The sequence below is a fragment of the Arcicella aurantiaca genome, assembly GCF_003148625.1.
Taxonomy (GTDB): Bacteria; Bacteroidota; Bacteroidia; order Cytophagales; family Spirosomataceae; genus Arcicella; species Arcicella aurantiaca.
Map to the genome: position 1 here is coordinate 1 of NZ_QGGO01000028.1, position 57,671 is coordinate 57,671.

At 34.4% G+C, this 57,671-nt stretch carries 49 protein-coding genes; 20 read left to right on the forward strand and 29 right to left on the reverse strand.

Features of this window, described 5'->3' with window-relative positions:
- Positions 1–22 precede the first annotated feature (22 nt).
- Entirely contained in the window at positions 23–322 is a 300-nt protein-coding gene (locus LV89_RS19760) for a helix-turn-helix domain-containing protein (RefSeq protein WP_109743044.1), read from the reverse strand.
- A 451-nt stretch (positions 323–773) separates the two neighbouring features.
- On the opposite strand from LV89_RS19760, the gene LV89_RS19765 reads away from it, so the two are divergent.
- The 3 genes from LV89_RS19765 to trxA all read left to right on the forward strand — a co-directional run bounded on the left by LV89_RS19765 (position 774) and on the right by trxA (position 3,883).
- Entirely contained in the window at positions 774–1,916 is a 1,143-nt protein-coding gene (locus LV89_RS19765; protein WP_229201560.1) for a porin, read from the forward strand.
- 111 nt (positions 1,917–2,027) lie between these two features.
- Positions 2,028–3,368 carry an ammonium transporter gene (locus LV89_RS19770; protein WP_109744652.1) on the forward strand — a complete coding sequence of 447 codons (1,341 nt, stop codon included), beginning with the start codon at positions 2,028–2,030 and terminating at the stop codon, positions 3,366–3,368.
- 191 nt (positions 3,369–3,559) lie between these two features.
- Positions 3,560–3,883 (forward strand): thioredoxin, encoded by a 324-nt coding sequence (gene trxA / locus LV89_RS19775; protein ID WP_109744653.1) that lies wholly within the window; start codon positions 3,560–3,562, stop codon positions 3,881–3,883.
- A gap of 71 nt (positions 3,884–3,954) precedes the next feature.
- Here trxA and LV89_RS19780 read toward each other — a convergent pair whose 3' ends face one another.
- The 6 genes from LV89_RS19780 to LV89_RS19805 all read right to left on the reverse strand — a co-directional run bounded on the left by LV89_RS19780 (position 3,955) and on the right by LV89_RS19805 (position 10,641).
- On the reverse strand, positions 3,955–5,148 hold the full coding sequence (locus LV89_RS19780) for an aspartate aminotransferase family protein (RefSeq protein WP_109744654.1): 1,194 nt from the start codon (positions 5,146–5,148) through the stop codon (positions 3,955–3,957).
- Positions 5,149–5,243: 95 nt separating this feature from the next.
- The gene (locus LV89_RS19785; protein WP_109744655.1) at positions 5,244–6,440 is read right to left on the reverse strand and encodes an ATP-grasp domain-containing protein; all 1,197 of its coding nucleotides are present in this window, start codon (positions 6,438–6,440) and stop codon (positions 5,244–5,246) included.
- A 77-nt stretch (positions 6,441–6,517) separates the two neighbouring features.
- Positions 6,518–7,366, reverse strand: a complete 849-nt coding sequence (locus LV89_RS19790) for a type 1 glutamine amidotransferase (protein ID WP_109744656.1) — start codon at positions 7,364–7,366, stop codon at positions 6,518–6,520.
- A gap of 183 nt (positions 7,367–7,549) precedes the next feature.
- Positions 7,550–8,650: a carboxylate-amine ligase gene (locus tag LV89_RS19795; RefSeq protein WP_109744657.1), complete on the reverse strand. Its 1,101-nt coding sequence runs from the start codon at positions 8,648–8,650 to the stop codon at positions 7,550–7,552.
- A gap of 213 nt (positions 8,651–8,863) precedes the next feature.
- Positions 8,864–9,844, reverse strand: coding sequence for an ATP-grasp domain-containing protein (locus tag LV89_RS19800; RefSeq protein WP_109744658.1), 981 nt, complete (start codon positions 9,842–9,844; stop codon positions 8,864–8,866).
- A gap of 92 nt (positions 9,845–9,936) precedes the next feature.
- A complete protein-coding gene (locus tag LV89_RS19805; RefSeq protein WP_109744659.1) occupies positions 9,937–10,641 on the reverse strand; it encodes an esterase family protein in 705 nt (234 codons plus the stop codon).
- A gap of 93 nt (positions 10,642–10,734) precedes the next feature.
- On the opposite strand from LV89_RS19805, the gene LV89_RS19810 reads away from it, so the two are divergent.
- A complete protein-coding gene (locus LV89_RS19810) occupies positions 10,735–11,607 on the forward strand; it encodes an alpha/beta hydrolase (protein ID WP_109744660.1) in 873 nt (290 codons plus the stop codon).
- A 423-nt stretch (positions 11,608–12,030) separates the two neighbouring features.
- Positions 12,031–14,643 (forward strand): DUF5686 and carboxypeptidase regulatory-like domain-containing protein, encoded by a 2,613-nt coding sequence (locus LV89_RS19815; RefSeq protein WP_109744661.1) that lies wholly within the window; start codon positions 12,031–12,033, stop codon positions 14,641–14,643.
- 40 nt (positions 14,644–14,683) lie between these two features.
- On the opposite strand, the gene LV89_RS19820 is transcribed toward LV89_RS19815, so the two are convergent.
- The gene (locus LV89_RS19820; protein WP_109744662.1) at positions 14,684–15,736 is read right to left on the reverse strand and encodes an AMP-binding protein; all 1,053 of its coding nucleotides are present in this window, start codon (positions 15,734–15,736) and stop codon (positions 14,684–14,686) included.
- 477 nt (positions 15,737–16,213) lie between these two features.
- Between LV89_RS19820 and LV89_RS19825 the strand changes: the two genes are divergently transcribed.
- The 6 genes from LV89_RS19825 (at position 16,214) to LV89_RS19850 (ending at position 22,609) form a co-directional block, all read left to right on the forward strand.
- Positions 16,214–16,681 (forward strand): DUF2452 domain-containing protein, encoded by a 468-nt coding sequence (locus tag LV89_RS19825; protein WP_109744663.1) that lies wholly within the window; start codon positions 16,214–16,216, stop codon positions 16,679–16,681.
- A 39-nt stretch (positions 16,682–16,720) separates the two neighbouring features.
- Positions 16,721–17,530 (forward strand): 1,4-dihydroxy-2-naphthoyl-CoA synthase, encoded by an 810-nt coding sequence (menB, locus tag LV89_RS19830; RefSeq protein ID WP_109744664.1) that lies wholly within the window; start codon positions 16,721–16,723, stop codon positions 17,528–17,530.
- A 427-nt stretch (positions 17,531–17,957) separates the two neighbouring features.
- Positions 17,958–18,842: a bifunctional 5,10-methylenetetrahydrofolate dehydrogenase/5,10-methenyltetrahydrofolate cyclohydrolase gene (locus LV89_RS19835; RefSeq protein WP_109744665.1), complete on the forward strand. Its 885-nt coding sequence runs from the start codon at positions 17,958–17,960 to the stop codon at positions 18,840–18,842.
- Positions 18,843–19,049: 207 nt separating this feature from the next.
- On the forward strand, positions 19,050–19,991 hold the full coding sequence (locus LV89_RS19840) for a ribose-phosphate pyrophosphokinase (RefSeq protein ID WP_109744666.1): 942 nt from the start codon (positions 19,050–19,052) through the stop codon (positions 19,989–19,991).
- Between the two features lie 150 nt (positions 19,992–20,141).
- Positions 20,142–20,708 (forward strand): 50S ribosomal protein L25/general stress protein Ctc, encoded by a 567-nt coding sequence (locus tag LV89_RS19845; RefSeq protein ID WP_109744667.1) that lies wholly within the window; start codon positions 20,142–20,144, stop codon positions 20,706–20,708.
- 251 nt (positions 20,709–20,959) lie between these two features.
- Entirely contained in the window at positions 20,960–22,609 is a 1,650-nt protein-coding gene (locus tag LV89_RS19850) for a sialate O-acetylesterase (protein ID WP_109744668.1), read from the forward strand.
- On the opposite strand, the gene LV89_RS19855 is transcribed toward LV89_RS19850, so the two are convergent.
- From LV89_RS19855 to LV89_RS19920, 14 genes are all read right to left on the reverse strand, one after another.
- Positions 22,606–23,634 carry a sensor histidine kinase gene (locus LV89_RS19855; protein WP_109744669.1) on the reverse strand — a complete coding sequence of 343 codons (1,029 nt, stop codon included), beginning with the start codon at positions 23,632–23,634 and terminating at the stop codon, positions 22,606–22,608. The genes LV89_RS19850 and LV89_RS19855 overlap by 4 nt on opposite strands.
- Positions 23,635–23,657: 23 nt before the next feature.
- Positions 23,658–26,576 carry a TolB-like translocation protein gene (locus LV89_RS19860; RefSeq protein ID WP_109744670.1) on the reverse strand — a complete coding sequence of 973 codons (2,919 nt, stop codon included), beginning with the start codon at positions 26,574–26,576 and terminating at the stop codon, positions 23,658–23,660.
- 79 nt (positions 26,577–26,655) lie between these two features.
- The gene (gene infC, locus LV89_RS19865) at positions 26,656–27,216 is read right to left on the reverse strand and encodes a translation initiation factor IF-3 (protein ID WP_109744671.1); all 561 of its coding nucleotides are present in this window, start codon (positions 27,214–27,216) and stop codon (positions 26,656–26,658) included.
- A gap of 208 nt (positions 27,217–27,424) precedes the next feature.
- On the reverse strand, positions 27,425–29,365 hold the full coding sequence (gene thrS, locus LV89_RS19870) for a threonine--tRNA ligase (RefSeq protein WP_109744672.1): 1,941 nt from the start codon (positions 29,363–29,365) through the stop codon (positions 27,425–27,427).
- An 88-nt stretch (positions 29,366–29,453) separates the two neighbouring features.
- Positions 29,454–30,572: a tetratricopeptide repeat protein gene (locus LV89_RS19875; protein ID WP_158279643.1), complete on the reverse strand. Its 1,119-nt coding sequence runs from the start codon at positions 30,570–30,572 to the stop codon at positions 29,454–29,456.
- 376 nt (positions 30,573–30,948) lie between these two features.
- Positions 30,949–31,845 carry an RsmD family RNA methyltransferase gene (locus LV89_RS19880; RefSeq protein WP_109744674.1) on the reverse strand — a complete coding sequence of 299 codons (897 nt, stop codon included), beginning with the start codon at positions 31,843–31,845 and terminating at the stop codon, positions 30,949–30,951.
- A 124-nt stretch (positions 31,846–31,969) separates the two neighbouring features.
- Positions 31,970–33,577, reverse strand: a complete 1,608-nt coding sequence (locus tag LV89_RS19885; protein ID WP_146199216.1) for a hypothetical protein — start codon at positions 33,575–33,577, stop codon at positions 31,970–31,972.
- Positions 33,578–33,614: 37 nt separating this feature from the next.
- Positions 33,615–34,022 (reverse strand): EVE domain-containing protein, encoded by a 408-nt coding sequence (locus LV89_RS19890; RefSeq protein WP_109744676.1) that lies wholly within the window; start codon positions 34,020–34,022, stop codon positions 33,615–33,617.
- 114 nt (positions 34,023–34,136) lie between these two features.
- Positions 34,137–34,823: an SIR2 family NAD-dependent protein deacylase gene (locus tag LV89_RS19895; RefSeq protein ID WP_109744677.1), complete on the reverse strand. Its 687-nt coding sequence runs from the start codon at positions 34,821–34,823 to the stop codon at positions 34,137–34,139.
- Complete coding sequence (locus LV89_RS19900; RefSeq protein WP_229201561.1) at positions 34,820–35,440, reverse strand: Uma2 family endonuclease; 621 nt, start codon at positions 35,438–35,440, stop codon at positions 34,820–34,822. The genes LV89_RS19895 and LV89_RS19900 overlap by 4 nt, the downstream gene beginning before the upstream one ends.
- A gap of 157 nt (positions 35,441–35,597) precedes the next feature.
- Positions 35,598–38,093, reverse strand: coding sequence for a type I DNA topoisomerase (topA, locus tag LV89_RS19905; protein WP_109744678.1), 2,496 nt, complete (start codon positions 38,091–38,093; stop codon positions 35,598–35,600).
- A 261-nt stretch (positions 38,094–38,354) separates the two neighbouring features.
- Complete coding sequence (locus tag LV89_RS19910; RefSeq protein WP_109744679.1) at positions 38,355–38,789, reverse strand: KTSC domain-containing protein; 435 nt, start codon at positions 38,787–38,789, stop codon at positions 38,355–38,357.
- A gap of 90 nt (positions 38,790–38,879) precedes the next feature.
- A complete protein-coding gene (locus LV89_RS19915) occupies positions 38,880–39,698 on the reverse strand; it encodes a Cof-type HAD-IIB family hydrolase (RefSeq protein WP_109744708.1) in 819 nt (272 codons plus the stop codon).
- Between the two features lie 214 nt (positions 39,699–39,912).
- Positions 39,913–42,684: a bifunctional aconitate hydratase 2/2-methylisocitrate dehydratase gene (locus tag LV89_RS19920; RefSeq protein ID WP_109744680.1), complete on the reverse strand. Its 2,772-nt coding sequence runs from the start codon at positions 42,682–42,684 to the stop codon at positions 39,913–39,915.
- A gap of 585 nt (positions 42,685–43,269) precedes the next feature.
- Between LV89_RS19920 and LV89_RS19925 the strand changes: the two genes are divergently transcribed.
- From LV89_RS19925 to LV89_RS19935, 3 genes are all read left to right on the forward strand, one after another.
- Entirely contained in the window at positions 43,270–45,537 is a 2,268-nt protein-coding gene (locus LV89_RS19925; protein WP_109744681.1) for an aconitate hydratase, read from the forward strand.
- Positions 45,538–45,682: 145 nt separating this feature from the next.
- Complete coding sequence (locus tag LV89_RS19930) at positions 45,683–46,105, forward strand: hypothetical protein (protein WP_109744682.1); 423 nt, start codon at positions 45,683–45,685, stop codon at positions 46,103–46,105.
- Positions 46,106–46,196: 91 nt separating this feature from the next.
- Positions 46,197–46,661: a hypothetical protein gene (locus LV89_RS19935; protein ID WP_146199217.1), complete on the forward strand. Its 465-nt coding sequence runs from the start codon at positions 46,197–46,199 to the stop codon at positions 46,659–46,661.
- A 10-nt stretch (positions 46,662–46,671) separates the two neighbouring features.
- Here LV89_RS19935 and LV89_RS19940 read toward each other — a convergent pair whose 3' ends face one another.
- Together LV89_RS19940 and LV89_RS19945 are read right to left on the reverse strand one after the other, a co-directional pair.
- Positions 46,672–47,817 carry an IscS subfamily cysteine desulfurase gene (locus LV89_RS19940; RefSeq protein ID WP_109744709.1) on the reverse strand — a complete coding sequence of 382 codons (1,146 nt, stop codon included), beginning with the start codon at positions 47,815–47,817 and terminating at the stop codon, positions 46,672–46,674.
- Positions 47,818–47,942: 125 nt separating this feature from the next.
- Positions 47,943–48,476, reverse strand: a complete 534-nt coding sequence (locus LV89_RS19945) for a DUF937 domain-containing protein (protein ID WP_109744684.1) — start codon at positions 48,474–48,476, stop codon at positions 47,943–47,945.
- Between the two features lie 106 nt (positions 48,477–48,582).
- On the opposite strand from LV89_RS19945, the gene LV89_RS19950 reads away from it, so the two are divergent.
- Positions 48,583–49,020: a nuclease A inhibitor family protein gene (locus tag LV89_RS19950; RefSeq protein WP_158279644.1), complete on the forward strand. Its 438-nt coding sequence runs from the start codon at positions 48,583–48,585 to the stop codon at positions 49,018–49,020.
- Positions 49,021–49,187: 167 nt separating this feature from the next.
- Here the strand turns inward: LV89_RS19950 and rplT are convergent, their stop codons facing one another.
- From rplT to LV89_RS19965, 3 genes are all read right to left on the reverse strand, one after another.
- The gene (gene rplT, locus LV89_RS19955) at positions 49,188–49,532 is read right to left on the reverse strand and encodes a 50S ribosomal protein L20 (protein ID WP_109744686.1); all 345 of its coding nucleotides are present in this window, start codon (positions 49,530–49,532) and stop codon (positions 49,188–49,190) included.
- Positions 49,533–49,708: 176 nt separating this feature from the next.
- Positions 49,709–49,903 (reverse strand): 50S ribosomal protein L35, encoded by a 195-nt coding sequence (gene rpmI, locus LV89_RS19960; RefSeq protein WP_109744687.1) that lies wholly within the window; start codon positions 49,901–49,903, stop codon positions 49,709–49,711.
- Between the two features lie 88 nt (positions 49,904–49,991).
- Positions 49,992–50,759: a hypothetical protein gene (locus LV89_RS19965; RefSeq protein ID WP_109744688.1), complete on the reverse strand. Its 768-nt coding sequence runs from the start codon at positions 50,757–50,759 to the stop codon at positions 49,992–49,994.
- Positions 50,760–51,093: 334 nt separating this feature from the next.
- Between LV89_RS19965 and LV89_RS19970 the strand changes: the two genes are divergently transcribed.
- The 3 genes from LV89_RS19970 to LV89_RS19980 are packed head-to-tail and all read left to right on the forward strand — an operon-like array spanning position 51,094 to position 53,068.
- Positions 51,094–51,840, forward strand: a complete 747-nt coding sequence (locus tag LV89_RS19970; protein WP_109744689.1) for an acyl-CoA desaturase — start codon at positions 51,094–51,096, stop codon at positions 51,838–51,840.
- A gap of 10 nt (positions 51,841–51,850) precedes the next feature.
- Positions 51,851–52,663, forward strand: a complete 813-nt coding sequence (locus tag LV89_RS19975) for a phytanoyl-CoA dioxygenase family protein (RefSeq protein ID WP_109744690.1) — start codon at positions 51,851–51,853, stop codon at positions 52,661–52,663.
- A gap of 12 nt (positions 52,664–52,675) precedes the next feature.
- The gene (locus tag LV89_RS19980) at positions 52,676–53,068 is read left to right on the forward strand and encodes a group III truncated hemoglobin (RefSeq protein WP_109744691.1); all 393 of its coding nucleotides are present in this window, start codon (positions 52,676–52,678) and stop codon (positions 53,066–53,068) included.
- 119 nt (positions 53,069–53,187) lie between these two features.
- On the opposite strand, the gene hemN is transcribed toward LV89_RS19980, so the two are convergent.
- A complete protein-coding gene (gene hemN / locus LV89_RS19985) occupies positions 53,188–54,549 on the reverse strand; it encodes an oxygen-independent coproporphyrinogen III oxidase (protein ID WP_109744692.1) in 1,362 nt (453 codons plus the stop codon).
- Between the two features lie 489 nt (positions 54,550–55,038).
- Here hemN and LV89_RS19990 point away from each other — a divergent pair, with 489 nt between their 5' ends.
- Both LV89_RS19990 and LV89_RS19995 read left to right on the forward strand, forming a co-directional pair.
- On the forward strand, positions 55,039–56,136 hold the full coding sequence (locus LV89_RS19990; RefSeq protein WP_109744693.1) for a LysM peptidoglycan-binding domain-containing protein: 1,098 nt from the start codon (positions 55,039–55,041) through the stop codon (positions 56,134–56,136).
- Between the two features lie 30 nt (positions 56,137–56,166).
- The gene (locus LV89_RS19995; protein ID WP_109744694.1) at positions 56,167–56,793 is read left to right on the forward strand and encodes a hypothetical protein; all 627 of its coding nucleotides are present in this window, start codon (positions 56,167–56,169) and stop codon (positions 56,791–56,793) included.
- On the opposite strand, the gene LV89_RS20000 is transcribed toward LV89_RS19995, so the two are convergent.
- Positions 56,786–57,613, reverse strand: a complete 828-nt coding sequence (locus LV89_RS20000; protein WP_109744695.1) for a hypothetical protein — start codon at positions 57,611–57,613, stop codon at positions 56,786–56,788. The genes LV89_RS19995 and LV89_RS20000 overlap by 8 nt on opposite strands.
- Positions 57,614–57,671 lie beyond the last annotated feature (58 nt).

Here is a 57,671-nt window from a genome sequence, read left to right on the forward strand (position 1 = left end):
CGAAGATTAATATTTACAATTCCTAACAGGGAAGATTCGATGATACTTTTTTTTCCTTTGGAGTCAATATACTGGGGCGACCACTACGTGCTAAATCTTTGAGACCTCGGGATTTATTATCCTCCCAACGTTTAAACCAAAAAGAAACTGTATCAGCTTTTACTTGATAAAGTTGGGCAATAGTTTGTCGGTCATAACCTTGATGACTCCAAAGTAGTGCCTGAATACGTTGACGTTCTCGATGATTATTAGTAGTCCGTAACAAATGAGTTAAGTCGGTGATTTCAGACTCACTTAAGTTAATGTATCGCTTGTTATTCATAGCTCTAAGATATAGAGAAATATTGTAAATCAAAAACACTATAACTTTTGCTCAATTACTTAATAAAAAGTCATTTTGCTAATGAAGCGTATTTTCATTCTTTTAGTTCAACTTCATTTATTCAAAATTCTTTGAATGTTTATATAAATACAATTTGTTGAAAAATATTTTTTTAGGGCTCAAAAGCTATTAAAAATAAAAAAAATACAATTTATTCTTAGAAATTCAATTTAACAATATTTGGTTTTTTTGCATTTTTACAGAATAAGTTAGAAAACCACTTAAAAAATTGAAATTATTTGAAAATATCACATTTACAAGTTCATTTAAAGACCATTTTTGGATTATTTTTTGAAAAACATCAAAAAATAGGTTAAAAATTACGCTAAAAATTTGGAATAGTGAATTTTACCTACAATCTTTGTGATGTAATCAAGCATTTAATTTAAACATGAAACAAAATTTTATTATGAAAAAAGCCTTAACCACATTATTTTCTTTGTTTTTAGGGGTTTCAGCATTTTCACAAGAAAAAGCAGAAGACAAGGGAAAATTCACATTCTCTGGATACATTGATTCGTACTATATGACGAACTTCAATAATCCACGAAATATGAAGAACACTGGTGCATCTGGTACAGCCAGAGCGTTTGACCAGAAAACAGGTTTTTCATTGGGTCTTGTTCAGACAAAAATCGCATACGCTACCAGCAAATCAGATGTAGTTGTTGATTTAGTATTCGGACCAAACGCAGATTTAGGTAATTATGGTAACGCAGTAAGTGTATTAGGAAACGCTTCAGCGGGTACTTCTTTAGCGATTAAACAAGCTTATTTTAACTGGAAAGCTACTGACAAATTAACATTTACAGCAGGTCAGTTTGGTACACATATCGGTTATGAAGTAATTGATGCTCCTGTGAACTATCATTATTCATTATCTAACTTATTCAATAATGGACCGTTCTATCATGTTGGGGTAAAAGCAGCTTATGCAGTTTCTGACAAGTTTGCATTGATGGGTGGAATTGTAAATGGTGTTGACCAACTTTATAGCAATAATGACAAACCAGGTTTAATCGCACAAGTTTTCGTTCAGCCAGTTAGTGGATGGAATGTTTATGTAAACGGAATCACGGCAAACCGTAATACCAAAGATGCAGCCACAGGTACTACTGATGCTGGAACATATAACTTATTAGACTTAACAACTACGTACCAAATAACTGAGAAATTCTTATTAGGTTTAAATGCTGCAACTGGTAAGCAAAATTATGCTACTGGAGATGGTAAAACTTGGGGTGGTTTTGCAGTATATCCTAAATATGATTTCTCAAGCACATTTAGTTTGGGAGCAAGATACGAGTCGTTTTCAAACACAAATGGAGTAACTGCTTTAGTTGACAAAAATGGTGCTGGTGTTTCGGTAACATCAATCACAATTACTCCATCAATTACAGTTGCTGATAGTCATTTGATTTTGAAGCCTGAATTAAGAATTGATTCATACGATAAAAACTTCTTTGTTGATGGTGACGGTAAAGACCAAAAATCACAAGCTACTCTTGGTTTAGCAATGATTTATAAATTCTAAAAATTTGAAAGAAACTTAAACTATCAATGAATTCATGATAGTTTAAGTTTCTTTCAAATCGCTTATTCTGTAAACAATTCCATAAATAAAACCCCTAAAACAAAAAACCACATGACACAACAAAAACCATCATGGCTACCAATTGCTATTTTACTTGCGATAGCCGTAGCAGCAGCTTTTGTTCCAGCACCAGGTGCAGCAGTAACAGAAGGAATTAATTCGGGCGATACAGCTTGGATGCTCGTTTCATCAGGTTTAGTTCTTTTAATGACGCCTGGTTTAGCCTATTTTTACGGTGGTATGGTTAACCACAAAAACGTTATTTCTACTATGTTGCAATCATTCATTGCAATGGGTGTTATTACCATTATTTGGGTAGTATTTGGTTTTAGCTTAGCTTTCGGTGATAGTATCGGAGGTTTTGTTGGAAATCCATTTACTTATGCAATGTTCCAAGGTGTATTTGATGGAAAACCTTGGTCTTTAGCTCCTACTATTCCATTTGCTTTGTTTGCATTTTTCCAAATGAAATTCGCTGTAATTACTCCAGCTTTGATTTCTGGTGCTTTGGCAGAACGTATTAATTTCCGTGCTTTTGTATTATTCATGGTTATCTTTTGCGTAGTAGTTTATGCTCCATTAGCACACTGGACATGGCATCCAGATGGTTGGTTGTTCAAATATGGTGTTCTTGACTTTGCGGGTGGTACTGTTGTACACATGAGTGCAGGTTGGGCAGCATTAGCAGGTGCATTATACTTAAAACGTCGTAAGTCACACATTGAAGCAAGTGTTTTACCTCCAGCAAATATCCCTTACGTATTATTAGGAACAGGTTTATTATGGTTCGGATGGTTCGGTTTCAATGCAGGTTCAGCAGTTGGTGCAGGTCCATTAGCAGTTTCAGCATTTGCTACAACTCACGTGGCAGCAGCAGCAGCAGGTTTATCATGGGTATTATTTGATGTAACTCGTGGACGTAAAGTGTCGGCTCTTGGTTTTTGTATTGGTGCAGTAGTTGGTTTAGTTGCTATTACTCCAGCATCAGGTTTTGTATCGGTAACAGCAGCAATTTTCATTGGTACTGTAGCGGCAATTGTTTCAAACATCGCAGCACACTGGAGAGCAAATTCTAAATTAGATGATACATTAGACGTATTTCCTTGTCATGGTGTAGGTGGTATGATGGGTATGGTTATGACAGGATTATTCGCTTCAAAAGCAGTAAACTCAGTGGTAGTGGATACAGAACAAGGTTTATTAGTAACAGGAGACTTTGCTCTTTTCATTAAACACATGGTTGCCCTTGCAGTCGTATCTGGTTTTGCATTCGGTATGTCATATTTATTATTAATGGTAACTGACAAAATCATTCCATTACGTGTAACTGAAGAAGAAGAAAGAGTAGGTTTAGATATTTCACAACACGATGAGTCGTTGATGGAAGCATAAAAATATTGTAACTCAACCACAAGTAATGGTTCTTGTGGTTTTGTTTCAGAAGGAAAGTTGTCTGTCTCTGACGGGCAACTTTTTCATTTTTAAGGAAAAACTAAATTGAAATTAAAACTATTTTGAACCAAAATGATAATGCAAAATGTTGTAATTTTGAAGATAGATTTTAAACTAAATAAACAAATACAATGGCAAATTATGTTGTAGCAACTGATGAGAATTTTCAGGAGCTAATTAATTCAGACAAACCAGTTTTAGTTGATTTTTGGGCAGAATGGTGTGGACCATGTAAAATGATTGGACCAATCGTTGAAGAATTGGCTGGTGATGTTGAAGGGCAGGCAGTTGTTGCTAAAATGGATGTTGATGCAAACTCAACTGTTCCATCAACTTTAGGTATTCGTTCAATTCCAACATTGATGATATTCAAAAAAGGTGAATTAGTAGAAAGAATGGTTGGCGGAAATATTCCAAAGGCAGTTTTAGCTCAAACACTTTTGAAACACGCTTAGTAGGTTTTAGGTATTAGATATTAGGTGTTAGTTTTTTGCTAATTGCCATAATAATCTAATACCTTTTTCCATTATATGGCTTCTAAAATAGTCTCACAAGCCAATCTAATCTCCTCTTCCGTAATTACTAAAGGCGGTGCAATTCTCATTGAATTATCACAAAATAAGAACCAATCTGTAATAACTCCATTCAAAATGGCACGGTCTATAATTGATTTTAAAGTGTCGAAATCTTCAAATTCAACTGCCATCATCAATCCTTGATTGCGAACTTCCTTAATTTTCTCGTGAACTAACAACTGTCTAAAAAGCTGTGCTTTCGCTTTGACATTGTTCAAAAGGTTTTCTTCTAAAATTACATTCAACGTTGCCAAAGATACCGCACAACTAACAGGATGTCCTCCAAAAGTAGTAATATGTCCTAAAATTGGATTATTCTTAAAAACTCCCATGACATTTTGGTTGGCTATGAAAGCTCCAATTGGCATTCCACCGCCCATTCCTTTCGCACATAAAAGTACATCGGGATAAAAACCGTATTGCTCAAACGCCCAAAAAGTGCCTGTCCGCCCAAAACCTGTTTGTATTTCATCTATAATCAAAAGTGTACCAGTCAAATCACATTGTTTTCGTAATTCAATAAAATACTCTTTATCAGGAACTCTAACGCCAGATTCACCGCCGATAACTTCAATAAAAATAGCAGCAGTTCGTTCGGTAATTTTCTGAATATCCTCAAAATTGCCATGATTAATTTGCTTAGTTTCTGGCAAAAGTGGACGAAAATTCCTTTTGAAATTTTCACTTCCTGACATCGACAAAGCTCCTTGCGTTGCACCATGATAAGCATTGAAACATGAAATAATCTCCTGACGACCCGTAAAACGTTTTGCTAATTTCATCGCTCCTTCAACTGCTTCTGTTCCAGAATTTGTAAAATATACATTATCTAAAACTGGTTTAGCACCAGCAGAATGTACCAAAGTTTTGCATAAGGCTTCAGCTAAAAGGACTTGCGGAGACTGAACATATTCGCCATAAACCATTAAATGTAAATATTTATCTACTTGATTATGAATGGCTTCAACAACTTTAGGGTGACGATGTCCAACATTTGAAACCCCAATTCCAGAAATTAAATCAATATATCCTTTTCCCGTCTTATCATACATATAAATGCCTTCTGCACGCTCAAATTCGAGAGCTAAAGGAAAGTCAGAAGTTTGAGCAACATTTTTTAAAAATAATTCTCTGTGTGTAATCATTTAATTTGTTATTTTTCTTTATCAAATTAGCCACAAAGGCACGGAAACGCTAAAAATTAGTATTTCCGTGCCTTTGTAACAACATATATTCAAAATCATTTCTCCATAAAACAAACGCTTGCCCCAACCCAGTCAAAATCTTTATTGTATCTCACGCCAATCATTTCCCCACGTGAAAGCCTCGCTAAATTGGTTAACAAAATTGGTCTTGGTTCATCTTTTTGCCAGATATAAAGCATTCTTATTTCGCATTTCACCTTGTTTCCATCAATCGTTTCAATGATTGGCTCATACTTTACTTTTTCTTGCAAAATATAATTTTCGGGGTCAATAATGGAAGTTAAATCCTCTTTTTTTACATTAATTATTACGCCCGAACCTGCAAAAGAAAATAGAGGTTTAAGCACAAAATCAGATAAATTCTCTGGAAAAATGCCCTTGTATTCATTCAAAAATCGGCAATTAGGAATGAACTCATTTTTGAAAAAAGGCATCGTAAATTTACTAATTCTGAAAAACCAATTCGGATGACCAATCCATTCTACATCAACATCATCAGTTAAATTAAAATCAGTTTTTAAATCAGGGAAATTAGTTAAATCGTCAAAAATCAAGCGATTATAAATTCTTTTAATTTGCGTTTTGACGCCATCATTCAAATAAAAAAGTTGTCTTCCTTCTTTTATAATTTTAGTCAAGCAAACAGCCTTCACTCCTATCAGACCTTCGGTAATATCAAAATCTACTCTTGTTTTTTGTATTTCTGGATAAATCTCTAACAAAATAACATTTTCAATAGATTCATTGCCTACTATTAATTTTCTTAATGCTTCAACATATCCTTTTCTATCATTTCCATTAAATAAAAATTCATAATTCTCAGGAATTGAGAAATGTTTTTGATAAGTTTCTGACAACAAATACTGAAAACCAAAAAGCGAAGGAAAGCCCTGTAATTCAATTAATTGCGGAACAAAATCGCCTTCATCATTCTTACAAACTGCAAAATCTATCGCTAAAAATGAAGTATGATTATTTTCGTTTGGAACATTCTGATTTTTCGGAATTGCTCCATCAGTTTTAGCCTTAAAATCTTCAGATACAATCACATCAATAATACTTTCGCAAGTATTCATCAATTTATCCTTTAAAGATTTCGGAACAAATACGGGCGTTTCGGCAACTCGAAACTCAATTGGTTTTTGAGCAGCTTTGTTCAAGTCTGCCACCAATTGTTGGTACTTATCTTGTGTAAAATCTTTATTATATTGTTGCCTGATTGATGATTGCATAGTTTATTGATTTAGGTAGGACAGGTTTTCAACCTGTTAATCGGACTCTCTGATTGACAGATTAAAAATCTGCCGTACTAACTGACTAACTCTGCTTGTAAAATAGAAGTTGTTGCCTTTTTTAAGAATTTGGGAATGATGATAGATTCCGTCAAAAGTATTTTATCTGGGTCGTCTAATTTATCAATCATATCATTGTATTTTTCCAATCCATGCGTTTTAATTACCGCCTTCTTTTTTTCGTCAGTAGAAAGTAATTTTAACATTCCAATCGCATCAGCTTCTGGGTGAAACTGTGTTCCAAATACTTCTTGAGAATAACGAATTGCCATAATTGCACGTTCTAAATTCACGTGTGGACGCTCTTTTTCCATTCGCAAAAGCGTAACGCCCAATTCTTTAATTCTTTTTTTGTTTGGACTAACCAATTGATAATCACGAGAATCGACTACATAAAAAGGTTCAGGCAAACCCTCAAAAAGTTCTTCTTTGATTCCTTTGTCAATTTGATTTACAGGAAATACGCCAAAAGAAGTTCCTCTACGTCTGGTAACTTTTCCAATACCTAAATGACGAGAAACTAATTGAAAGGAATGGCAAATTAAGAAAAGATATTTTTTTGTACTTTCTCCAGATTTCACCTCTTCAGAATTATTATGAGCAAAGAGAGCATCAATAAATTCAAAATATGGTTTTTCCCAAGCATCTTCAGACTCTAAAGGACTTCCCGGTCCACCAGTCGAAATAAAAATATCAAAACTTAAATCAGGGATTTCGTTATTGGCTCGGACATTAAAAATGGTCGTATCAACAGGAATTTGCTCTCTTTCTTGGAATTCATTGACCAAATTAACGATACAACGCATTCCTTCACCGGGAACATTGTTGTACATATCTAAAATGGCAATTTTTAGTGGTTTTTGCATGATAATACTGCTTGTTTGTAATGAAATATTGACTTATTTTTTCAAAAAACAGTAAAATAGGAAATGCTTCAGAGGAGTTATTCCTGCAAAATTACTTCATTTATAGAGTACGACATAACGCATCAGAATATATTTTGGAATAATGTTGTTTAGATTTGACAACTTTCAAAAAAGTTGTCAAATCTAATAAATTCCTTGTTTTGTTTCTTCCACAATGTAATCTACTACTTTTTTCAAGTCGCCTGTTTGTTCAAAAACGGATAATTGACGGTCTGCACCTGTGCCGTGGTCAAGAATTTCTTTAATATATTCTACCTCTTTTCTACTGCCCAATTCATCTAAAACATCATCTACAAAATCCAATAATTCGCCACATAAATCACGATAAGGCACTTCTTGTTGTTTTCCAAAATCAATCAATTTCCCTTGAATTCCATAACGTGCCGCTCGCCATTTATTTTCATTGATTAATACTCTTCGGTAGGGTCTAAAATTGAGATTTTGCTTCATCAATTTATGAATTTTAGCTACCAAAGCTTGCATTAAAGCTGCTAAACAAATGGTTTCATCAATTCGCATTGGAATATCGCAAATTCTAAATTCAATGGTTTCAAAGTATGGATGCAGACGAATATCCCACCAAATTTTCTTGCCATTGTCGATACAATTGGTTTTAATGAGCAAATTTATGTACTCGTCGTACTCACTTGCAGACGAAAAAAACTCAGGAATACCTGTACGTGGAAATTTGTCAAAAACCTTTGAACGATACGATTTAAACCCCGTATTTCTACCACACCAAAAAGGTGAATTAGTAGAAAGTGCATAAATATGTGGAAGAAAATAACGTACTGCATTCAGAATTTGGATGCCTTCTTGCCGACTTTGAATGCCTACATGAACGTGTAAACCAAAAATCAAATTTCCCCTTGCCACGTCACGCATTTCATCTATTAAAGCGTCATAACGTTCGTTTGGGGTAATTAATTGGTCTTGCCAATCTGAAAAAGGGTGAGTTCCCGCAGCAGCAACCCATAAATTTTGTTGGTCGGCCAATTCAATAATATGCCGTCTCAATTCTGTTACTTCTGCTCTTGCTTCTTGAATATTATGACAAATGTTCGTCCCAACCTCCACAACGGCTTGGTGCATTTCGGCTTTTACTCTTTCGTGTAAGGTAATTTGTCCTCCCTCTACAATTTTACTCATGTGAGAGCGAAGTTCCCGAGTTACAGGGTCTATGGTTTGAAATTCTTCTTCGATTCCAAGTGTAAATAAGGGCATAATTTAGTTTTTATGAAGTTAGGAACGTAAGTATTGAATATTTAGAAAAAAGCTTTATCCAAATACTCAATACTTAAATCTTCCTTTATTTTAGTTTTATTAATGCTCGATTAACTATTGGGACAAAATAAAGCAGCATTTTGATAGTTCATAAATGATTGATAATCAAATTCATGACAATCGTAAATCGTAATTCTTAAATCGTCCTTGTACTTACTTATCGCTTTTCAATGAAGCGAGGTCTTTACCAATTACTGCTGAAGAAATAAACGTTCCCCAAGTGAGATTATCCTTTCCGGGTTTATGTTTTTTGGCACGGTCAATGGCAACTTTTGCCGCAGTTTCAACAACCCAATCAAAATTCTCTTGTCCAACTGAATTAATATCAGCATCAGGTGCTGGGTTACAAAAATCAATGGCATAGGGAATTCCATCTTTTACGGCAAATTCTACCGTATTGAAGTCATAACCTAAGGCTTTGTTCAATTTCAAAACGTAATCTTTGACAGTTGCCAATAGTTTTTTTGCTTGAGTTCCCGTTGGCAAAGTAGCATCGTAACGCAAATGATGAGGATTTCTCGGCTCATAAGGCATTATTCTTACCTCTTTTCCACCGATACAATAACAACGGAAATAATCCGTAAAAACAATTTCCTCTTGCAATAGCATTACCAACTGGTCGGTTTCATCATAAGCATTGAAAAGTTCATCGGGATTTCTCACTTTATAAACGCTTTTCCAACCTCCGCCTGAGTGTGGTTTCATGTAGGCAGGAAAACCGATATGCTCAAAAATATCGCCCCAAGGCAAAGGAAATTTCAAATTTCGGAAAGATGTTTCAGAAGTATCCGTAGGACGCTCTTTTGAGGGCAATAAAACTGTTTTCGGAACGGGAACGCCCAAATGAACTGCCAAAGCATTGTTAAAAAACTTTTCATCTGCCGACCACCAAAATGGGTTATTTATCACCGCAGTACCAGTTAAAGCGGTATTTTTGAGCATGGCACGATAAAACGGAACATCTTGTGAAATACGGTCGATAATTACATCATAACCAGATGATTCGCCTTGTAAAACTTTTTCTACAATCATCCGTTCTGCTGAAATTCCTGTGGGAGCGATTTGGTTTACACGCTCGACAAACGCCTCTGGAAATGAGGATTCCATTCCGTGAAGGATACCAATTTTTTTCATGTTTGTTTTTTGAAGGTTTTAGGGATTAGGGTTTAATGTTGGTATATTTTTTAAAATTTGACACCTAACAACATAAACCTAATACCTCATTGCTAAATTTTATTCAAATAATCAGGGAACATTTCACGCCAAATATCCCAGTCATGTGTACCATGCCAGCGAATATCCAACCAATGATTTATATGTTTATGTGCTAATATTTTCGATAATCTTTCGTTTTCTGGTTTACAAAAATCAGCATTACAAGTACCCAAAACGATGTCCATTTGCCATAAATTAGAATTGTCGGCATTAGGCAAATAGTCTGGAGGGTTATTAAAATATACGTTATCGTCATAATAATCGCCCAAAAATGAACGAATATCAAATGCTGCTCCCATCGTAAAAAGATGTGAAACTTTATCGGGATGACGAAAGGCAAAATTAGCGGCATGGTATCCTCCAAAACTACAACCTGCTACTGCCACTTTTGATACGTTACATTCATTCATGATGGCAGGTATCAACTCTTCGTTCAGATATTGGTCATAGTAATTATGATTCTGCACTCTCTCGGAAGGATGAAGATGTTTTCCATACCACGAATATTTGTCAATACTATCTGGGCAATAAATCTTGACTTTTCCGCTTTCAATATGTCCCCGAGCAGATTCTATCAACTTAAAATCTTTGGCTTCATAATACCTGCCCATTGTAGTTGGGAAAACGATGACTGGATAACCCCAGTTGCCATAAATTAGCATTTCGTTGTCAGCACCGAGATGGTGTGAGTAATACTTTATATAACGTTCTTGCATAGAATGACAGGTTTGTTTTGCTTTTTTATTGTTAAATTTATCCTAAAATAGAAATTGTTTTTTAGTTTCAAAACATTTCAAACGATATTTTTCATGCGAAAAATTTTACTAATTTTCTGCCTTTATGGAATTATCCTAAAAACGCAGGCTCAACAAACTTTTAATATTGTGACTGAAAATACCCCTCAACTTACTCAAATTGAAGAAAATATCTCTTCTAAATATTTACAGCGAAATGTACGCCTGACTTTGATATATCCTAAAAATATTTCTGAACAATTACCGATTCTGTTTTTCAATGATGGACAAGATTTCCATGCTCTTCAAATGCAAAAGTGTATTTCATCGTTATTAGAAACAAATACAGCAATTCCGTTTTTATGCGTAGGAATCCATGCAAATGAAGACAGAATTCAAGAATACGGCACAGCAAGCCAAACAGATTATAAACAACGTGGAGCCAAAGCTAAACAACATTCTGAGTTTGTTTTGAATGAACTTTTGCCATACATAAATGAAAAAATTTCAACAAAAAAAGCAGGGAATGTCATCGCAGGATTGTCATTAGGTGGACTTTCGGCAATGGATATTGGATGGAATTATCCAGAAGTTTTCTCAAAAATTGGTGTTTTTTCTGGTGCGTTATGGTGGCGACAAAAATCTGAAGAAGATGGTTATACTGACGAAAACGACCGAATCATTCATAATATCGTTAGAAATGGAGCATACAAAAGCGGCATGAAATTTTGGTTTGAAGCAGGTACTAATGATGAAGATTCTGACCGAAATAATAACGGAATTATTGATGCTATCGACGATACTCTTGACTTAATGAAGGAACTCGAAAAGAAGGGTTACGTCATGAACAAAGACATTATTTATGAAGAAGTCATAGGTGGAGAACATAATCATCATACTTGGTCTGCAATTTTACCACAATTCTTAAAATGGGCATTTGCTAAGTAATTAAACTTATTTTAAGCATTTTTAACTATCAAAAATATTCATTAAACAACCATTTACGTTAACATTGCATCTAATAAGCAGATGTTAGGATTTAGGCATTAGGATTTACATAAACTTGATTACTAATAACTTATGGAGTTTCAAGTGTAATTTAATTTTCATCATTACTCAATACACTGTTTAATAAGTTATTTCAACTTCCCAAAAGTAGAAATAACTTTCGGGAAGTCTCCTAATCAAACATTTTAGGATAAAAAATTATTCAGAAAACTTGTTAAACAGTGTACTCAAGTAATCGTATAAAATTATATGAAAATCACATTAAACCACTGACAATCAAATACATAGAACACTAAGCCCTATTGCCTAAATCCCAATGTTTACTTAAAACTTTATAAACTCATGTATTAAAACCTCTTCAAAATGAATAAAAACTTCCTCTTAACAACTATTAATATTTTATTTTTTACGGTATGTTCATTTGCGGGAGGCATCAAAGGCTCAATCAAAAATACCAAAGGCGAACAACTTTCTTATGCTTCTATCGTCGTGAAAGGCTCATCAAAAGGCACAATGGCAAACGATGAAGGAAAATATGAATTAGCCTTAGAAAAAGGAATTCATGTTATTATTTTCCAATATTTAAGCCATAAAAATCTCGAAAAGACGGTTGTAGTTGACAATGATTATACGACCTTAGACGTGGTTTTAGAAGAACAATCTGTGGCATTAAACGAAGTAAAATTCTCTGCAAAAGCCGAAGACCCAGCTTATACCATCATGCGAAAAACCATTTCGATGGCACGCTTCAAAATTTTAGAATTAAATACCTATACCGCCCGAACTTACGTAAAAGGAACAGCACAGGTAAAAGAAGTTTCGGGTTTAGTAAAAATGTTGGCAGGCAAAAAAATTGAACAAGAAACGGGCATTAAAATCGGGCAAGTATATGTTATTGAGTCGATTAACGATATTAATTTCAAACAACCTTCAACTATTAAAGAAAAAGTAGTTTCTGCCAGAAATAATTTACCTAAAAAACTGCAAGACCAAGGAGCAAACTTTATCACCGTTGCCAGAACTAATTTTTACAGTTCAAAAGCCTTTGGTGACTTAATTTCTCCACTTTCACCTTACGCTTTAGCCTATTACAAATTTTCTTACGAAGGAGATTTTAGAGAAAATGGTTTGACAATCAATAAAATCCGAGTTACGCCAAAATCACAAGGAGAAAACGTTTTTAGTGGAATTATCAATATCATCGAAGATTCATGGTACATTCATAGTTTAGATTTGAAATTTAGTGATGATAATTCTCAGAATTCAATAAAAATTCTTTATTCACCTTTCAACGATGTTTGGATGCCTGTAAGTTATAATTTCAGAACAGATTTTGATGCTTTTGGCGTAGGCGGCTTCTTCAATTATGTTACCAATGTTCGGAATTATGCCATTTCATTAAACGAAAAATATCATCAACGTCCTGTTGTTATCGACGAAAAAATTGACAAAGCCGAGGCTACAAGCTTAAAAGGTGAGAAAGTGAATGCTAAAACTGCTTTACAACAGAAACAAATCACCCGAAAACAATTAGAAAAATTCTTAAAGGAATCTCAAAAAGAAGATAAAAAAGAACGAAAAGCAAAAGGTGATGATGTAGCTTTGGCACGTTCTTATAACATTGAAATTGACACGCTTTACAAAAAACGAAGTGCCGATTTTTGGAATCAAGAAAGACAAGTTCCTTTAACAGACTTTGAAATTAAAGGATATGCCCAAGCTGATAGTATCACCAAAGTGAATGCAGCACAGTATAAAAAAGATTCGATTAAAAATTTACCTGTTTTCAAAATCCCTCATTTACTTTTCGGAAATACCTACCATTATGGCAAAAGAGATGAATTGTATGGATTTTACCCACGTTCACTCACTTATACATCGCCAATCATGGAATTGGGCAATGCTAACACCGTGGATGGTTATTACTTGCAAGGAAGTTTAAAATATGAAACTCGGGAAAAAAGAACAAAACGTACTTCACTTTATTCAGATTTGCGTTATGCTTTTGGCAGAAAACAATTCAACTGGAATCTGGGCTACTTTTACCTAAAAGATTATCATTCTTTTGAGATAAAAACGGGTCGCTATATTCAACAATTTAATGACAGTAACCCAATGTCGAGCATGATAAATACATTATACACCATGCTTGCGAAGGAAAACTACATGAAATTATATGAGAAAGATTTTATCAATTTAGAATATAGAAATCGTTTTTCACAGGTTTTGACAGGTGCTTTTACAGTTGGTTATAGTAAAAATAGAGAATTACAAAATTTGCCAGATTTCAAATCTTGGATAAATCGATCTGAAAGAGAATTTCTCCCAAATCAGCCTGATAATGTTGAAAATAAAACAGCAAATTTTGTAAATCCAGAATTATTAATAACTGATATTGAGCTGACTATCAGACCATTTGCTAAAAAAGGAGAGTTTAATGGAAGAGAATACACTATCAATCGTGGAAATCCAATTTTCAAAGTAAAAAGTACCAATGGTTTATTTTCAGAAGGTAATTTTTCAAGATTACAAGGAAGTTATGAGCAGATTTTTGAAATAGAAAAATTAGGCGATTTACACGTTTTAGCTAATTATGGCGGATATTTGAAAACACCTATTTATTTCTCAGATTATCGCCATTTCAATGGAAATCAGACCATTTTACGTTCATTCAAATTTGACGCTTTCAGAAACTTAGAATATTATTTACACAGTACAAAAGGCAATTATTTTGAAGTTTTTGCAGCCAATGATTTTCAAAAATTCTTATTGACACAAATAACGCCTTTAAGATTGTACGGATTGAAAGAGTCAATTTTTGCGAATTATTTGAATGTACCAAATCAAAATTTCAATTATTTAGAAGTTGGTTATGGTATCTCAGGAATTGGGAAAATATTTGGATTAGAAGTTGTCGGCAATTTTGTAAATGGACAGTACGGAGCAACTGCTTTGAGAATTAAATTTAATAGGTAATAACTCTGAGAATAGCCAATTTTACAAAATTTGGCTATTCTCATTTTTTCAAAATATGTTCAACAGTAGCTCGTTTATCAACTTTCCCCGTTGGAGTTTCTATGAATTTATCCATCAATAAAACCTCTTTCGGAATTTCATATTTACTTAAAATAGAAACTATTTTTTTCAGAAAAGAATCAATCTTATTTTGCTCCAAAAAAGCTTTTTCTACTACCAAAATTAACTTTTGACCTAATCTTTCATCAGGAATTCCGTAGGTAAAAAATCTTTTAATTTCTAAAGATTGAACTTCCTTTTCAATCAATTTTTCAACTTTCTCTAATTGAATTTTCACGCCTCCGCTATTAATAATATTATCAAATCTACCAATGATTTTAAACTCCTTCTCTCCTATCATTTCAACAATATCATTGGTTTGAATCAACTCATTATTTGAAGCATCCGCCTTAATATTCAAACAATTACGATTATCCAGACCAATTTCAACGCCTTCTAAAACGCTAAAATTTTTATTTTTATTTTCTCCATTCAAACGTCTTACTGCAATATGTGAAACGGTTTCTGTCATGCCATAAGTGCTAAAAATGGGTACAGATAGTTGTTGAATTTGGTTTTCTAAAACTTCATTTACTGCTGCACCACCAACAATGATGGCTTTCATTTGGTTAAGTTTTTCAACATTGCGAAGGTCTTCCAATAACGTTTGCAATTGAAGCGGAACGAATGCCGCAAAGTCAATATTTTGAATATCTAAACCCTCCAAAGGCTTACTTGAAGGCTCTGTAATGATAAGTTTAAGTCCTAAAACCATTCCACGTACCAGCATCATCATCCCTGCAATATACTCCACATTTAAGCAGACTAAAGCCGTATCTCCCTCACTTAATTTAAAAGTTTTACCCGTAAGTTTAGCACTTGCCTCCATCTGGAAACGACTTAGAACAATTGGTTTGGGCTCACCTGTTGAACCAGAAGTTTTAATGACAAATTCATTTTGTCCTCTCAACCAATTATTACAAAAATCAATTACTTTTTGCTCATACTCATTTGTAGCATTGGGTAATTTATGGAAATTATCTATCTGCATCATTATTCATAAAAAACACCCAAAGAAAATACCTTTTAGAGTATTTCCAATGGGTGTCAGACTAAATTGGCGGCAGGTATTTTTTTCAAGGAAACAGAATAAATATAATCATCTATCTATCAGACATTTACAAAAAAAACATCAAGTAGTGTTTCTTAATCCAACAAAGAGAAAAATTCCTTTCTTACCTCCTTATTCGTATTTTTGCCCATTGAAATTTGCCGATTTTTTAATAAGCAACATCAGAAAAGCGAATTTTCTTTTTTTTGTATTAACACCTAAACATTAAATGTTAAAAAATGTTTTGATAGTAAATAGATATTTTATTTTCAAAGTTATAACTTACAGCTTAACAAATAATCATTTTATCTATTAATAAGCATTTCAATAGACAAAATAGCCAATTTAAAATTAATAAATAAAAATAAAATCTACAAAACTTAAATTTGCAAGATAAATCATCAATTTAATTTGAAAAATATGTCAGACGATAAATTTTTAAATCCAATCAATAAAGATAAAGTAGCCGAAAATCCGGGATTATTACCTTATGCCCACACAGCAGGCGGTGCAGTAATCAGACCAGAAGATTTAGGCAAAGCAAAAGGACGTTCAGTAACGGCTATGCGTCAACAAACAGACCGTCAAATGAACCAATTGTACGAACAAATGGAAACATTGGCTCGTCAAGCAAAATTATTGGCTCAGCGTAAAGAAATTTCGGAGCGTATTTATGATGCAGCAATGGGTTTTGAACCAATTATCAACGAAACTTATTATATGTATGAAAAAGAAAATGGAACAGATTTACTTTCGTTGGTTGCTCCAAATGAATGGGGACGTTCTTTTAAATACAGTAGATTTTTAGCAAAATGTCTCCTACTTGCCGACCATACTTGGGACGTTCAATACAATGAGAATGCTTATAATGACGGAGAAAAAGCCTAAATTGCAACATCAAAAGACAACAATTAATTGAATAACAATATGTGGGAAACCCTTAAAGAGTACAAAGAGATTTTATTTACATTTCAAGATGGAATCGCCAAAATTTCCATCAATCGTCCGCAAGTTCATAATGCTTTTACGCCATTGACGGTAAAAGAAATGATTGATGCCATGAATATTTGTCGTGATGAAGAGAAAATTGGTGTAATTATTTTAACAGGCGAAGGTGGAAAAGCATTTTGTTCTGGTGGCGACCAATCAGTACGTGGGCATGGTGGATATATTGGAGAAGATACCGTTCCGAGATTAAACGTATTGGATTTACAAAAACAAATTCGTTCGATTCCTAAGCCAGTTGTGGCGATGGTAGCAGGTTGGGCAATTGGCGGAGGACACGTTTTACACGTAGTGTGTGACCTTTCAATTGCCGCAGAAAATGCACGTTTCGGGCAAACTGGTCCAAATGTAGGCTCATTTGATGGAGGTTTTGGTGCATCTTACCTTGCTCGTGTAGTTGGACAGAAAAAAGCTCGTGAAATCTGGTTTTTGTGCGACCAATACAATGCTGAAGAAGCGTTGGATATGGGTTTGGTAAACAAAGTTGTTCCATTAGAAAAATTAGAAGAAACAACTGTCGCTTGGTGTAAAAAGATTTTAGAGAAAAGTCCATTAGCATTAAGAATGTTGAAATCTTCATTCAATGCTGAGTTAGACGGACAAGCTGGTATTCAAGAATTAGCAGGAAATGCGACTTTATTGTACTATTTATCAGAAGAAGCAAAAGAAGGTAAAAACGCATTCTTAGAAAAACGCAAACCTGATTTTAGTAAATTTCCAAAATTCCCTTGATTTTAGGCTTGAGAATAAGAAATCCTCAAATTGCTTTCTTGCGATTTGGGGATTTTTGTTTTGAGTAGAATTGGAATTATTGGTCTAAACTTGGATTTTGTTTTTGTTTGAACCATGATTTGTCTGATTTTATGATTGTACAAAAATGAAAATCCAAAAATTCATAGTTCAAACAAAAAATCATTCAATCAAACAAATTCATAGTTCAAACAAAAAAATCCAAAAATCATTCAATCAAACAAATCCAAGTTCAAACAAAAAAATCCTAAAATTCTTCAATCAAACAAATCCAAGTTCAGACAAAAAATCCTAAAACCTCTCAATCCAATAAATCATAGTTCAAACAATATCAAAAATATTTCAAATAAACCCTCATAAGCTAAACCCTTATCCGTAATTTTGCAGGAAAATTACAAAACCATAAATTATGCAAATCATTGACGGTAAAGCAGTAGCTGACGAAATTAAGAAGGAAATTGCTCAGGAAGTTGCTGAAATTAAGGCTTCGGGCGGAAAAACGCCACATTTAGTTGCCATTTTAGTGGGTAACAACGGAGCATCAGAAACTTATGTTGCCAATAAAGTAAAGTCTTGTGAAGAATTAGGATTCAACTCTACACTTCTTCGTTTTGACCCAACTATCACCGAATCAGAACTTTTAGCAGAAGTAAAAAAGGTAAATAATAATGATGATATGGATGGGCTTATAGTTCAGCTTCCTCTTCCTGACCATATCAATCCAGACAAAGTAATGGAAACGATTGACCCACGCAAAGATGTTGACGGATTTCATCCAATCAACATTGGACGTATGGCAAAAGGACTTCCTGCGTATATTTCTGCTACTCCGCAAGGCGTTTTAGATTTATTGGAAAGATACAATATCGAAACTTCTGGAAAACATTGCGTTGTAGTTGGGCGTAGTCAGATTGTGGGTTTACCAATGTCTATTTTGATGCAAAGAAATACCAAAATTGGAAACTGTACCGTAACGTTAACTCACTCAAAAACGAAAGATTTACCAGCCGTTTGTGCATCTGCGGATATTTTAATAGCCGCTTTGGGGCGTCCAGAATTTATTACTGCTGAATACGTAAAAGAAGGTGCAGTAGTCATTGATGTTGGTTTAACAAGAGTAGAAGATTCAAGTAAAAAATCAGGATTTGCTTTGAAAGGTGATGTTAAATTTGACGAAGTTGCTCCAAAATGTTCATTTATCACACCAGTTCCAAAAGGTGTTGGACCGATGACAATCGTTTCATTGATGAAAAATACTTTGCTTTCTGCAAAAGGCTTAATTTATTCAAAATAACATTTATGTCATTTTGACACATTTTTATAGTCCAAATGATTCTTTATAAAATAGTAATTTTCCAAGTTGATGATTTATTAAAAATCAGCCTAAAATCGAAAATACAAGGGTTTATGCTTTTTTAAACGAATGAGATTTTGTACTTTTGCGGAAAATTACACGAGTATAACATTGAAATCAGGGAGTGTGATGCAACTCTCTTAAACTATGGCTTCTATTAATCAAGTAAAGATTTTCTCTGGTTCGTCTTCTCAATATTTAGCAACTGAAATTGCTCGATATTTCGGTAAAGACTTAGGACAAAGTAGCGTCCAACGATTTTCAGATGGTGAAATGTCGCCAAGTTTTAATGAATCAGTTCGTGGATGCGATGTCTTTTTGATTCAATCGACTTTCCCACCTGCTGACAACATGATGGAATTGTTGTTGATGATTGACGCAGCCCGCAGAGCATCGGCTCACTATGTTACGGTTGTCATTCCATATTTTGGTTATTCTCGTCAAGACAGAAAAGATAAACCAAGAGTTGGAATCGGAGCGAAATTGATGGCAAATCTATTAACTGCCGCAGGTGCAGACCGATTGATGACTATTGATTTGCACGCTGGACAAATTCAAGGTTTTTTTGATTTTCCAGTTGACCACTTAGAAGGAACAGCTATCTTTGTGCCTTATTTGAAATCATTAGGATTAGATAAAATTCTATTTGCTTCTCCTGACGTTGGTGGTGTGGTTCGTACAAGAAATGTTGCAAAATATTTCAACGCCGAAATGGTAATTTGTGATAAGCAAAGAAAACGTGCGAATGAAATCGCAACGATGCAATTAATTGGTGATGTGAAAGATGCAGACGTTGTTTTAGTCGATGACATGATTGATACAGGTGGAACGATGTGTAAAGCCGCTCAATTAATTATGGATAAAGGAGCAAAATCAGTAAGAGCAATCGTAACACACGCAGTATTATCTGGTAACGCTTATGATAATATCAATAATTCGGTATTAACAGAATTAGTTGTTACAGATACAATTCCTTTAAGACAGGAAAGTGATAAAATTAAGGTATTGTCAGTAGCAGAATTATTTGCAAAAGCTATTGGCAGAATCCGTGACCATGAATCTATCAGTTCATTATTTATAAAACAATAATTATTTAAACGGTTATCAGAGGATAAGTTAAAATTGACAATTGATAATTAACAATTTTAAAAACAGCTAAGCTGAATATTAGTAATTGTTCATTATTAATTGACCATTATCAATTAAAATTGAAAGGCTGATAACACAAATCACTCAAAAATGAGAAAGATTGAAATTGTAGGGTACAACAGAGAGACCCTTGGCACAAAGTCTGCCAAAGATTTACGTAACGAATCACTTGCACCATGTGTGTTGTACGGTGGAGAAAAACAAATTCACTTCGCAGTACCAATGATTCTTTTCCGTGAATTATTATATACTCCAGAAGTTTCAGAAGTAATTTTGAACATCGAAGGAGAAATTCACCACGCAATCGTTCAAGATTCACAATACCACCCAGTATCAGAAATGATTCTTCACGTGGATTTCTTGGAAATCGTTGCAGGTAAAGAAATTAAAATTGACGTTCCAGTTAAAGTTATCGGAGATGCTCCAGGTGTGCGTAAAGGGGGTAAAATGGTTCAAAAATTACGTAAAGTAACTTTGAAAGGTTTAGCTGATAACATTCCTGATTTCGTAGAAGCAGATATTACTGGTTTAGATTTAGGTCAAACTTTGAAAGTTGCTAAATTGAAAGCTGAAAATGTAACGATTTTAAATAACCTTACTGCTCCAGTGGCGACTATCGACATCCCACGTGCATTAAGAGGAAAAATCAACGCTTAATTGAAAATATAATTTTCATGAAAGTGAATTAAAATTGATAGATTAAATCCCTTTACTTTATTGTAAGGGGATTTTTTTTAAAGTATTCATTCCGAGAGAAATAATATACACGTTTTGTACTATCTTTGCAAGGTTTTTCAACCTGCCTATCTCCTTCCTTACAAGCATTTTATTTAATAAAACTGCTATTTAAAACGTTTATCTAATTTCTAAAGGACTCGTTTTCCGTCTTTACCAACTAACAAATACCTATGAATAAATTACACAAGTTATTCTATGTAATAAGTTTATGTTTTCTGTCAAGTATCATTTCGGCACAAGTAACCATTACATTTCCAACAAGTAGGTCTGTTTTTCAGAGAGACAACAACAATCATTCAACGTTATATATTGCAGGTAATTATACTACTTTTGTCAATAAAGTTGAAGCACGGGTTGTAGCACGCACCATGTCGCCGTCGCAGGGAACAAGTACAAATTGGGTAATAATTCAATCAAATCCTTCAAATGGTTTTTATTATGGTTCGCTGGTTGTTTCAGGAGGATGGTATGACCTTGAAGTAAGATGCTGGAATGAAACAACTTTAGTAGGAACTTCATCAATACAAAGAATCGGAATTGGAGAAGTATTTCTAATCGCTGGTCAATCAAACGCAACAGGCGATAGCGAATTAAAAAATGAAGGAAATTATGGCCCAATGGCTAATGATGATAGAGTTAGTGTTGTTAATCATACCCTAACTTTTCCTATCAATTTTGGAGCAATTTCTTTACCACGTGCCGACTTTAGTAGGTTAGATTCTACCTATAATATTTCTCCATTCGGGGTAAGTGCATGGTGTTGGGGAGCTTTGGGAGATAGTTTAACAAAAAAATTAAATGTTCCTGTCGCATTTTTTAATGCTGGCTGGTCGGGTACAGGTGCCGCAGCATGGAATGAATCTGCGAATGACTCAACCGCTACTCCCACGAACTTTATTATTATGCCCAGAGGAATGCCTTATGGCAACTTGAGAGCATCTCTACATTTTTACCTTGCTCAATTTGGAGCAAGGGCAGTTTTGTGGCATCAGGGAGAAACCGATAATTTGCAAGAAACGTCCCGAAATACTTATGGAGCATACCTCAAAAATATTATCACCAAAAGTCGTCAACATAGTGGAAAAAGTAACCTATCATGGGTAGTTTCAAGAGCAACTCGGTATAAAGGCTTTCAAATTGTCAATTCAAGAACTTGGCAACCTGTTATTGATGCTCAAAACGATGTGATAGGATTGAATGGAACTGGACAAGCAAACTATACAACGCAGGTATTTGAAGGTCCTAAAACTGATTCGTTAGTAGGGCCCAACATCAGAACCCCAGACAGTATTCATTTTGTTGGCAGTGGTCATCGTATTTTAGCAAGCGTTTGGTCGCAAAAGTTAAATACTAATTTTTTCAATAATTCAATTCCTTGTTTACCTACGCCACCACCTCAATTAAATACTACTTGCGATGGTATCTCAAGTTTACTGATACAAAGCAATATACCTTACAATAATTATCTCTGGACAAATAATACAGAAGTATCTAATAACTTATCAACTTCGGCAAGTTACTCCTCATCTTCAGGAAGTTACAGACTTAAAGTGAAAGATAACTTAGGAAATATTCTTATCTCTCCACAAATTTCAATACCCAATAATTTTGCGGGGCTTATTCCAATTTCGAGTGTAAGTTCTGGCACATGGCACGACTCTTCAACATGGGAATGTAACAGGATTCCTTCCTCGATTGATATGGTTACCATCAAAGCTACTCATGAAGTTATCATTGGCGGAGGCTTAACCGCACGCTATAAAAAACTTGAACTAAAAGGTAGTTTAAGGTTTTTCTCTACCTCAAAATTGACAAACTAAACTGCCGATATGGTAATAAGAGATACAACTTGATTAATATTTTCTTTTATAGTAAAATCTGCATTTTCTCTAAAATTCAAATAAAGTCTTTTTTCCAAATTTTTCAAGCCAACACCTGTCGGGGAAACGTTGGGAAGCAACTTTCCACTATTGATTACTGAAAGACAAAAAATATTATTCTTGTAAGTAGCATTAATAAAAATATCTCCACCCGTTTTATGCTTTGAAATTCCGTGTTTAATAGCATTTTCAACCAATAATTGAAGAGACATCGGCGGAATCTTAAAAGTCAAGGCACTCTTTTCAATATTAAAAAAGTAATTTAATCTATTCTCATATCTAATTTTTTCTAAAAAAAGGTAATCGTTGACAAAACTTATTTCTGTATCAAGAGACACTAAATGTTCATTTCCTATGGTCAAAGACGTCCTTAAAAGCTCTGAAAGTTGAGTAAGGGCATCACGTGCCATTGAAGGGTCTGAGATGGTCAGAGCTTTAATACTATTTATGGCATTAAATAAAAAATGAGGATTTAATTGATTTTTTAGATTAGCAAGTTCCGCTGTCTTCAATGCTGTTTCTGACTGTGCTAAGGCAATTGCTTTATTTTTTGAAACCGTATTTATTACTAAAAGGTGATAAAATAAGAACCATAAAACTACGTATCTAATTGATTCAATAAAAAATTGAAAATAATCGTATAATTCAAGCGGTAATCCCTGACTTGGTTTACGGTATCTTTGAAAACCAAAATAATAATCTAATAAATAAAAACTTAACCCAGTCACAATTGTACCTGCAACAGCATACATTAATGACAGTTGGCTTTTTCGTGCCTTTTTCTCATAAAGAACTGTATAGCAATGTGTTAGAATAATTCCAATTAAAAAACTAATAATAAGATAGCTAATCCTAATAGGTGGATTTTCAAAATATTTTGTAGTCGGATAACGCAAAATAAATGTGGTAAATAACCACCAAAAAATTTGCACCAGCCAATAGATTTGTTGTGAAAAAAAACGCATAAGGATTTACAATAAATAATAAGTTAAAAACCAATATTCAAAATTAAGGGTTGAAATAAATACTGCCCTATATTTGGCAAATAAATTGTTCTAAAACCTGCTTCAAATTGTTGTGAAAAACGCATTATGTGAAATTGGGCAGTTAAATCAATCCCTAAAGAGGTGTAGTTGCCAATATTTGACCTTATAAACATTACTTGCTTACCATCTTTTAATTCTGTCCAATTGTAAAACGTTGAACCTTTAGCAAAGTCACCGAAAAAATTGGCTTTTATTCTTTTAATATAAAGTAATCTTCCGATTGAAAAATCTGGCTCAAACAAGGGTAAACGGTATTCAATAGACGCAGTTACTAAATTTTCAAACGCTCTATAAGTGTTTCCTCTCGGAAAAAACACAGGACTACTAAATAGATATAAATTATCATTGGGTGAGCCAGTTATCGTTTTAAAGCCATCTTGATGTTGGAATGCTGCTTGCACTTTCAAACTGTGATGTGGCAACATTCCCGGAAAATAAAAACCTGCTTGACAACTCATTATTCCTCCATTTACATCACTTTCAAAAGGTAAATTTCTATAATAAATATTGACAAATTGTGCAAAACGTGGGGCAATATCACGTGTCGCCATTTTTAATTGACTTACGTAATTTAGTGTATAAATCATTGAATTCAAATCCCCATCAAAACGCAAAGTTGGCGTTCTTACTTTTAGGTCGTATCCAGAAACCTTAGTATTGGCAAAATTCACTCCTACATTCAAAGACCGCAAGAATTTAGAGCGTGTCAAATTCAAGGGTAACCCTACCCCCAATACAATTTGCTGTTGATTCCATCGGTCACTTAATAAACTATCCAAAGGCGATTGTTTATCACTATAAAATTCTGCTTGTCGCTGACCATTCGTATAGCTAAAATTTAGTGTAGGATACCATCCTTGATAACTAATATTTGTATAATACTGCCCTCTGTTTTCATTGGCATTGTAAGTATAACCTCCTGATATTGAGGTTGTACTCAATAAGTCTTTTGATGAAACTCCGAAATTCAAAGTATTTGCATCGGAAGAATTTAAGACAAGCCCCCAAGAATATACATTAAAAATATTGGCTTTACGATAAGGTTTCACCTCGAAATTCGTCGTTGGAATATCCTTTAACAAATTCTCCCCTGCCTCTTGTAAAACCATTTCTCCAAAATATTTTACAGGTTTATAAAGGAGTTCGTCAAAAGGTAAAAAACTTTGGGGAACAAATGGCATAGACACAATTTGGTGTCCTTTTATCGAAAAATCATTGAAATAAAGCGTTTTCCCATCATTACTAAAAGAAGGATTAAATGCTCCAAATTTGCGATTAGTTACTTGAAAACGCTGATTCGTCTTCAAGTTTACTGCATAAATATTATCAATACCAGATATTCCAGAATTAAATAATATGTAATCGCCTTTTCTTACAGGATAGGCAATATTTTCATTAACAGGAGAAAACAATTCTCTCTCCACTCCTGTCTGTGAATTAATTTCTACAATAGTTTTTAAGCCATCTGATAACTTTACCGCATAAATTAAACTATCCTCCGACCAACGTGGATGAATATAAAAGGCGTTTTTCTCATTTTTAAAACGTTTTTCTTCTAAACCATTTTCAGAATTTAGTATCACCAATGATGTTTTGCCTTCGCTGCTATTTTCTAACGCTACAATTCTCTTGGTATCTGGTGAAAGTGATGGTGACGTGAATTTTGATTTATGAGTTACACTTTTAACTTTTTTGCTATCAAAATCATACATTTTAATGACAGAAAAATCTCTTTGTCCCCAACGAGCATCATAGTTAAATTCTGACCAAACGACTTTAGAGCCAACCGCAGAGAGCGTTCCTGACTCGTTTAAAATCCCCAATTCTAACACCTTTTGTTCTTGCTGAAGACTATCTAAAATAACTAATTGCTGAATGTCTGAAAGTCCAGATTTTAACGCCAATATTCGCCCATCAGGTAAAATTTGCGGAAATTCATAATTGGAAAAGTATCTGTTATTTTTGGTCTTTAAATATTTTACAGACGTTTCTTTTATTTCAGCAATTTGATTTTTCCATTTATCAGAAATATCATCAAAAGCATTACGATAAAGTGCTTCAGTTTTAAGTCCAGTAGTTTTTTTAATGTTATTTGAGAACGAAAATGGATAAAAGGGAAATTCGTAAGTGTTTTTTAAAATATTATCCCAAGCTTTTTCTCCATACTTATTCTTCAAATACGTTGTCATGAAATAGCCACTCACATAGTGATTGGGAATAAAATCTTTGTAAGAACGACAAACTGCTTTTGAATACGAATAAGTACCTTTGGTAAGTAATTGTGTTCGTAAAGCCATATCAAACGTTGGAATTCGTCCACGTCCAGAAGTTGTAAGCGATGATTCTATTCCCACTGCATCTCCTTCCCAAAACCAATTTGGTACGGTGAGCGATGTTAAAGCTGCTAAGCCATTATTACCGAATATATTGTAAAATAATTTACTTGCTCCGACCAAAGCTTTATCGTTTTGAACAATATGGCGAAACTCGTGGACTGACAATAAATCTAACCAATTATTATTTCCGAGTAAAGAATAATCTTGAGGAGAAGTGGTAAAAAACTCAGTTCTTCGAGGAAGTAATGATACAAAACCGTTGGATTCAGTAGTTTGATTTTGAAAAATCACAGAAATATTCCGAGGTTCATGTCCTAAAGATTTGCTAACTGGCGTATAAACTTTCTCTAAAACATTGGCACTACGAAGTACAGTTGAAGATATTTGAGTTGGAAATATTAATCTAAAATGGGGAGTTTTAATTTGCGACCATCGCAAACTGGCAGGATTTTGAGATAAATTATCTTGTCCGAAAAAAGAAAAACTTATAAAGAGAAAAGTAAAAAATAGGATTCGTTTTTTCATAGACGAGCGTGCTAATAAAAGAAAATTCCCTACACTCTTTTCAAAAGAATGAAAGGGAATTCTAAATATCGGAGAGTAATTACTTTTTCTTTTCTCTTGGAGAAAACATAATAGACATACGTTTTCCTTCTAATCTTGGCATTTCATCTGCTTTTCCTACTTCCTCTAATCCTTTTGCAAAATTCAATAGTAATATTTCACCTCTTTCTTTAAACACAATAGAACGACCCACAAAGTGAACGTAAGCTTTCACCTTTGCACCTTCTTTCAAGAAATTGATAGCGTGTTTAAGTTTGAAATTAAAGTCATGGTCATCTGTATTAGGACCGAAACGAATTTCCTTCAATACTGTTTTTGCAGCATTTGCTTTAATTTCTTTTTGTTTTTTCTTTTGTTCGTATTTGAACTTTGCATAGTCCGTAACACGACAAACTGGTGGAACGGCTTTTGGAGAGATTTCTACTAAATCAAGATTCTGCCCTTGGGCAATTTCAAGAGCTTTTTTAAAATCCATTATACCTTGCTCAACGTTTTCACCTACTAAACGTACTTCAAGCACGCCTTTGATAAGCCCATTGATTCTGTAAGGTTCTTCTTCTCTACGATTATTTCTAAAATTGTTGTTGGGGCGTAACGCCATATTCTATAAATGATTGGTTTTAAAATGTTTATATTTTAGGTTTACCTAATTGTAATAACTAATCAACCGCAAATTACTCAAAAAAGTTACAAAAAAAACTTTTTTTTAGTTTCATTCGAAATCTAACCTAAAAAATGAAACTTTGCAAATTATTTTTAACAATTGATAATGAACAAGTATTACTTCTTCATTATCAATTGTCAATTATTTAATATTTGATAATATTCTTATTTACCTCTTCTTGAGCAATTTTAATAAATTCGTCAATTGGCATCATTCCTAAATCCCCTTCACCTTTTTTACGAACAGAAACCATCCCTTGTTCAGATTCTTTCTCTCCAACAATCAGCATAAAAGGCAATTTATTAACTTCTGCATCACGAATTTTACGACCAATTTTTTCATCACGATGGTCAATATAACCACGTAAATCTTGCTCTTGCAATCTTAAAAATACTTCATTAGCATAATCTTCGTATTTCTCAGAAATTGGTAAAACAGCCAATTGTTCTGGAGAAAGCCATAATGGGAAGTTACCAGCAGTATTTTCTATTAAAATTGCTACAAAACGCTCTAATGAACCAAATGGAGCTCTGTGAATCATCACAGGACGGTGTTTTTGATTATCTGAACCTGTATATTCTAATTCAAAACGTTGAGGTAATTGGTAATCTACTTGGATTGTTCCTAACTGCCATTTACGTCCTAAAGCATCTTTTACCATGAAATCTAATTTAGGACCATAGAATGCTGCTTCACCTAATTCAACAACGGTTGGTAATCCTTTTGCAGCAGCAGATTTAATAATTGCAGCTTCAGCTTTATCCCAATCTTCGTCTTTACCAATATATTTTTCTTTATTTTCTGGGTCACGAAGAGAAACTTGTGCCGAATAATTATCAAAACCTAATGCTTTAAATACATAAAGAACTAAGTCGATAACTTTCATGAATTCGTCCTCTACTTGGTCTGGACGACAGAAAATGTGTGCATCATCTTGCGTAAAGCCTCTTACACGTGTTAATCCATGTAATTCTCCTGATTGCTCATAACGATAAACTGTTCCAAATTCTGCCAAACGTAAAGGTAAATCACGGTATGAACGTGGTTTGGTTTTATAAATTTCACAGTGGTGAGGACAGTTCATTGGTTTCAACATAAATTCTTCACCTTCGTCTGGTGTATGAATTGGCTGAAACGAATCTGCACCATATTTAGCATAGTGACCAGAAGTTACATATAATTCTTTTGAACCAATATGTGGCGTTATTACAGGAGAGTATCCCGCACGAACTTGAGCTCTACGAAGGAAATTCTCTAATCTTTCACGCAACATTGTTCCTTTAGGCAACCACAAAGGCAAGCCCATTCCAACTTTTTCCGAGAAAGCAAACAATTCTAATTCTTTCCCTAATTTACGGTGGTCACGGCGTTTGGCTTCTTCTAAAAGCGTTAAATATTCTTCTAATTCTTTTTGTTTAGGGAAAGTTACCGCATATACACGAGTCATTTGTTTACGTGAAATATCTCCTCGCCAGTAAGCACCCGCAACACTCATTAATTTAACCGCTTTTACAAATCCAGTGTTCGGAATATGTGGTCCACGACATAAATCTGTAAAACCTCCTTGCTGATAAAAAGTGATAGAACCATCTTCAAGTCCATCAAGAAGTTCTAATTTATATTCATCACCTTTTTCTTCAAAATATTTGATAGCATCAGTTTTGGAAACGGCAGAACGAGTATATTCGTTTTTCTGACGTGCCAATTCGAGCATTTTGTCTTCAATTTTCTTAAAATCTTCTGAACTGAGTGTTTTTTCACCCATGTCAATATCATAGTAGAAACCTGTATCAATAGCAGGTCCGATTCCAAATTTTGTACCCGGATAAATAGCTTCAATAGCCTCTGCCATCAAGTGAGCTGATGAATGCCAAAAGGTTGCTTTCCCATCTAAATCATTCCATGTAAGAAGCTGAAAATCAGAATCTTCATTAATAGGCAATGACACATCTACCACTTTTCCATTTACTTTGGCTGCCAAAACGTTACGAGCCAATCCTTCAGAAATACTGAGTGCAATGTCCATCCCAGTTGAACCCTGAGCATACTCTCTGACACTACCATCTGGCAATTTAATTTTAATCATTTTTTTTGTGTTTGTTTGAAGCGGTTTTGATTGAAAATCAGTGTTTTACAACTAACAATTCTTTCCAAATTCTTCAATTGTTTATAGTTTAGTTTATTCCTTTCGATTGTATTGGTTTCAACAAATTGGTATCAACTGACGACCGTTTGGGCATTTCAAACTTAGGAAATGCGGCGGTGTCATATTTCAAATCAAAATTGGGCATATATTCACCGTATAATTGTTTTCGTTGAGCTCGTGAAACACCATCAATTGCCCTATAATCTTGATTATTTTCACTCAGCATTTGATTATAATATTCCTCCGCTTTTTCGTATTGACCTGTAAACTCCAAACATTGTGCCACGTAATATCTTGCATCAGGATATTTAGGGTTGTGTTTATAAGTTCTTTCAAAATAAGGCAAGGCAAATTTGAAGGCTCGTGTTTTAAAATATATCATACCTGCACTAAAACTTGCTTGAACAAAATTAGTATCTAATAATATAGCTTTACTGTAACATTGTACGGCACTATCAAATTTCCAAGCACGCTGATATGTATTTCCTCTTTGAAAATATAAGGGAGCACTTTTAGGATGATATTTGAGGGCTTCCTGACTATACAAAAGTGCCAAATCATACTGTTTTAGATTTGTATGAACTTGAATTAACTTTAAATAAGCAGGCAAAAAACTGGGTTTCAGTCCCAAAGTTTGCTGATAAAGTGCCAAAGCCGTCGTTGTATCTGCGGTTTTAGCAGCAATTTCACCTTGATAAAAATAAGTTTCGCCATTATTTGGAGAAATTTGCAAAGCTTTTCTCAAATAAGAACGTGCCGTCCCAAATTGGCGTAATTGCTGGTACAAATCACCTAAAAGTGTAAATAACTCTGGCGATTCTATGTTTAAAACCTCCGCTTTTGAGGCAGCTTCCAAAGCCAATCGTGGTTCTCCCGATGCTCTCAGAATTAAGGCTTTAGCTTGAAAATAACTCCCAACGTTAGGTTTTATTCCAATGGCATTATTAATATCTTCTAACGCCTCTTTAATTTTTTCGTTTTCTAATAATAAAAGGGAGCGTTTGTAATAATTTTCAGAACTATTGGGAGCTGCATCAATAGCATCCGTTAAAAATGCAATTGCAGCATCTCGACGGGCTTTTTCTGTAACTTCTGGGACAGGCGGTATTGTTATACCTCTTTTAGATTCGCTTATACAGGAAGCCAAAATTGTAACGATAAAACAAAAATTTATAAAAGTCAGTAAAAACCTATTCATTAATCAAAATTACAAAATGAATACAATTAAGTATTGGGCTTGAGTTATTTATTGGCGAAAATTTTCATTTGGAAGAGCAATTTTATACCATTTTGATATTTTTATGTCAAGAATATATTATTATTCTTTAAACAATTGCAATTTTCTTTTGTTAAATGAAAAATATAAGTAGCTTTGTATCAAAACATTAACCACTTTTAACACTAACCACAAATGAAAAAAATTTACTATTTCGTCATCTTCCTTGTTTTTTTAAAAGCTCTTGAAGTTTTTGCTCAATAAGAAAGATAAAAGGGTCAGGTATTATTTATCTGACCCTTTTTTATTAAACACTTGCAAAACGATAAAAAACGCCCAATGGCAATTTTTTATCAAAGCTATCTTTCAAATATAATTCGCCAAATTCATGATTTTTTGACTGTTCAAAAGAGCATTTCACTAAGTTTTCAACAATTAACGACGAAAAGCCCATTGAATACATATTTAAAATCAAGAAGTAATTTTCTTTATCTAAAATTTGGGCAACAGTTTTCAATAATTCATTAATTTGTTCTTCTAAAATCCAACGTTCGCCGTCTGGCCCACGTCCATAAGCAGGCGGGTCAAGAATGATTCCGTTATAAGTATTACCTCTTTTGGCTTCACGTTTTACAAATTTCAAAGCATCTTCAACCACCCAACGAATATTTTCTAAGTTACTCGCTTCCATGTTCTCACGTGACCATGAAATCACTTGTTTGATAGAATCAACGTGGGTAATATCTGCCCCTGCTTGCTTGGAAGCAATTGAAGCCCCGCCCGTGTAAGCAAAGAGATTCAATATTTTAGGCGTTTTTACAGGCAATTTCTTAATTTTATCCTGAATAAAATCCCAATTTGACGCTTGTTCAGGAAAAATCCCAACGTGTTTGAAAGAAGACAACGCTAATTTAAAGTTTAAGTCTAAATCAGCCGTTTTATAATTCATAAACCAACGGTCTTCCATCCCTTTTTTCATAATCCACTCCCCTTTTTCCTGCGAACCTTTCTCTTTTTTAAAGATAGCATTGGCAGTTCTTTCCCATTCAGATTCGGGCATAGATTTATCCCAAGCCGCCTGTGGTTCTGGACGACGAAGAATATATTTCCCAAATTTTTCTAATTTCTCAAACCCACCCGAATCAATCAGTTGATATTCTTTCCAGTTTTGTGGTGTTTGTAGTTGTATTGTCTCTTGTTGCATAATAAAAAATGGCACTATAACCATTTAGCAAAGATAATTTTATTATATGGCTTAACAAACAATAAAAGCCTCTAAACATTTTGCTTAGAGGCTTTTATTTACGATGCAGAAACATCGCTCTACACTAAAACGATACTTTGTTCAAATAATATACATTTCTTCTTCCTCCTTCTTGTTCGTTGTTAATTCTTTGATAACCAGAGGCGATGAAATAATTATTGTACCAAAAATCAATGTTATCAGAAGAGGTTTGTTTTACTTTATCGCCTTCCAATTGCGTTTCGATGGGTCTTGGTTGGGTATTTTCAAGCACTTTCTCTGCTTTGATAATTTTTGTAAATATTTGCCCTTTGTTACTATATGAAAGTGCAATTTCGTCTCCTTTGATAGAAGCTTTTACTTTTTCGGTAAGCTTCTGCTCTTTTACATCTTTCATTTCAATGCTGTTATCCCACAAAAGATTTCCTTTTTCGTCAAATGCCGCTACAATTGCGTGGGTGTAAATCCAGCCATCAAACGCTTGGGAGTTATTATAATTTCTATTTCCCCAACCCCAAGGCGAATAATACGAACTAAACGGCGAATACAAACCGTAGTTTCCGTAGCCCCAACGATATGGATTATAAAATGATGAATACGGACTTCCAAAGCTATTCCAACCATTGCCAAAACCATAAGGACTTACATTGTTGTAACGATAATCTGCATAAAATGCTTCGGCAACCATGATGTATTTATCGTCTTGTTTGACAATATCGTGGACTAACAAACGATAATCTAAACGTAAATCCTCTCCTTTCTCTTTTTTGTCTTGTATTTTACGTTCCTGCTTTTCACGCTGACGGTCTGACATAAAACTAAAAAAGTTCTTAAACTCTGTAAAACTATGAAATTTCACATCAACAGGCTCATTATCAATTAATTTCGTAAAATAAATCCCTTGTGAAGTTGGTCCTTTTGAAGAACCAATCGTGTTTTTGTGTCCATACGTGCCAAACATCACTTCCGTAGAATCAGAAACTAAGCTCAAACGCCCGTTCATCATAGCAAATTCATTTTCAGGGTCCATCACAATTTGTGTTATTTGTTTTCCATATTCATCGAAAGACTTTAACACTAATTGGTAATTTTTACCACGAGTTCCAACTGCGTAAGTTACGTTGACTAATCCAGAGGTAGTATCTAATTCCATCGACTGGATTTCAGCTTGACTTTTTAAAGCACTTGGTAAAATTTTAGTTTTACGTTCCTGTAAATTCGTAAATAAGATAACTGGTTGAGAATTTACAACACCACCAATAAAAACGGATGAATTGAGTGCCTGAAAATCAGAAACTTCCATTCTATCAACTGACATAATTTGGTATTTCTCAATAAAGCCCGGTCCAATATTTACTTTTACTACTTCATAAACGTTACTTCTATAACGGCTAAAAAGTAAATACAGATTTTTACCGTCATAAGCGTGTTTTACATAATCTAAACTTGCATCAATTGTACCATTTACCACCCACAGACGGTCTAAATTAGTATCATATCTGGTGAGTGTATAATTAGTTTTATTGAGTTGATTCAATACCAAAACACCCTGTTCATTAATAGGAATTGTAAACATTTCGGTGCTGTTGGCTGGCATCGGAATTTCAAGGCGTTTTATACTTTGGGCTTCTGAAAATATAGAAACAAGTGATAAAACCAACAGTAGTGAGTTACGAAAAAAAAGCGTTTTCATGGATTGATAATGGTTAAATTTTCTTGTCTAACTCCAATTAATCATGAGCTAAACCAAGAATAATATCAAATTCTTCGGGTTTGATGGCAGTCACAGACAACCTCATTTGCTTAATTAAACCAATATCTTTCAATCTTTCATCGGCTTTAATTTGCTTTAAGGTTACCGTCTTAGGCAATTTTTCAACAGGAACTAAATCTACTACTACCCAACGATTATCTTCGGTTGTTGGGTCTTGATAAGCTTCTTTTACAACTTTTGCTAAACCTACAATTTCCAGACCTTCATTGGAATGATAGAAAAAAACTAAGTCGCCAACTTGCATGGCTTTAAGATTGTTCCGTGCTTGATAGTTACGAACACCGTCCCAAACACCTGTCCCTTGATTAACGAAATCATCCCAAGAATATTTGAAGGGTTCTGATTTTACGAGCCAATAATTCATTAGATTTTAATTAGAATTGATACAGATGATTATCTGTTCTTGTTTGATACAGCCCAAAGTCTGTATTACTTTACTAAAATATTTCAAAGTTTTTGATACAGACTAAAGTCTGTGTTACTTTACTAAAATATCCCAAAGTTTTTCCAAACCTTCACTTCCTCCAGCTTCTATAAATGTCATCGTTGATTTCATAGAAATATCTGGCTTTTTAGGGTCGATAATATAAATTGGGACTTTATTTCCAACATAATTTACTAAACTTGCCGCTGGATAAACTTGCATTGACGTACCCACAACTACAAAAATATCGGCTTCGGCAGATAATTCTACGGCATTCATTATTTCGGGGACATCTTCGCCAAACCATACAATATGTGGACGCATTTGCGTTCCGTCTTGAGCTTTTTCACCCATTTCTATCGAACGATAGCCAATATCATAGATTTTATTTACGTCATTACAGCCACGAGCTTGGGTAAGTTGTCCGTGAAGATGAAGTACATTGGTTGAACCTCCTCTTTCGTGCAAATCATCTACATTTTGTGTGATAATTCGGACGTTGAAATACTGTTCGAGTCGAGCTAAAATCTTGTGTCCTCCATTTGGTTCAACAGTTGCTAATTGCTCACGGCGTTGATTGTAAAATCTTTGAACCAAAGCAGGGTCTTTTTGCCAACCTTGTGGCGTAGCAACATCTTCAATGGAATGGTTTTCCCAAAGTCCGTTTGAATCTCTAAAAGTTGCGATACCACTTTCTGCTGAAATTCCTGCTCCTGTTAGAACTACTAATGTTTTTTTCATTTTTTCAAAAGGCTTAATTGAAACTCAAATTCTACTAATACATTTTCACCCGAAAGTATTTTATCAAAACCAATTACTTTCGAAATTGTTCCATCTATTCTGTAAATAAAAACCTCCTCTACTTTTGTATTTATCAACCAACCTAATTGAACGCCATTCTCGATATATTCTTCCATTTTGAGCTGACATTCTTTCAACGAATCAGTTTCAGACATTAATTCAACCACAAAATCGGGCGACAAAGGAATATGTTTTTTTAATTCTTCCCGACTTAAACTTTGATATTTTTCTTCAGATAGCCACGACGCATCGGGCGAACGAACCGCTGAATTGGGTAATTTGAAACCCGTTGATGAATCAAAAACATGACCTTCATGCTTTCTTTTCCAAAACATCAAATCAGCATTTATTTCTGAATTGAGTTCTCCCGTAAGTCCTCCTGTTGGTGGCATAAAAATGATAGTTCCATCGGCATTACGCTCGATTTTAAGGTGTTCGTTATCTTGGCAAAAATCAAAGAAAGCATCATCATCCATATTGAATCTCGAAAAATTCAGTATTCGACTTTGATGTTCATCACTCAGATTTTGTGTCATTTTAGAAATAGGATAAGTCATAATCTTTGGTTTTGCCAAATTTACAAATTTATTTTTACCGTAAAACAAAAAGACCATAGATGAAACGGATTAAATTAATTAACATCGAACTTTCGTGAAAATTTGTTTAATCTGTTTAATCTGTGGTCTTTTTATTGATTATAGAAGTTCGGAAAATCTATTTTTTACGTCCTCTTGCAGCGGGTGCAGGGGTTTCTTCGCCTAATCTTATACAGTCCTCCAAAGTCAAATCGGCAGGAACCATATCTTTTGGAATTTTAACATTTCGTTTTCCAATTTGGATATATGGGCCATACATTCCGTTTAATACTTTAATGGTATCGTTTTCAGGAAATTCTTTTAAATATTTATTTGCTTCTGCATTTCTTTTGGCGTTGATAATTTCTACTGCACGGTCAAAAGTGATGGTTTCTAAAGTTTCTCCACGTCCTAATGAATAGAATTTACCCCCATGTTTTACATAAGGTCCAAATCTTCCTTTTCCAGAAGTGATTGGTTCTTCTTCAAAAATACCGATAGCACTACCAACATCAGCTTGGCGTTTTTCTAATACAATTTCAATGGCTCGTGCTTCTGTAACGGTAAATGGGTCTTCTGTTGGTGGCAAACTGGTGTATTTATCATCATGTTTGATGTAAGGTCCCATTTTACCAGCACCAATAATCATTGGTTTATCTTCAAAGAAACCTACTTCACGAGGAAGTTTAGGCAATTCTATCAATGCCAATGCTTCTTCTAAAGTAATTGTGGTAACCAATTGGTCTTTCTTCAAATTGAAAAACTGTGGTTTTTCTTCATCTTTAGTTTTTTGTTCACCCAACTGTACATAAGGACCAAATTTTCCCAAACGAACAGAAATAGGCTTACCTGTTTTAGGGTCAATTCCTAAGTCACGAGAAGAACCAACGGTATTACGGTCAACGCCTTTACTGTCTTCAATGGTTTGGTGAAATCCTTGATAGAAATTACCAATCATTTCCGACCATTCTATCTTTCCTTTCGCAATTTCGTCAAATTCGTCTTCAACGTCGGCAGTAAATTTAAAATCGACAACATTTTTGAAATTATCTACTAAAAAGTCGTTTACAACCATTCCTACCGAAGTTGGGAATAATTTAGATTTTTCAGTTCCATAAGTTTCTTTGCCAACTTTTTCAGAAATTTTACCGTCCTTCAAAATCATTTCTTTGAAAGAACGTTCTTTTCCGTCACGGTCTTCTTTTACAACATATTCTCTTTTGATAATTGTAGAGATAGTTGGTGCATAAGTAGAAGGGCGACCAACGCCTTTTTCTTCTAATGCTTTTACTAAACTTGCTTCGGTATATCTTGCAGGAGGACGTGAAAAACGCTCTGTTCCTTTCATAAGGTCTAAATCAAGGATTTGACCAATATTTAATGGAGGAAGCATTTTTGAATTTTCTTCATCATCTTCATCATCTTTTCCTTCTAAATATACTTTCAAGAAACCTTCAAATTTAATAACCTCACCTTGGGCTATTAAATCTTCTTGGGTTGTTGATATACCAACGGTTGCCGTAGTTCTTTCTAACTGAGCATCAGCCATTTGAGAAGCAATGGCACGTTTCCAAATCAATTCGTATAATCTTTTCTCTTTAATATCTGCACCTGCTGTATTAGCACTAAAATCTGTCGGACGAATGGCTTCGTGAGCTTCTTGTGCATTTTCGTCTTTCGTTTTATAAACACGATTCTGAACAAACTCAGCCCCATAAGCAGAAGTAATTGCCGCAGTAGCATTAATAACGGCATCTTCTGAGAGACTTGTTGAGTCAGTTCTCATGTAAGAAATCTTACCCGCTTCATATAATTTCTGAGCGTAAGACATCGTTGATGCCACCGAATATCCCAATTTACGAGAAGCCTCCTGTTGTAAAGTTGAAGTCGTAAACGGAGGAGCTGGCGATTTCTTAGCTGGTTTAGTTTCCAAGTTTTTAATCTTGAATTCTGCTCCAATACATTTTTCTAAAAATGTTTTTGCTTGTACTTCGGTTTCAAAGTTCTTTGGTAATTCTGCTTGTAAAACTTTTCCTCCTTTCAGATTAAAAAGAGCTACGATTTTGAAAGAAGATTTTGAATCAAAATTTTCAATCTCACGTTCACGTTCAACAATAATTCTTACCGCTACCGACTGCACACGTCCTGCCGAAAGTCCTTTTTTTACTTTCGACCAAAGAACTGGCGACAATTCAAAGCCAATCAGACGGTCAAGTACACGACGAGCCTGCTGAGCGTTTACTAAATCGACATCAATCGTTCTTGGATTTTGAATGGCATTTTGAATAGCTTTTTTCGTAATCTCTCTAAAAACAATTCTTTTGGTATTGTCCGCTAATCCCAAAGCCTCTTTCAAGTGCCAAGAGATGGATTCTCCCTCACGGTCATCATCGGTTGCGAGCCAAACTTCATCAGAAGATTTTGCAAGAGCTTTTAATTCGTTGACAACTTTTATTTTCTCAGGTGAGATTATATAAGTAGGTTTAAAGCCATTTTTTATATCAATAGCATCATTTTCTTTCGGTAAATCTCGCACGTGACCATACGAAGATTTTACCGTAAAATCCTTCCCTAAATACCCCTCAATGGTCTTTGCCTTTGCAGGGGATTCCACTATTACTAAGTTTTTCGACATATCTTGTTCAAAGGTAACTTGGTGTTACAACCATCAAATATAGAAAATCATTTGTATAAAAACCGAATCTCTACTTTAGTTTTAACTCAAATTTTACGCCAAGAGTTTAAAATTAAATCATTTTTTAGAAAGGAAAGGTCTGATAGTTAGGCAAGTGATAGAAATTTTGCAAGATATATTTTCATAAAAATAAACTTTCAAAAATATCTTCTTGGAAACTAAAATTGCCAACTTTCAAAAGCTGGCAATTCTGGAAAACCCTTATTTACTGACATTTCTAAAAGTAAATGAATTATAAATATGTCGTTTCGCAAATCTCGCTATCGAAGGAGCATTCACAAATTTCACGTAGGTGTTTTCAGGAACACCAAAATATTCATAAACGACATTATCAGGAAAAATAATTTTCAATGTTCCAGCTTTGTAATCAAAATCTTCGATGATTGAAGTTGATGTTAGCTTTGTATATTCTTCTAAATTAGCGGCGTGCGTTTCAGGGGCAATACTTACCAACAAATCGTATGCTTCAATAATCACTTTACTTTTAATAGCTGCTTCTTCCTTTTTAGCTTCATCATCTTGAATTTTATCAGGATGCCATTCTTTGATTAAATTTCTGTAAGTCTTTTTCAACTCGGCAAGTTCGGTAGTTTTGGTTGCCCCAAATAATGCTCTGTACGATGCAATCTTTTTCATGAATTTGTTTAATATATTCGTAACCGCACCAACACTTGCTAATGCTTTTTAAATTATTTAAAACTGGCGAATACTATTCGCCGCTACTATTTACACTTCTTCGCCATTCACAATGAAACGCTCAATAACTTCTGCTACTCCATCATTATTATTTGAAGCCACAATGACATTGGCACGGTCACGCAATTCAGTTTCTACATTATCTACCCAAACGCCTAATCCTGCATATTCAATCATGGTTAAGTCATTGTAGGCATTTCCGACCGCAATAATTTCGGAAGCATCAATATTCAATGTTGAAGCTAATCGTGCTAAACTGGCAGCTTTATCAATCCCAGACTGCATAATTTCTAAGAAGAATGGTTTGGAAGTCGTGATACTTTTATGCGAAGACATTTCAGCTTGTAATTTCTCACTAACAACCTTTAAATAAGCAGGTTCTGCTAACATTATACACTTTACAGAGGTCTGATTAACGGCTTCTTTAAAATTATCGACTTTTCTAAGTGGCATTCCTGTAATATGAACTTCTAAATCTATGTATTCCGACTCATTTTCTGTTACAATCGCTCCATCAAAATAAGTAATGATGTCAACGTTATTGGCTACGCTAAAATCATATAATTGATGAATGTGTTCTTTTGAAATACTTTGCTCAAATAAAACTTCTTCCGACTTCATTTCAATGATTTGCCCACCATTATATGCCAAAATGTAGGATTCGTTCGTGTGAAGATTCAAATCTTTAGCGTAATTAATCATCGCAGGCGTTGGTCGCCCAGAAGCTAAAACTACATAAACACCCAATTCTTGGGCTTTCTGAATCATGGCTTTGTTTTTATCGGAAATTTGGTGGTCGTCAGTCAACAAGGTGTCGTCCATATCTAACACCAACATTTTATACTTCATAATCTTTTTTTTACAAAGGTACTTCTGAAATTTTGAAGTCATTGAATTTGAGAGGAATATGCTTGAATTCTCAAAAATTTGATTTTAAAATCATAAAAAAAACTTAAAAAGTACAGTTTTATAAAATTAAATCAATTGAAACTTGAGAACCTTTAAACAGCAAAAAGCCTGAGCATAAACTCAGGCTTTTCTATTATCCTTATAACTATTGATATTATTTCACCAACTTAATATGTGATGGAGAGAATTTAGTCAAGTTAATTCCTTCTACTGCTTTTACATATTCTTCGATAGTTGGAGTTCTACCAAGAACAGTTGAAAGTACCACTACTGGTGTAGATGAAAGTAAAGATTCACCTTTTTTAGCGTCTGTATCTTCCACAACACGACCTTGGAACAAACGAGTAGAAGTTGCCATTACCGTATCTCCTTTTGCCGCTTTTTCTTGGTTACCCATACAAAGGTTACAACCAGGGCGTTCTAAGTACAACATTTTTTCGTATTCTGTACGTGCAGCTCCTTTAGGTGCATTATCATCAAACTCAAAGCCTGAGTATTTCTGTAATACTTCCCAATCACCTTCTGCTTTTAATTCGTCAACGATGTTATACGTTGGAGGAGCAACAACTAATGGAGCTTGAAATTCAACTTTACCTTTTTGTGCTTCAATGTTTTTCAACATCTGAGCCAAAATTTTCATATCGCCTTTATGAACCATACAAGAACCGATAAAACCAAGGTCAACTTTCTTGTCGCCACCATAGTAAGATAATGGTCTGATTGTATCGTGCGTATATCTTTTTGAAACGTCAGCGTTGTTTACGTCTGGGTCAGCAATCATTGGTTCAGCAATTAAATCTAAATCAACAACAACCTCTGCATAATATTTAGCGTTTGCATCAGGTCTAAGAGCTGGTTTTTCGCCAGATTGAATTTCAGCAATTCTCTTATTAGCCTTATCAATCAATCCTTGAAGCACTTGGCTCTTATTATCCATGCCTTTGTCAATCATAATCTGGATTCTGCTTTTCGCAATTTCCAATGATTCGATTAACGTTGCATCTTCAGAAATACAGATAGACGCTTTTGCTTTCATTTCCGCAGACCAGTCTGTAAATGTAAAGGCTTGGTCAGCAGTAAGTGTACCAATATGAACCTCAATAATTCTACCTTGGAACACGTTTTCGCCACCAAATTGTTGAAGCATTTGTGCTTGCGTAGCGTGAACCACATCACGGAAGTCCATGTATTCTTTCATAGCACCTTTGAAGGTAACTTTTACAGAATCTGGAATTGGCATTGAAGCCTCACCCGTAGCCAATGCCAAAGCAACTGTACCAGAGTCAGCACCGAATGCAACCCCTTTAGACATACGTGTATGAGAGTCTCCACCAATGATAATTGCCCAATCGTCAATTGTAATATCATTCAATACTTTGTGAATTACGTCAGTCATTGAGTGATACACACCTTTAGGGTCACGAGCAGTAATCAAACCAAATTCGTTCATGAATTTCATCAACTTTGGAATGTTAGCTTGTGCTTTTTTATCCCAAACTGAAGCAGTGTGACAACCTGATTGGTAAGCACCATCAACCAATGTAGAAATCGTTGTTGCTGCCATTGATTCTAACTCTTGAGCAGTCATCAAACCAGTAGTATCTTGTGAACCTACAATGTTTACGATAACACGAACGTCAGAACCAGCGTGTAAAGTTTTACCTGGGGTTACTCCTACTGCGTTTCTATTGAAGATTTTTTCAACAGCAGTAAGTCCTTGTCCTTCAATAGATACTTCTTTAGATGGAGCAAATACAGGAGCAATAGCAATTCCTAATAATTGAGAAGCAAACGTTTGGATTTTTTTACCAAATACAATAGCATAAGAGCCACCAGCTTTGATAAATTCCATTTTTTGTGGCGTAAAAGAGCGAGAAATATCAATCAACTCTTGGTCGCCATTATATAATTTTTTCGTTTTTGTATTAATTGTAAGTACAGTACCTGTTGCAACTGAATAAGTATGCTCAAGGATTGGTTCGTTATTTTCATCACGAACAACTTTGCCGTCTGCATCTACTTTCTTCACCCAGTTTTTAAGGTCGATACCAATACCACCAGTTACATCAACCGTAGTCAAGAAAATTGGAGAGATACCATTTGTACCACCAACAATTGGAGCATAATTTACAAAAGGAACATAAGGACTTGCTTGCTTACCCGTCCAAAGTGCTACGTTATTTACCCCTGACATTCTTGAAGAACCTACTCCCATTGTTCCTTTTTCAGCAATTAACATCACTGATTTGTCTGGATGTTGAGCTTTCAATGCTTCGATTTCAGCCTGAGCAGCAGGAGAAATCATACATTTTCCGTGTAATTCACGGTCAGAACGAGAGTGTGCTTGGTTACCCGGAGATAGTAAATCTGTTGAAATATCGCCTTCGCCTGCAATAAACGTAACTACTTTAATTTCTTCAGCTACTTCTGGAAGTTTTGTGAAGAACTCCGCTTTTGCATAACTTTCAATGATTTCTTTTGCAGTAGCATTACCCGCTTCAAAAGCATCTTTAAGACGTTTCAAATCAGCATCATATAAATAAACTTGAGTTTTTAATACATCTCCAGCTTTTTTAGCAATGTCAGCATCAGTTCCTAAAGCTAAATCTAATAATACTTCGATTGAAGGACCACCTTTCATGTGCGACAACAATTCGAAAGCATAATCAGGCGTGATTTCATTTACAACTGACTGCCCAAGAGCGATTTCTTTTAAAAACTTAGCCTTAGCACCCGCCGCAGGCGTAGTTCCTGGCAAAGTGTTGTATATGAAAAATTGAAGTGAATCTGCACGATTGGCATTGTTCAAATCTTTAATTTGCTCAATGATTTCGCTTACCAATTCAGCACTATCAATTGGCTTAGGATGAAGTCCTTGTGTTTTTCTTTCTTCGATTTCTTTAAGGTAATCGTTATAAAAGTTCATATTAAATTATTTACAGTTATTTTAGTAATTTTCCTTGAATAATTTTATTCACAACAATCTTTATTTTAACTTAAAATTAAGTTTTTCTGTGAAAAAATTGTCTTACAAATTTATACAAAGCAGGCTCGATTTAAAAATTTTTTAAAGAATAGCCGTTTTTAGCATATATTTTCTTTGTTTTGTTTTATTTTTATTTATGTTATTATACAATTTTGACGCCAATCACAAGATTTAGACCATTTTCCAAAGCATATTAAATTAAATAGGGAACTATCTACTATTTGTCGTAATCAAGAAATAAACCGCCGACAGGGCGAAAAGCCGCTGTCAGGGTTTCGGATTCAACCCTGACAGCGGCTTTTCGCCCTGTCGGCGGTTGTGCGACGAATAGTAGATAATTCCGATTAAATAAACAATTCTTTCAGTTTACACACGTTCAAAGCAAACGAAGAACCTAAAATAAATGCAACTTGTTGTAAATACAAAGACAATGAGAAATTAGGAATTACATTATTCAAAATAATAACCCAATTACTTGTTCCTTAAAATTATAAAACTTCACAAACTATTAACTAATAACATATCATGGCTTTTGACATAGAAATGATTAAGGCGGTTTACGAGAGAATGCCTGCACGAATTGAAACAGCTCGTAAATTAGTAGGAAGACCGCTCACTTTAACCGAAAAAATCCTTTATTCTCATTTGTGGGAAGGAACTCCAACAACAACATTTGAAAGAGGTAAATCTTATGTAGATTTTGCTCCAGACCGTGTAGCAATGCAAGATGCAACGGCTCAAATGGCTCTTTTACAATTCATGCAGGCAGGTCGTCCGAAAGTTGCAGTGCCTTCCACTGTTCACTGTGACCACTTGATTGAAGCCAAAGTTGAATCAAAAACTGACCTTTCAGTAGCGGTTGATAAAAACAAAGAAGTGTATGACTTCCTTTCTTCTGTGTCGGATAAATATGGCATTGGATTCTGGAAACCCGGTGCTGGTATCATTCACCAAGTAGTTATTGAAAACTACGCTTTTCCGGGTGGTATGATGATTGGAACAGACTCGCATACCGTAAATGCAGGTGGTTTGGGCATGATTGCCATTGGTGTAGGTGGTGCTGACGCTTGCGACGTAATGGCGGGTTTAGCTTGGGAATTGAAATTTCCAAAACTTATCGGTGTGAAATTGACAGGTAAATTAAACGGTTGGACTTCTGCTAAAGACGTAATCTTGAAAGTGGCGGGAATTCTTACCGTAAAAGGCGGAACAGGTGCAGTGGTTGAATATTTTGGCGAAGGTGTTACATCAATGTCGGCAACGGGTAAAGGAACTATTGCCAATATGGGTGCTGAAATCGGAGCGACAACTTCTACTTTTGGTTACGACGAATCAATGGCTCGTTATTTAGCCGCAACAGGGCGTGCGGATGTAGCCGAGTTAGCCAATGGCATTAAAGAGCATTTAACGGCTGACCCAGAAGTTTATGCAAATCCTGCTTCATACTTTGACCAAGTTATTGAAATTGATTTAGATACTTTAGAGCCACACTTGAATGGTCCTTTCACGCCTGATTTAGCAACACCTATTTCTAAAATGAAAGAATTAGCTGAGAAAAACGGTTGGCCTACAAAAATTGAAGTCGGCTTGATTGGTTCATGTACCAACTCATCTTACGAAGACATTTCTCGTGCAGCTTCATTGGCTCGTCAAGTAGCGGCAAAAGGTTTGAAAACAAAAGCCCAATATACCGTAACTCCAGGTTCTGAACAGGTGCGTTATACCATCGAGCGTGACGGATTTATTGATACTTTTGAATCTATCGGTGGAAAAGTATTTGCTAATGCGTGTGGTCCATGTATTGGTCAGTGGGCAAGAGCGGGTGCTGAGAAAGCGGAGAAAAACACCATCGTTCACTCTTTCAACCGTAATTTTGCTAAACGTGCCGACGGGAACCCCAATACGTATGCTTTTGTAGGTTCACCAGAATTGGTAACGGCTTTGGCGATTGCAGGAGATTTGACATTCAATCCATTAACCGATTATTTGACTAATGAAGCAGGCGAAAAAGTAAAATTAGACGCTCCAACGGGTGACGAATTACCAACAAAAGGATTTGCCGTTGAAGATGCTGGCTATCAAGCTCCTGCACAAGATGGTTCGGGTGTGGTCGTGAAAGTTTCTCCAACTTCTGACCGTTTACAATTATTAGAACCATTTACTGCTTGGGAAGGAACAGACTTAATTGGCTTGAAATTATTGATTAAAGCGAAAGGTAAATGTACTACTGACCATATTTCAATGGCTGGTCCTTGGTTAAAATATCGTGGACATTTGGATAACATTTCTAATAATATGTTGATTGGTGCGGTAAACTTCTTCAATGAAAAAACCGATAATGTTAAAAACCAATTGACAGGTGAATACGGGCCTGTTCCTGCAACGCAACGTGCATACAAAGCGGCAGGTATTGGTTCAATTGTGGTGGGCGACCAAAACTACGGTGAAGGTTCTTCTCGTGAACACGCAGCGATGGAGCCACGCCATTTGGGTGTTCGTGCAGTATTGGTAAAATCATTTGCTCGTATTCACGAAACGAACTTGAAAAAACAAGGTATGTTAGCCTTAACTTTCGCTAATGAAGCCGATTATGATAAAATTCAAGAAGATGATTCAATCGACATTAAAGGATTAGCAACGTTTGCCCCAAATACTCCTTTGACGATTGTGTTAAACCATGCTGATGGTTCTTCAGAGGAAATTTTAGCAAATCATACTTACAACGACCAACAAGTAGAATGGTTTAAAGCAGGTGGTGCTTTGAATATTATTCGTGCTAATGTTGGGAAGTAGTTTTTGATGTTTTTTAAATTAGAAATGCCCTTGATGGAAGTTGAGGGCATTTTTTCGTTTAGGTAAAATAAAGCTTTCATTCTTTTGGGTTTACATAAAAAAGCTCTATATTTAGAATCAAGGAGTTTTTTTAATAACCTAATAAATGAAAGAATTCATAATTTATATTATTTACAGAGTATATAGATATTATTCAAAAAATAACAATGATTTAGTTAATGCTAAAATACAATCTTTTTTCGTCTTATTGACATTTCTTTTTCTCTACACATCACCTATTGTATTTTATATCTCATCCAAATCAGGGGCTATCAAATACTGGGATGATGATACATATTTTCTCGAAAGAAGAGTCTCAATAGCAATGGTTATGATAGTATTATCAGGAATATTCTTCTGGATTTATAGAATGAAAATAGATTCAATTCGTAAATATTTTGATTATTTTGATAGAGAATTTGATAAAGAAACTCATAAAAAGTACACAAAGTATGTTGTAATTGTTGGAATCTGTGCAGTTATCTGGCTATTATCAAGCATGATTATCATTGGAAAACTTACAAAATAATTTCCAGTCTTCAACAAAACAAAAAGCTCTTAAATCAATTTTTAGGAGCTTTTTTGTAAATTCAATTTTCTATAAAAATTTAAACTCAACTATGAAAACTAAAATCGTTGCTACCTTATTCATTTTTATTACCTTAATCACAGGATGTAATTTTTCTGATGATAAATCACAAGCTTCGTACAAGGAATTAGAAAAGACAATTTCGACACTCGAATTGAATAAAAAATTTAAGATTAAAGAAATTGATATTGCCGATTTTACTCAATCTGATACCATTGCAATTCATAATTTTCCTAATAAACCAACTTTGAAAACCCGAAAATTAAGCGTGGATTACAAATTAAAAATCACAGGAGAAAATGATGATTTTACTGCTCAATCCATAGTTACAAGTAATGATAGCCTTCATTGGCAAGTACAACAATTGACTATCACTGACCGAAAGAAAACAGAATCTTCTAAAAAAGAAATCAATTACATTTGGGATTTAGTCAAAGGGTCAAAAAAAAGGTATGAATTATCTCATCAAGTGAAAATTAAACAGTACATCAATTGAATAATTTTATCTACCGCAACGATTCCACCACTTCTTTTACATATTTTATCGTAAAATCAATTTCCTCCTCAGTCGTAAATTTTCCTAAACTAAAACGAATGGTTGCGTAAGCTAAATTATCATCCAAACCAATGGCTTTCAGCACATAAGAAGGCTCAACTGTTGCAGAAGTACAAGCAGAACCGCTTGAAACGGCAATATCACGGAATGACATCAATAAGTTTTCTCCATCAACCCCTCCAAAAGAAATATTAGTCAAATTGGGTAAACGATTTTCAATATTTCCATTCACTTGAACATCGGCAATGTTTTGTAAAATTCCTTGTTCTAATTTATCTCTTAAAATACTAAGTCTTTGATTTTCAGCTAACAATTCATTTTTTGCAATCTCACAAGCTTCTCCTAAGCCCACAATTCCAGTAACATTTAATGTTCCAGAACGATACCCTCTTTCGTGTCTCCCACCATCAATTTGTGCAATTAATTGGCTCGCTTTTGATTTTTTTCTAATATATAAAGCTCCAATACCTTTGGGTGCATATAATTTATGCCCTGACAAACTCAATAAATCAATATTATCGGCATCAACGTCTATTGCTACTTTTCCAAGGACTTGCGTTGCATCGGTATGAAAGAGAATATCATTTTTGTGTGCCAAAGCACCTATTTCTCTAATTGGCTGAATTGTCCCGATTTCATTATTCGCATACATCACAGAAATCAAAAAAGTTTCTGGTCTGATAGCATTTTCAATTTGTTCTAAAGAAATTAATCCAGCAGAATCAGGTTTTAAATAAGTGGTTTCACAACCCAATTTTTCAAGGTGTTTGCAAACGTCTAAAATGGCTTTATGCTCAGTTTCTACGGTGATTATGTGATTTTTAGAAGTCGAAAACAGTTCATACAATCCTTTGATTGCCAAATTATTAGCTTCTGTTGCACCGCTTGTAAAAACAATTTCTTTTGCCTCCGCTCCTATCAAATCTGCAATCTGCTGACGGGCATTTTCTACGGCATCTTGGGCAGTCCAACCATATAAATGTGAACGTGAGGCAGCATTCCCAAAATGCTCAGTAAAATACGGTAAAATCTTCTCTAAAACACGTTTATCAACGGGCGTGGTAGCGTTATAATCAAGGTAAATCGGTAATTTCATAAAAGTAGGACGGGCTTCCAACCTGTCTGTTCACGAGTTTTAAACAGGTTAAAAACCTGTTCTACTAAAACAAAAAAAGTGGAGTAAACGTTTGCTTACTCCACTTTAAATATGGTCAGAAATTCTTATTTTCCTCCGAATAAACCTCCCAGAAGTCCACCTAAGCCACCTGCAGCTCCACCTTGCTGTCCACCACCCATGAATTTTCCTGCAATATTCATGACATCACTCATATCAACTTTACCATCAGCCATAACACCCATAATATCAGTCATGTTGAATGAATTATCGTTAGGGTCATTTGTTTTAGAAATCATTGAACCTAAAACTCCTGGAAGAACTTGTGCAACAATTCCTGATGCAGCACTATTTCCTAATCCAAATTTTTGCATTAATCCACCAATTGCTTGTTGTGCAATTCCTGCTACGATTGGGTTTGACATCAAACCTGAACCACCGTTTCCAGCTTGCCCACCTAATAGACCTGCTAAACCTGCTAAACCGCCTTGACCACTTTGAGCTTGCTGCTGCATTCCACCTGTGATAGCACCTAAAATGGTTTGCATGGCATCATTATTATGTTCGTTAGGAATGGCGGGATTATTAACGATTGCGTCTTGTGAGTGGTCTTGAATTAGACCCATTAATTGTTCTAACATGGTTTCTTTTGTTATAATTGGTTATTTTTCAATTTTTAATGCAATAATAGATAGACTTTTTCTAATTTCAACGAATAATTATACGTTTATTTCAAATTGCGTGCTTATGACAGATAATATGACCGTAGAGTCACAGGAATCAACATCTTTTTTTTTAAAAGAGCAAATTCAAGTTTTAACAAATGATTTATTATATCCGTCGGAATCTGACGAAAAAATTGAATACTTTGAAATGGAGCTTTCTACGGCTGAAAAAGTGAATCAAGCGAACTTCAAAATGTTTAATGGAATTCAGCCAGAAATTAATGTGTCTGAAATGGATTTCGAGACTTTTTTCAAGCCTTTAATCAAAGTTGAAGATTGGTTTGGTGAAGACGAAAAAAAATGGGCAACTGATAGCTTAACTTTAAAAAATCTTTTAGCTGAAAAAACAAAAGATATTCAAATCTTTAAAGTTGGAGAAGTTTCAATTGATGTTTTTCTTTTTGGAAAAGCAGAAGAATGTAAATGGGTAGGACTCAAAACGAAGGTGATAGAAACGTAACACAGACTTTAGTCTGTTATAAATCAAAGGTACAGACGATTGCCAAGAAACACGCTGAAACTTACTTAAACGCCTTCAGTCTGTTATAAATTCAAAGGTACAGACTAAAGTCTGTGTTACATTATGCTACAAAAAAAGAGCGATTCAATTGAACCGCTCTGATTTCTCTATTTTACTTTAGCAACAACTGCTTTGAACGCCTCTGGGTGGTTCATTGCTAAGTCAGCTAATACCTTTCTGTTTAACTCAACTCCTTGTTTGTTTAACTTACCCATTAAAGCTGAGTACGATAAACCTTCCTGACGAGCGGCTGCGTTGATACGCTGAATCCACAACGAACGGAAATCTCTTTTCTTAACCTTACGGTCACGGTAAGCATATTGAAGACCTTTTTCAATCTTGTTTTTGGCTACCGTCCAAACGTTTTTACCTCTTCCGTAAAAGCCTTTGGCTAATTTAAGCACTTTTTTACGTCTTGCTCTTGACGCTACGTGGTTGACGCTACGTGGCATAATTTTGTTTGTTTTTTGAAACTTGGCGGTAAATTTTTACACTTTATAAGCCAATTTTCTGGTTGAACAATAACTGAAATCAGTTGTCAGTAATTAGTTATCAGTTATCAGAAAATAAAAATGTATTTTATTTAAAACTGTTCACTGTTAATTGGTTACTGTTCACTGAAAAGATATTACATAACTAACATTAAAGTTACTCTGTCCATATCTGCTGAACTTACTAACGTATCGTGAACTAAGTTACGCTTACGTTTTGTAGATTTTTTAGTAAGAATGTGGCTGTGGAAAGCGTGTTTACGCTTGATTTTGCCTGTTCCTGTAACCTTGAAGCGTTTTTTAGCTCCAGATTTGGTTTTAATTTTTGGCATTTTGTTAAACGTTTAAAAATGAAAAAGTATAAAATTTGTAAAATAGTCTGCAAAGATACGGAAAAAATGAATATCTACTATTTGAATCCTAAAAATACTCTTCAAATCTTTGATATAATGAGGTGATGTAAGCTCTGTTTCCGTTGGGGTTCTTTAAACTCTTTGTAAATTCGTACCATAAGCCATCACCAATCGTGATAAATTTACCAATTGATTTAGGCTCATTTTTAGAGGCTTTATCAGGAAAGAAATCACCTACAAATACCTGACCTATTAATTCGCTGGCTTCTTCCCAAGTTAAACTTCTGCTTCTTTTCATAGAATCTACCTCAGTATAAGCTTCAACACGGCGGTCGGTATAATGTAGAAATAAATCAAAAGCTGAAACACTTTTATTAGAATCAATCTTTTTGAAAGTCAAAGCAAAGGGTAATTCTTTGCCATAAGTTTCATAAACTGCCTGAGAAAGTTCTTGTAATAAATACTCCCAAGCTTCTTGATTTTTAGGATTCCCAAACGTTTTTCCATTCAGCACCAATTCCAAAAAATTTTGTTCTTCTTGAATAGCCTTTTGATTGGGTTTATCAGGCATTTGAGCCAAAAGTTCTAAAATAGGAGCTTTCCAAGCATTAGATAATTCGCCTGCCCATGCTACATTTTCTTCTCCTGTAAATCCTTCGTCTAAGATTTCTTCGTCCGAAAGTTCGTCACGATAAGTATAAGCTATTTCAAATTTGGTATCAATAAAGTCATTTTGGAAATCTAAACTGAGCAATATTTGGTGTGAAAATGGCGGAGGTAATATATCCGCAGTTTCAAATTTGATTTCTAAATGTTTAAGTTCTGTAATTAGCATTTTATTAAAATTCTTTTTCTTGCTGTATCTTTTATTTAGGAGCTGTTTAAACTTTTCTTTTCTGGCTGAAATTACTGTATTTTTAGACTTGTTAGTTTGAAATTATCGAAGCATAGCAGAGCTACGATGAGAGAATTTCGAAATAACAGGGTTAAAAAGACTTCATTTCGGTCGTAAGGAAAAGTTTAAACTGCTTCTTACCCAAAAGTATAGTTTTTTGAGTGAATAACGATAAATCAACCGAGATTAAATAAATATAGTTCATCATTAAAATACCTGATTTTTGTCATAACGCCCATTTTTAGCAAGGCCTAATTTTGTAATAAAAACAATTATGGCAATTTTAATATTCTTTTTAGCCCACTGGTATTTATCCTTATTTTCACAAACGTTCTTTTTACATCGTTATGCTGCACACCAAATGTTTACGATGTCGAAAAGGTGGGAAAAATTCTTCTATTGGTTCACTTTTGTAACCCAAGGTTCATCATTTTTAAGCCCAAAAGCCTATGGCATTATGCACCGTTTGCACCATGCTTATGCTGATACGGAAAAAGACCCACACTCACCAAGTTATTCCGACAATCTTTTTCACATGATGTGGAAAACAAAGGACTATTATAATGCCGTTTTGAACGACCGTGCAGGCATTGAACCTAAGTTTTTGAAAGGTGTTCCGTATTATGAAACTGTTGAAAAATTAGGAGACAAATGGTTTGTAAGAATTACATGGGGAGTTTTATATACCTTGTTTTATATCAAATTTGCCACTCATACTTGGGAATACGCCTTGTTGCCGATTCACTATTTAATGGGTCCCGTTCATGGTGTAATTATCAATTGGTTTGCTCATAAATACGGATATATCAACTTTAAAGTAAATGACACTGCCAAAAATTTATTACCATTCGACTTTTTAATGATGGGGGAATCTTACCATAATAATCATCATAAATTGGGTGGAAGAGCAAACTTTGGCATAAAATGGCACGAATTTGACCCTACTTACCCCGTTATTCTGCTTTTGAATTCACTTCATATCATCAAACTAAAATTAAATAATGACTTAAATTATATGTAGATATCGTAATATGGAAATCAACTTAAAAACATTCACATTAACTGAAAAATTAACGCAGGAACAGAAAGATTTTTTCAATAAATATGGCTTTATCCATTTCAAGAATTTCATTACAAAAGACGTTGTCGAGCATTTCAAAAAAGAAGCACATCGTATTGAAAAAGAATGGTTAGAATCTGGAATTGACAAAATGAACGGAATTCCGCTAAAGTTTGGAAAAGATGAAAAGGGAAATCCAATGATTCAACGTTTATGTTTTCTATCACAACATAGTGATATTTTGCACGAATATTTGCAAGACCCACGCTTAAAAGCACTTTTAGAGCTAATTCCAGATAACGAAAACCGTATTGGCGAAGACGAAAAAGATGGTTTAGTTTTTAATCATTATGTAAATGCGGATAATAGCAAGTTCTCACAAATGGGCTGGCACACTGATAGTCCAAGAGATTTATTTTTAGGACAAAAAATCTTGAAAATGCTTAATGTAGGCACACATTTAGATGATTGTCCGATGGAAAATGGCGGTTTACGTGTGCTTCCTGAAACGCATAATTTAAGTAAAATGAAGGTTTTGTTCTTGAAAAAACAGTTCATCGACCACAAACCTGACGAAAAAGAAGTGGGCTTAAATATCGAAGCAGGCGACTTAACTGTTCATGATGGCGACTTATGGCATAGAGTAGAAGTTTGTCCGTTCACAGGTGAAAAATCAAGACGAAGAGTGATGTATTTTCCGATTGTTCAGGGTAAATATCAACCTAAGAATCAACAAAGCAAAACGCCATTTTACCACAAATTAGGTAAATTGGTAGTGAAGTAATTTTGTAAATTTATGAAAAAGGACCTTGAAAATCGTCAAGATATAGAACAGTTGGTAAATAGTTTTTACGCTAAAATACGCCAAAATGAGACTTTAGGGAATATTTTTGATAATATCGCTCAAGTTAATTGGGAAAATCACCTTCCGAAAATGTATAATTTTTGGGAGATGATTTTATTTGGTCAAGAAGGCTACGAAGGTTTTCCACTTAGACCACATTTAATGTTAAATTCACTTCATCAATTAACTCCTCAACATTTCAACGAATGGCTAATTATTTTCAATAATACAGTCGATGAAAATTTTGAGGGAGACAAAGCAACTGAGGTAAAATCAAGAGCAAAAAATATCGCTCTTTCGTGGGCTTATAAAATTAATTTCATGAACCAAGAAGTGGTTGTTTAACAATTCTCAACGCTGTCAGGGTTTCCTCATTTCCCCCTTCAACTTCTCGAAAGTTTAAAACTTTCGAGAAGTTCCTCCAAGCCAAATTTGGGCTATTTCTTTAAAGTGCCAAAGCAGAATTAAACTGTTTGCGAAAATAATTTCCCTACAATTTGCTCTCTCAACATTCTTTTATCAAAAGCCATACAAATATTCCTAATAAATGGCTTCCCTCCTTCGTGAACAATTAACGATGTTTCATCAAAACTTAAAAGTTCGTCCTGCCTAAAACCTTCCAATTTCTCCGATAAATCAAGTCTCTCTTCTTCAGTAAAATCTTCAGTTTTCCAAGTAGTTTTAAATTGACACATAATATCTAAAATTTGCTGACGAACAATCAAATCTTCATCAGTCAAAATATGTCCTTTTAATAAAGGCAAAGTATTATTTTCCAGCATCTCCAAATATTCGTCAATATCTTTTACATTTTGAGAAAAACCAGACCAAGAATCACTAATTGAGGACACTCCCAAACCTAATAAAACTTTGGTTTGCGTAGTAGTATAACCCATAAAATTCCGATTAAGTGTTTGCTTCTCCATCGCTTTAAACATTGAATCATGCTTTAACGCAAAATGGTCCATTCCAATTTCTGCATATCCATTTTGCTCAAATAAATCTCTACCAATTTCGTACAATTCACGTTTTAACTCTGCTGAAGGTAAATCAACATCTTTAAAACCACGTTGCCCGTTTCCTTTCAACCAAGGCACATGAGCATAAGAATAAAATGCCAAGCGGTCGGGTCTCAAAGCCAAGGTTTTATGAATTGTATCAATCATGGATGCAGTTGTTTGAAAAGGCAAACCAAAAACTAAATCATGGCTAACCGATTCATAACCAATCTGTTTACACCATTCTGTTACTCGTTTTACGCTTTCAAGAGATTGTATTCTATGGATTGCTTTTTGCACAATTGGGTCATAATCTTGAACGCCAAAACTAACTCGTCTAAAGCCCAAATCATATAAAGTTTGTAGATGCTCAAAAGTAGTATTGGCAGGATGTCCCTCAAAACTGAATTCTATTTCATCATGTAAAGTTGAATAGTTTAGAATACCCTCAATAAGCATTTTAAGCATTTCTGGCTTGAAAAAACTGGGAGTTCCTCCGCCCAAATGAATTTCTGCAATTCGGGGTTTTTCAGTAAAATGATTTAGATACAATTGCCATTCTTTCAAAACCGCTTGGATGTAAGGCTTCTCAACTTCATGGTTTTTAGTGATGCGTTTATTGCAACCACAAAATGTACAAAGACTTTCGCAATAAGGTAAATGTATGTACAAACTTATTCCTGTTGATTGATTACTTGCTTGAAAAGTAGCATTTAAAGACGACAACCATGACATTTCACTGTATGTGTCTGATTGCCAATACGGTACCGTTGGGTAGCTTGTATAGCGTGGACCTGCCACGTTATATTTTGAAATGAGTGAATTCATATTTTGGGGATGTATTTATACCCAAATTTAAGTCCATAGCTATTGGAGAATGATGATTTTTATCAGTAATAAATCTGACAATTGGGGCAAAAAAAGAAGCTTCCCATTGGGAAGCCCTTTTTCTATAATCCTTACTTTGTTTATTTTTATTTGAGGAAGTCCTCAATTATTTCTCTTTGAAATATAGAATCTAAGTGTTTAAAATTTAATTATTCTTCTTTGTGAATTTTACAAATAAAGACACCAAATCATAGAATACACTGATATTCAAGCACATAAGATTACGAATGTTATTTTATAGTGACAAACAAAATTTAACTTTTTTCAGAAAAAAAAATACTCCTTTGTGTAAATTTGATAATTCTGATTTTTTTCGATTTTTTTCGGGATAAAAAAAAATTAATTTTACCCTCATCTTTACCAATAAAAAATAGTCTCTATTTAATTTTCAAATCCTTTTTTCATCTTGTCAAACAAAAAAATAATTAAATGACACATACCGTCCAAGCCAAAGAAACCTTATTTAGCATTGCCAAAAAATATAGCACTAATGTTGACCAACTGATAAAGATAAATGGATTAAAATCGAATAATTTATTCATTGGTCAAGTTATAAAGATTGACTTTCCAACGCCTGTTGCTCCAACTCCAACACCTCCTGCTGCTAATATTTCAGTTTTTGCCCAAAGGAATGTCTTTCAAGTAAAAAAAGAAAATAAAGGAAGTTTTAATAATTATGTTTTGACGTTCCCAACTCCCAATGGAACAGTTTCAACAGGAATTATGAGAGATAATTATCCTTCAACCAACTTGGCAAATCCCAAAGGAGTTAGTTACATTGGGCAGTCACTTTTCCAGACAAATACACCTTTATTTTCTGATTTGTGCCAACAGCCATTTTACATAGATTTACTACATTACATTGCTAAAAATGAAGGATGTTTTGACGCCATAAATAGTTATGACAAGGCAATTTTTTCATTTGGTTTCATTCAATTTACAGGAGGTTTAGCAAGTGGGTCGATGTTGACAAGGGTTTTACAAAGATTTAAAACCAAAGATGAATATGCCTTTAACGATTGCTTCGGAAAATATGGCATGAATATCCAAAATTATAAAACTCCTTTATTTCAAGTTGAAACCACGACTGGCATTAAAGAAGGCGATGCGGCATATTTAGAAGTTGCCAATAATTTACCGCTCACAACGGCATTTATAGCCAGCGGTTTCAGACGAAGTATGATTCGTTCACAAGTAGAAATCGCTTTGGAAGAATATGTTTTAAAAGCCCTATCTCCTACCCAAATGATTGTAATTAATGGCGTAAATATTGCTCTAAATCAAATTCTCCGTACACAAGGAGGCTTTGCATTAAGGGTCGATTTATGTGTTAATAGAGGTTTAGGAGGCTCATTAATTGTATTGAAAAAAGCTATTGAACAAGTTGTTGCGGAATCAGGAGTTACCGATTTATCCAGAATTAACGAAAAAAGAGTTGTAGAAATTGTTGCTCAAAACGACGTTGAGGCATGGAAAAAACAAAGAGTGCTAAAAATTATAGACAGCGGATTTAGTTTTCTGAAATAAATTTCAGTTTGACTACATCACCCACCACTAATGAAAAAAAAGCTATTACCCGATTGGCGAAAAGTGAACGTCAATTCATACCACTATGCAAAACTCTATAAAGAAACTTATGAAAACGTTGGACTTTACCCCGTTTCAGAGGAATATATTTTTAATTGCCACTCAAATTTATTTTACTTCAAAGAGAAATTAGTAGGCGGTTTTATCATCAATGACGGAATAATGAATCCTTTACGATATTTTTCCATCATCAAAACCGATGAAGAAATTGATTTATTATTAGATATTGAAGACCTCGAAGAAGCCCATCTAATGGAAATTTCTTGTATTTTCTTAGATAAAAAAATAGCACCCGTTTACCGAGTGCTATTTTATGTTGATGTTTTATCTCAAACCTATAAATTTGCTCGTTTTTGGAATAAAAAAGGCATATTAGGCGGAAGTTTCGAAAAGAAAATTCAGTTAATGCAAATGAAATTAATGCCTCATATTATTCTAAAAACGGTCATTAATAAATCTCTAAAAATCACGGGGCATCCCAAAGGTCTGGTTATGCTTTATTACTGCCCAACCAACGAATTTATTTTTCGGGCTATTTCCGTAATCATCCAATATTCTTTCCTAAAACTTTTCAAGAAAACGTCAAAATCTAATTGAGAACTCCGCAACGCTTTAAAAAATGAGCCACTTCTTTGGCAGTGCTAAAAGTGTAATGCTCGCCAAAATAATCTTTTGCTTTATTGATTATTTCTTTATTATAAAATTTAAGCGTTGAAGCAGTGACCTCTGTCACTTTCGCAAATTCATCTAAAGATTTATTCTCTGTATCGCTTGCGTAAGCTTGCAAAATAATCATTTCTTTAGGTGAAAATGGTGAGTTTTCCCAGATAAAAGCTCTGTTAATAAAAACGTTATATTTATCAACTAAATCAGGAGGAATATCCGTAAAACGTGGCTCAGGAGCTTCATTATTAAAACCCTTTTTTATCACCGTAAATTCTGACAAATACTGTAATAACTTTCCATCACTTGTAAATTGAAAAGGCGAAATAGTTCGCTTTACTAACATCAATTCTCCTTGCGAATTTTTGAAGGGAAGCTGAACAATAAATTTAGGTTTTAGGAACGCCAATAGTGTTTTTGCCTCGATATTAAACTCAAATATTTTCCTCCACATCAACGACATCAATTGCAAAATTCCTGGGGAAGGAATGGCTTGTACGTACTGCATCATATCAAAAGTGTCGGAATGATAACCGATTTCCTCCAAGCCTTTTGCATAAACAATATTGAAATCAGATACATTAACGATAAAGAAAAACTGTTCATACCTTAATCCATTGGTAAGCTTCATTAATTCATCTTGTTGTTCTTTTTCACTGACTAAAAGGTCTTCACTCTGATTCTCTAAAAATTGTTTTTTGGTGAACTCTTTTAAACTTTTAAACTCTTCGAGTTGTGTTTTTTTTACTTTCATAGGTCAATTTTAACTATAAGATTTATTACCTCTCTGATAGAGGTAATTTTATGATTTT

Coding starts and splice junctions, on each gene's coding strand:
- LV89_RS19975 (WP_109744690.1), top strand. CDS start 51,851: ATGGAAATCAACTTAAAAACATTCACATTAACTGAAAAATTAACGCAG.
- LV89_RS19825 (WP_109744663.1), top strand. CDS start 16,214: ATGTCAGACGATAAATTTTTAAATCCAATCAATAAAGATAAAGTAGCC.
- LV89_RS19970 (WP_109744689.1), top strand. CDS start 51,094: ATGGCAATTTTAATATTCTTTTTAGCCCACTGGTATTTATCCTTATTT.
- LV89_RS19820 (WP_109744662.1), bottom strand. CDS start 15,736: ATGATGCAGATAGATAATTTCCATAAATTACCCAATGCTACAAATGAG.
- LV89_RS20000 (WP_109744695.1), bottom strand. CDS start 57,613: ATGAAAGTAAAAAAAACACAACTCGAAGAGTTTAAAAGTTTAAAAGAG.
- rpmI (WP_109744687.1), bottom strand. CDS start 49,903: ATGCCAAAAATTAAAACCAAATCTGGAGCTAAAAAACGCTTCAAGGTT.
- infC (WP_109744671.1), bottom strand. CDS start 27,216: ATGGCGTTACGCCCCAACAACAATTTTAGAAATAATCGTAGAGAAGAA.
- LV89_RS19795 (WP_109744657.1), bottom strand. CDS start 8,650: ATGCCCTTATTTACACTTGGAATCGAAGAAGAATTTCAAACCATAGAC.
- LV89_RS19915 (WP_109744708.1), bottom strand. CDS start 39,698: ATGAAGTATAAAATGTTGGTGTTAGATATGGACGACACCTTGTTGACT.
- LV89_RS19895 (WP_109744677.1), bottom strand. CDS start 34,823: ATGAAAAAAACATTAGTAGTTCTAACAGGAGCAGGAATTTCAGCAGAA.
- LV89_RS19945 (WP_109744684.1), bottom strand. CDS start 48,476: ATGTTAGAACAATTAATGGGTCTAATTCAAGACCACTCACAAGACGCA.
- LV89_RS19920 (WP_109744680.1), bottom strand. CDS start 42,684: ATGAACTTTTATAACGATTACCTTAAAGAAATCGAAGAAAGAAAAACA.
- LV89_RS19835 (WP_109744665.1), top strand. CDS start 17,958: ATGCAAATCATTGACGGTAAAGCAGTAGCTGACGAAATTAAGAAGGAA.
- rplT (WP_109744686.1), bottom strand. CDS start 49,532: ATGCCACGTAGCGTCAACCACGTAGCGTCAAGAGCAAGACGTAAAAAA.
- LV89_RS19910 (WP_109744679.1), bottom strand. CDS start 38,789: ATGAAAAAGATTGCATCGTACAGAGCATTATTTGGGGCAACCAAAACT.
- LV89_RS19950 (WP_158279644.1), top strand. CDS start 48,583: ATGACAGATAATATGACCGTAGAGTCACAGGAATCAACATCTTTTTTT.
- LV89_RS19965 (WP_109744688.1), bottom strand. CDS start 50,759: ATGCTAATTACAGAACTTAAACATTTAGAAATCAAATTTGAAACTGCG.
- LV89_RS19790 (WP_109744656.1), bottom strand. CDS start 7,366: ATGCAAAAACCACTAAAAATTGCCATTTTAGATATGTACAACAATGTT.
- hemN (WP_109744692.1), bottom strand. CDS start 54,549: ATGAATTCACTCATTTCAAAATATAACGTGGCAGGTCCACGCTATACA.
- LV89_RS19935 (WP_146199217.1), top strand. CDS start 46,197: ATGAAAACTAAAATCGTTGCTACCTTATTCATTTTTATTACCTTAATC.
- LV89_RS19810 (WP_109744660.1), top strand. CDS start 10,735: ATGCGAAAAATTTTACTAATTTTCTGCCTTTATGGAATTATCCTAAAA.
- LV89_RS19995 (WP_109744694.1), top strand. CDS start 56,167: ATGAAAAAAAAGCTATTACCCGATTGGCGAAAAGTGAACGTCAATTCA.
- LV89_RS19845 (WP_109744667.1), top strand. CDS start 20,142: ATGAGAAAGATTGAAATTGTAGGGTACAACAGAGAGACCCTTGGCACA.
- LV89_RS19780 (WP_109744654.1), bottom strand. CDS start 5,148: ATGATTACACACAGAGAATTATTTTTAAAAAATGTTGCTCAAACTTCT.
- LV89_RS19800 (WP_109744658.1), bottom strand. CDS start 9,844: ATGAAAAAAATTGGTATCCTTCACGGAATGGAATCCTCATTTCCAGAG.
- LV89_RS19785 (WP_109744655.1), bottom strand. CDS start 6,440: ATGCAATCATCAATCAGGCAACAATATAATAAAGATTTTACACAAGAT.
- LV89_RS19850 (WP_109744668.1), top strand. CDS start 20,960: ATGAATAAATTACACAAGTTATTCTATGTAATAAGTTTATGTTTTCTG.
- LV89_RS19930 (WP_109744682.1), top strand. CDS start 45,683: ATGAAAGAATTCATAATTTATATTATTTACAGAGTATATAGATATTAT.
- LV89_RS19765 (WP_229201560.1), top strand. CDS start 774: ATGAAACAAAATTTTATTATGAAAAAAGCCTTAACCACATTATTTTCT.
- LV89_RS19940 (WP_109744709.1), bottom strand. CDS start 47,817: ATGAAATTACCGATTTACCTTGATTATAACGCTACCACGCCCGTTGAT.
- LV89_RS19900 (WP_229201561.1), bottom strand. CDS start 35,440: ATGACTTATCCTATTTCTAAAATGACACAAAATCTGAGTGATGAACAT.
- LV89_RS19855 (WP_109744669.1), bottom strand. CDS start 23,634: ATGCGTTTTTTTTCACAACAAATCTATTGGCTGGTGCAAATTTTTTGG.
- LV89_RS19990 (WP_109744693.1), top strand. CDS start 55,039: ATGACACATACCGTCCAAGCCAAAGAAACCTTATTTAGCATTGCCAAA.
- thrS (WP_109744672.1), bottom strand. CDS start 29,365: ATGATTAAAATTAAATTGCCAGATGGTAGTGTCAGAGAGTATGCTCAG.
- topA (WP_109744678.1), bottom strand. CDS start 38,093: ATGTCGAAAAACTTAGTAATAGTGGAATCCCCTGCAAAGGCAAAGACC.
- LV89_RS19770 (WP_109744652.1), top strand. CDS start 2,028: ATGACACAACAAAAACCATCATGGCTACCAATTGCTATTTTACTTGCG.
- LV89_RS19760 (WP_109743044.1), bottom strand. CDS start 322: ATGAATAACAAGCGATACATTAACTTAAGTGAGTCTGAAATCACCGAC.
- LV89_RS19980 (WP_109744691.1), top strand. CDS start 52,676: ATGAAAAAGGACCTTGAAAATCGTCAAGATATAGAACAGTTGGTAAAT.
- LV89_RS19815 (WP_109744661.1), top strand. CDS start 12,031: ATGAATAAAAACTTCCTCTTAACAACTATTAATATTTTATTTTTTACG.
- LV89_RS19840 (WP_109744666.1), top strand. CDS start 19,050: ATGGCTTCTATTAATCAAGTAAAGATTTTCTCTGGTTCGTCTTCTCAA.
- menB (WP_109744664.1), top strand. CDS start 16,721: ATGTGGGAAACCCTTAAAGAGTACAAAGAGATTTTATTTACATTTCAA.
- LV89_RS19860 (WP_109744670.1), bottom strand. CDS start 26,576: ATGAAAAAACGAATCCTATTTTTTACTTTTCTCTTTATAAGTTTTTCT.
- LV89_RS19890 (WP_109744676.1), bottom strand. CDS start 34,022: ATGAATTATTGGCTCGTAAAATCAGAACCCTTCAAATATTCTTGGGAT.
- LV89_RS19880 (WP_109744674.1), bottom strand. CDS start 31,845: ATGCAACAAGAGACAATACAACTACAAACACCACAAAACTGGAAAGAA.
- trxA (WP_109744653.1), top strand. CDS start 3,560: ATGGCAAATTATGTTGTAGCAACTGATGAGAATTTTCAGGAGCTAATT.
- LV89_RS19925 (WP_109744681.1), top strand. CDS start 43,270: ATGGCTTTTGACATAGAAATGATTAAGGCGGTTTACGAGAGAATGCCT.
- LV89_RS19885 (WP_146199216.1), bottom strand. CDS start 33,577: ATGAAAACGCTTTTTTTTCGTAACTCACTACTGTTGGTTTTATCACTT.
- LV89_RS19805 (WP_109744659.1), bottom strand. CDS start 10,641: ATGCAAGAACGTTATATAAAGTATTACTCACACCATCTCGGTGCTGAC.